This window comes from Pseudomonas sp. BS3767, assembly GCF_900099665.1.
GTDB lineage: Bacteria > Pseudomonadota > Gammaproteobacteria > Pseudomonadales > Pseudomonadaceae > Aquipseudomonas > Aquipseudomonas cerasi.
In genome coordinates, this window is the sequence record NZ_FNCX01000002.1 from 288,105 (window position 1) to 345,775 (window position 57,671).

Below are 57,671 nucleotides of genomic sequence, written 5' to 3' on the forward strand. Positions count from 1 at the left end.
GCGTGGCAACGCAGTTCTGGACGCTCTGTGTCCGATCCTGAACACGCAGCGCAGCGTCGATTTGTGACGCGGAGCGTCACGAACGGCATGCCAACGCGGAGCATTGGCACGATAGTGTTCTCGCGCAAGTGCTCTCCCTGAAGATTATCGCTCCGCACGCTCCAGCGTGGGAATGCTGTTCTGGACGCTCTGCGTCCGATCTTGGACGGGGAGCATTGGCACGATAGTCAGTGTGTGTTTCAGGGCTACCAATCACTTGCCGATCACTTCGCCGCGCATCGGTGCCAGCCGGGCGATGAGGCGGTTTTGTACGGGGACCGGGACCTTTTCGGTGTCCATCGCGGCGATCAGGTCTTCGACCAGCGCGTTGAAATCGCTGGGCGTCAGGTGCTGGCCCTTGTGCGCCTCGGCCATGCTGTCGCCGGTATAGCGACACGGGCCGCCGGACTCGACGCAGAGTTGCTCGACCAGTTTGTCGCGCAGACGCACGATGTCGACTTTCTTGAAATGCTCGACGATCCGCTCATCCCTGGCCACGTTTATCAGCATACCTTCGACGATGCGCTGGATACCGGCACGCTGACCAAGGTCCTGGTAGAGGCTGTCATCCTTGGGTGGCTGTTGCTGCTGCGCGCAACCGGCCAGTAGCGTCAGCATCATGGCTATCAGCATACGCCTCATCAGAAACTCCCCTGCACAGACAGATAGGTGCCGTTCTGGTTGTCCAGCGTGGCGATTTCGCCCAAACGGGCATAAGCCAGGACCACGGACACATGCTTGTTGGGGAAATAGCCGAGAAACACATCGGCCCAGTCACTTTCGCCCGCAAACGACAGGTTGTCTGGCTTCTCGCGATATTCGACACCGAGTGCCCAGCGCGGATTGAACAGCACGGCTACCGAGCTCTCCTTGAGCAGGCTGCGGCTGTCGCGCCGATCGCCGCCGAACCCCAACAGTCCGGTTTCGTTGGCGCGGCTGTAACGCACGCCGCCGTTGACCACAACGTTGTAGCCAAACGCCGCGCCCATGAACAAGCGGCTGGCCGTCAGGTAGCCTTCGACATCCGAGTCACGTCGGGCGCCGACCAGGCTGGGAATCAGGAAATCGTTCTGATGCTTGTACTGCACCCCCAGAGAAACCTGCGGCAGGCTTTCGTAAATCAGGTCGCCGAAGAGCCGCACCTTGACGCCGAACACGTCCTGACTGAGGTTATCGTCCGGCAGGCTGAGCCTGTGCTGCAGGTTGCTGATATCGAAACGCTGATGCGCGTAGGAAAACTCCACGCGGTTGCCATAGGCGACCGCCAGGCCTGCCACATCAAGGTTGTAGTCCGGCAGATCCACATGCGTGGCGAAGGCGGTAGCGCCCCACTCGCCTTGCTCGCTGTAGCCGGTAATCACCGCCCACGGGGTTATGCCGCCGCCGGCGCTGCCTTCAATGCTGGTAGCGCCACCCGTGGCGATCAACCGGCCGTTGTCGCCCAGGGCGGGCGTCGAAGCAACCCCCGCCATGCCCACCAGCAAAGACCCCAACAGCAGCGATGTTTTGTGCAACATGGATTAATTCACCATAAGACCGGGTGAGGCCTGATACGTGGCAATCCATGCCTCGAACGCCGACGCGGTCAGCGGTCGACTGATCAGGTAACCCTGGGCCGTATCGCAGTGCCAACGCCGGAGCAGGTCCAGGCTGTGTTGATACTCGACACCTTCTGCTACCACCTTCAGTCCGAGGTTGTGGCTCATTTCAATGGTCGACCGCACGATTACTGCGTCTTCACTGGTTTCATCCAGATTGCGCACGAAAGACTGGTCGATTTTCAGCTCCTGCACGGGCAGACGTTTCAAGTGAGCCAATGACGAGTAACCGGTGCCGAAATCGTCGACTGACAGACTGATGCCGCAATCACGCAGGCGATGCAGGACGATCAGTGCTTTTTCCGGTTCGCTCATGACTGCGCTTTCGGTGATCTCGAATACCAGTTGTTCGGCAGGCAGAGCGTATTGCTTGAGCAATTTCATGACATAACCGACCAGATCATCACCCAGCAGGTCATCAGCGGAAATGTTCACCGACACCTGCAGGACCAGACCGCGCTGACGCCATTCGGCCAGTTGGCGAATTGCATCTTCGATCACCCAGTTGGTCAGCAGGTAAATGCTCCCGGTACGCTCGGCGAGGACGATGAATTCGGCGGGCGAGACATTGCCGAACTGCGGATGAGCCCAGCGCAACAGCGCTTCGGCCTGACGCACATAGCCCTGACGGATATCCAGCTTGGGCTGGTAATGCAGCGTGAATTCGCCATTTTGCGCGGCCTTGCGCAGGTCACGAATCAGCGTGATCTGCCGCTGGTGGGCCAGATCACGTCCATCCTGATAGATCTGCAGGCGACCGGGAATGAACGCGGCGTCCTTGCGGGCAATTGCCGCGCGGTTGAGCAATTCCTGGGCGGAATCACCGTGTTCCGGATACACCGTGATGCCAATGCAGCACTCAAGCTCCAGCTCGTGATTGTCGATACGCTGCGGCTCACTGAGCAGACGCTGTAGGGCGTCTGCCATGCCCACTGCACCCGCGCTGGACGTGTTGTCCAGCAACAGCAGAAACTCGTTGGTCCCCAGACGTGCCACGGTATCGCCGGCACGCAGATTACCTTGCAGGCGCTGGCCCACATGGCGCAACAACTGCTCCACGCCTTCAACGCTCACGCTTTCGCCGATCGTGGCGAGGTTTTCGATACTCAGAGACAACAGAGCCAACGCACGTTCTGCAGCAATCGAGCTACCCAGACGCTCCATCACCAGCGCCCGGTTGGGCAGCCCGGTCAGATTGTCGTGCAGCGCGTTGTGCGCCAATTGCCCCTCGCGCACCGCGATGCCCTGCTGCATGGTGTTGATCGCTTCGGCGAGCATGCCCAGCTCATCGCTGCGAACCAGGGTGACCGGCGTTTTATAGTCGCCATCACCAATACGTTTGGCCGCCGTGGCCAGGGCCTGTACCGGTAGCGACACGCTTCGCGCCAGTGCCAGTGTGCCGATCAGCGACGCCACCAAAGCGGCCATGGAAATCCAGAAGATCTTCTCATTCAGCGGCGCGAATGCCTGATAGGCCTTGTCCAGAGGGCTCTGTAATAGCGCGATAACCTGCCCGTCGCCGCCAATACTGGTGTTGGCGAGCATCAGGGTCTGGCTGAGAAAGTTAAGGTTCGATTGCTCGGTAAGCAGCATCTGGCCTTCCGAGGAGCTGCGCATCAGCTCAATCAGGCCCGCGTGCAGGGCCTCTGGCTGGGTACTGATCAGTTCACCGTTCTTACCGTCTTCTACGGTGAGAAAAGACACTTCCAGACCGCTGAGCGAACGCAGTTCTTCGGCAATACCGCTGTCGATGGTAAAGCCCATGACCACGCGGCCGATCGGCAATGGCGCGAGAACGGTGCTCTCCACCAGCAAATGAGGGTCTCCGCCGCCGGGCACAATGAGCACTGACTGACCGGCACGTTTGGCATTGCGCAGGGCTTGGTCATAGACAAACCTGGAACCTTCGGGGACTTTCGGCACGGTGCTGGCAATCACCACGCCATCCATGCCCAGCAGAAACATGTCGCTGGCATTGATGCGTTTGCCATGGTTGAGCAACACCGAGCGAATGGTCGAGGCGTCGGAACTGGCCACCGCGTCACGAAAGCCGAAATCGGCTGCCACCAGTTGCACGGTGTCACGCAGACGTTTGCCGCGCAGATCGATCAGACGCTCGAAGACGCGGCTACCCACCTCCAGCTGCGCCTGGGCCTGAGTGCGCACCGCCTCGCCTGTTGCAACCTTGACGGCGAGATAGACCGCACTCACGACAATCAGCAACAGGACAATCAGAACCCCGGCAATGCGCGCCTGAAAGCTGGCTCTAAATTTCATTCATGTGCGGCCTTGTGAAAGGCGTCACCGAAACCGCCGGGTGCGGGCTTGCCGGGTTTGTCATCGGCTTCCGCTTCGACCGCGAGGTTGAAACGCTGAGTGAGGCCTGCTGCCGGCAACTCGAGCTCGCCGCCCGACACAGGCTGCATATCCGCGATACGCGGATGCCAGAGGGTCGCGGCATAATGCCCGGCCGGAAGCTGATCCAGCTTGAGCTGGCCGTTGCTGTCGGTCACGCCGAACCATGAATCGTCGGTGACGTAGATGTAACCGACCATCCAGTCATGGATGTTGCAGCCCAGTACGACCACGCCAGGCTTGTCGAACAACAGCGGATCCGAGGGTGTGCCCTCGTAAAGCCGCAACTCGAAGCGCTTGGCCGGAGAAAAGGAGTAGACCTGATGGCGGATGTTGTCGCTGTTGGGGAACTTGACCTGAGTGCCGGCGTGGATGGCCAGTACATGTGGCGCAAACTCCTGATCACGCTGGTCCATTGACGCCTTCAACACAACAGGTGAAGGATCGGGCGGCCCTTTGAGCGTTACCACCGCATCTGCAAGGGGCTTGCCTTCCTTGTCCGTTACCTGGGCGGTAAAGCTGGAAGCCGATGCGTTTGCAGCCGATGCTATCCACAGTCCTGCCACTAATGCAGAAATAAATACGTTGGTCATGCCTGATTCAACCCATACCGGCAGTGCCGTAAATGAAGTAAGCCCGTCCTTGTCAGCCCTGACAGGCCCGCTAATAAATAACGGTTTTCCAACCGCTTTACAGACTATCGACCAAGACTATTGAAACCTGAGAGCCGCTGCCCCATCTAAGAACCATGTTCAACTTCTCAGGTGCCCCATGAGCGACCAGCAGACAGACTCGCCAGACTTGCCCAATGACGCAGACGAGCACGACGTGTCTCTGAGTTCCGACAGCACCTCGCTGGCCTTGCCCGGCCAGAACCTGCCCGACAAGGTTTACATCATCCCGATCCACAACCGTCCGTTCTTCCCGGCGCAGGTCCTGCCTGTCATCGTCAATGAAGAGCCGTGGGCCGAAACGCTGGAGCTGGTCAGCAAGTCCGAGCATCATTCGCTGGCGCTGTTCTTCATGGACACTCCGCAGGAAGATCCGCGCCACTTCAAGACCGACGCACTCCCCGAGTATGGCACTCTGGTCAAGGTTCACCACGCCAGTCGCGAAAATGGTCGTTTACAGTTCGTCGCGCAGGGGTTGAGCCGTGTGCGTATCCGTACCTGGCTCAAACACCACCGCCCACCGTACCTGGTAGAAGTCGAATACCCGCAGCAGCCCAATGAGCCGACCGATGAAGTGAAGGCCTACGGCATGGCCCTGATCAATGCGATCAAGGAACTGCTGCCGCTCAACCCGCTGTACAGCGAAGAGCTGAAGAATTACCTCAACCGTTTCAGCCCCAACGATCCCTCGCCGCTCACTGACTTCGCCGCCGCGCTGACCTCGGCCACCGGCGTCGAGCTGCAGGAGGTGCTCGACTGCGTGCCGATGCTCAGGCGCATGGAGAAAGTCCTGCCGATGCTGCGCAAGGAAGTCGAGGTTGCACGCCTGCAGAAGGAAATCTCTGCCGAAGTGAACCGCAAGATCGGCGAGCATCAGCGGCAGTTCTTCCTCAAGGAACAGCTCAAGGTCATTCAGCAGGAGCTGGGCCTGAGCAAGGATGATCGCAGCGCCGACATTGAACAGTTTGAGCAGCGCCTCGAAGGCAAGACCTTGCCGCCACAGGCGCGCAAGAAGTTCGACGAAGAAATCGGCAAGCTCAAGGTGCTGGAAACCGGCTCGCCCGAATACGCCGTGACGCGCAATTACCTGGATTGGACCAGCTCGCTGCCATGGGGCATCTATGGTGCCGACAAGCTGGACCTCAAACACGCGCGCAAGGTGCTCGATCAGCACCATGCCGGGCTTGACGACATCAAGGCGCGGATTCTGGAATTCCTCGCCGTCGGTGCCTACAAGGGTGAAATCAGCGGCTCGATCGTGCTGCTGGTCGGCCCGCCAGGGGTGGGCAAGACCAGCGTCGGGCGCTCGATTGCCGAGTCGCTGGGGCGGCCGTTCTATCGCCTGAGCGTGGGCGGCATGCGCGACGAGGCCGAAATCAAGGGTCACCGCCGTACCTATATCGGTGCGCAACCGGGCAAGCTGGTGCAGGCGCTGAAAGACGTTGAAGTCATGAACCCGGTCATCATGCTCGATGAAATCGACAAGATGGGCCAGAGCTATCAGGGCGACCCTGCATCCGCGCTGCTGGAAACCCTGGACCCGGAACAGAACGTCGAGTTTCTCGATCACTACCTGGACCTGCGTCTGGACCTCTCCAAGGTTCTGTTCGTGTGCACGGCCAACACGCTGGACTCGATCCCCGGCCCGCTGCTCGACCGGATGGAAGTGATTCGCCTGTCCGGCTATATCACTGAAGAGAAGCTGGCGATTGCCAAACGCCACATGTGGCCCAAACAACTGGAGAAAGCAGGCGTTGCCAAAAGCAAGCTGAGCATCAGCGACAGCGCCCTGCGCGCCGTCATCGAGGGCTACGCCCGCGAAGCCGGTGTGCGGCATCTGGAGAAGCAACTTGGCAAGCTGGTGCGCAAGGCAGTGGTCAAACTGCTGGACGAGCCCGATTCAGTGATCAAGATCGGACCAAAAGACCTCGAAGCGTCGCTGGGCATGCCCGTATTCCGCAGCGAACAAGTACTGTCCGGCACCGGCGTGATCACCGGCCTGGCGTGGACCAGCATGGGCGGCGCTACCCTGCCCATCGAGGCGACGCGCATTCATACGCTCAACCGTGGCTTCAAGCTGACCGGGCAATTGGGCGACGTGATGAAAGAGTCGGCTGAAATTGCCTACAGCTACGTCAGCGCCAATCTGTCGAAGTTTGGTGGTGATGCGAAGTTCTTCGATGAGGCGTTCGTGCACGTACATGTTCCCGAAGGTGCCACCCCGAAAGACGGTCCGAGTGCGGGTGTGACCATGGCCAGCGCCTTGCTGTCCCTGGCCCGCAACCAGCCGCCGAAAAAAGGCGTCGCCATGACCGGCGAACTGACCCTGACCGGGCATGTGCTGCCGATCGGCGGCGTGCGGGAAAAAGTCATTGCCGCGCGACGCCAGAAAATCCACGAACTGATCCTGCCGGAGCCTAACCGTGGCAACTTCGAGGAACTGCCGGACTACCTGAAGGAAGGCATTACCGTGCACTTCGCCAAACGCTTTGCGGATGTGGTGAAGGTGCTGTTCTAAAGATTGATACTGCGCAGGTCACACGCTGAACTGTTACGAGAGGTATTCTATCGGGCACCTCTCGTTCCGGCACGCTTCAGCATGGGAATGCAGTGCTGGACGCTCTGCGTCCGATCCAGAGCGCGACACCGGTCGTACTCCCTCACAAAACTCCGATCAGTTATCCTTGCGCCTCGTATCGCGATACCGGAACTTGCCATGACCCCTGCCCGTTTCATTGCCCCGCTGAGCCTTGCGCTGCTGACGGCGTGCGCTCAGACGCCGAAAAACATTGTTTCCATCGACACGCAAAGCGACTGCCCGCTGACACTCACGTCCGGGCAGACGCTGATCCTGACCCTGCCCAGCAACCCCACCACCGGCTTTCGCTGGCTGACCCAGAACCCGGCCCAGAATATTCTGCGCAGCCTGGGGCCTGAGGTGTATGCCAGCGCCGAGAGCAAGGAGATGGTCGGCGACGGCGGGCAATCGGTCTGGCGCTTCAAGGCCACCGATGCCGGAACCGGCCGGCTGATGATGGTCTATCAGCAACCCTGGGCACCCGAAGTCGTCCCGGAGCAGACCTTCGAGTGCGCCATCAGCGTGAAGTGAGGCTTTGCGCACGGCTTGTCCGACAGCACGTACTGCACCATGCATCCCGGCAGCAACTTGGCTAGAATGCCGGCTTTTCAAAGCCTTCGCCGGAACCGCCGTGAGCAAAGAAACCGACCGCATTTTCGCCCAGCCGCTGGCCCAGGTGCCTGACTTCGCCTTCAACGAGGACGTGGTGCGGGTATTCCCGGACATGATCAAACGCTCGGTGCCCGGTTATCCGACGATTGTCGAAAACCTCGGTGTGCTGGCCGCGCAATTTGCGCAGCCAAATACTGTGCTCTATGACCTGGGCAGTTCTCTGGGCGCTGTCACCCAGGCCCTGCGCCGCCATGTGCGCGGTGAGGGCTGCGAAGTCATTGCGATAGACAACTCCAGTGCCATGGTCGAGCGTTGCCGTGAATACCTCAACGCGCAGAACTCCATGTTTCAGGAGTTGCTGCCGGTGCAGGTCCTCGAAGGCGACATCCTCGCGCTGGCGTTCAAACCCGCCTCGGTGGTGGCGCTGAACTTCACCCTGCAATTCATTGCCCCCGAACAGCGTCTGGCATTGCTCGGCCGCATTCGTGATGCGCTGGTGCCCGGCGGTGCGCTGATCCTCTCGGAAAAACTGCGCTTCGACGACCAGCAGGAACAGGCTCTGCTGACCGACCTGCACATCGCCTTCAAACGCGCCAACGGCTACAGCGACCTGGAAATTGCCCAGAAGCGCAGCGCCATCGAAAACGTCATGAAACCCGACAGCCTCGAAGAACACCGCCAACGCCTGCTTGCCGCAGGTTTTTCCAAGGTAGTGCCCTGGTTTCAATGCCTTAACTTCACCTCGTTGATTGCCCTGCCATGATTGATCTCGCTCCCCTCGTCCGTCGTCTGGCGGGAACCCCTCTGGCCGATTGGGCCAATGGCCTGCAGGCCCAGCTCGACACCAAGATGGCCAAGGGTCACGGTGACCTGCAGCGCTGGCAAAGTGCGCTGGATGCCTTGCCCGACCTGCAGCCCGAGCGAATCGATCTGCTCGACAGTTTTACCCTGGAAGCCGAGTGCAACGGCGAGACCCGCACCGTCCTGCGCAAGGCATTGCTGGGCCTGTCACCGTGGCGCAAGGGGCCGTTCAATGTGTTCGGCGTGCACATCGACACTGAATGGCGCTCGGACTGGAAGTGGTCGAGGGTTTCGCCACACCTGGACCTGAAGGGCAAACGCGTTCTGGATGTCGGCTGCGGCAACGGTTATTACCAATGGCGCATGCTTGGCGCCGGGGCCGACAGCGTGATCGGGGTCGACCCCAACTGGCTGTTTTTCTGTCAGTTTCAGGCCATGCAGCGCTATCTGCCTGACCTGCCCGCCTGGCACCTGCCGTTCGCGCTGGAAGATTTGCCCGCCAATCTTGAAGGCTTCGACACAGTGTTCTCGATGGGCGTGCTGTATCACCGCAAATCCCCCATCGACCACCTGCTGGCCTTGAAAGACTGCCTGGTAAAAGGCGGCGAGCTGGTGATGGAAACCCTGGTAGTGCCGGGCGATGTCCATCAAGTGCTGGTCCCGGAAGATCGTTATGCGCAGATGCGCAACGTCTGGTTCCTGCCTTCAGTCCCCGCGCTGGAGTTGTGGATGCGCCGTGCCGGCTTCACCGATGTGCGTTGCGTCGACGTCAGCCACACAACGGTCGACGAACAGCGCAGCACCGAGTGGATGCGCTTCCAGTCCCTGAGCGACTATCTGGACCCCACCGATCACAGCAAGACTATCGAGGGCCTGCCTGCCCCCATGCGTGCGGTGATCGTGGGGCGCAAACCCTGAGGGATTAGTTATCTGGCCGCCGCCACGATCAACGCTTTCATCTCGGCCACTGCCGCCTTGAAGCCGACGAACAGAGCATGAGCCACCAGCGCGTGGCCGATGTTCAGTTCGTTGATGCCCTTGATCGCGGCGACCGCTTCGACGTTGTGATAATGCAGGCCGTGACCGGCATTGACGATCAGCCCTTGGGCGAGACCAAACGCGACGCCGTCGGCGACCCGCTGCAGTTCTTCGGCAACTTCAGTCGGGGTCTGAGCATCGGCATAGCGACCGGTATGCAGTTCGATGGCGGGGGCGCCGACGCGTTTTGAAGCGGCGATCTGACGCTCGTCGGCGTCGATGAACAGTGAAACCTCGCAGCCAATCTTCGCCAGTCGCTCGACCGCTGCCTTGATCCGCGCTTCCTGCCCTGCCACGTCCAGACCGCCTTCGGTGGTCAGCTCCTGCCGTGTCTCAGGCACCAGACAGATGTGCGCCGGGCGAAGGCGTTCGGCGAAGGCGAGCATTTCTTCGGTCACGCCCATTTCGAAATTCATGCGGGTCTGCAAGACATCCTTGAGCAGCAGGACATCGCGCTCCTGAATATGGCGGCGGTCTTCGCGCAAGTGAACGGTGATGCCGTCGGCGCCTGCCTCTTCGGCGTCCAGGGCAGCCTTGACCGGGTCCGGGTAGCGCGTGCCACGAGCCTGACGCAAGGTGGCTACGTGGTCGATGTTTACGCCGAGAAGGATGCGAGTGCTTTGGGTCACGGTGGTCTCCAGAAAAATGGGCGAGCTGGTCGAAGCAGGCTGTAGAGAATAAAGCCTGATCAAGGCTTGCGAAACAGTTCACGACTGACTAACGGGCGACCGCCCAAGTGTACCGCCAGCGCCTGACGCATCAGACGCTTGGCAGCGGACAACGCACCGGGGACGCTCCAGTCCGCTTCGGACATGGCCAGTAATTCCGCGCCCTGAAACAGACCGGGCTGAAGCAGGTAGACACGCTCGAGCCCGGCATCGACCTGCAAGCGATACATGCCATCAATGGCCAGCGGTTCGCCATTGATGTCGGCGTCCATCGCGAAGCCATAGCCCAGGTCATCCAGCAACCGCCATTCGAACGAACGCAGCAACGGCTCCAGCGGACGCCCCAGAGAAAGGGCCAGCAGCGTGGCAGCGTAATGTTCGAACACGGCAGGATGAGGATCTTCGGCAGGCAACAGGCGAATCAGCAGCTCGTTGAGGTACATGCCGCTGAATAACGCCTCGCCGGTCATCCAGGTAGCGACGCCCGCGCTTTCCATGCGGCCGACATTCTTCAGCTCGCCCCGCCCTCGAAACTCGACCTCGAGGGGCACGAATGGGCGTGCCAGCGAACCCGCCTTGCCCTTGGCACTGCGCAGCACGGCACGCAGACGGCCCTTAGGCGTGAGGAAGTCGACCAGCGCGCTGTTTTCGCGATACGCACGGCTGTGGAGCACATAAGCAGGTTGGCCGGTAGGCGTGCTCATCAGGCTGGCTCGAAAGGGAAGTGTTCGCCCGACCATAGCAAGGTCGGGCGAAAGGACAGCTTAGAGGTCGCCGTAGCCAAGGGAACGCAGTGCGCGCTCGTCATCGGACCAGCCACCTTTGACCTTGACCCACAGGTTGAGCATCACCTTGGAGTCGAACAGCAGTTCCATGTCACGACGCGCATCACTGCCGATGCGCTTGATGCGATCGCCCTTGTCGCCAATGATGATCTTCTTCTGTCCATCGCGCTCGACAAGAATCAGCGCATGGATATGCAGGGTGCGGCCCTGCTGCTTGAATTCTTCGATCTCGACGGTGATCTGGTACGGAAGCTCGGCACCCAACTGGCGCATGATTTTCTCGCGGACCAGTTCGGCAGCCAGAAAGCGGCTGCTGCGATCGGTGATCTGGTCTTCCGGGAAGAAGTGGTCATTCTCGGGCAGGTGCGAGGCAATCAGGCTTTCCAGCGCTTCGAGGTTGTGACCATGCTGCGCGGAGATCGGCACGATGGACGCATTCGGCAACTGACCCTGCAGCCACTCCAGATGCGGCATCAGATCGCTTTTGTCTTCGATGCGATCGGTCTTGTTGATCGCCAGGATGACCGGCCCCTGGACATACTGAACGCGCTCCAGAACCATCTGGTCTTCGTCCGTCCAGCGGGTGCGATCGACGACGAAGATGACCACGTCGACGTCCTTCAGCGCCGCCGAAGCGGTCTTGTTCATGTAACGGTTGAGCGCTTTCTCGCCATTCTTGTGCATGCCGGGAGTATCGACATAGATTGCCTGCACGGCGCCTTCAGTCTTGATGCCCAGCATGTTGTGGCGCGTGGTCTGCGGCTTGCGCGAGGTGATCGCGAGCTTCTGACCGAGAATGTGGTTGAGCAGCGTGGACTTGCCTACGTTGGGACGGCCGACAATGGCAACATAGCCACAGCGTGTTGCGGTTGTATCATTCATGACCGTTCTCCACGCCCAGGGCGATGAGTGCTGCTGCGGCGGCTACCTGTTCGGCGATCCGGCGGCTGACACCCTGTCCTCGGCTTTTTTCATTCAATAGGTTGATCTCGCATTCGACGAAAAACGTCCGGCAATGCGGCTCGCCCTGGATATCCACCACCTCGTAACGTGGCAGTTCGCAGGCCCGCGACTGGAGAAATTCCTGCAGTCGGGTCTTGGGGTCCTTGTTGGTGTCCACCAGCGTCAGGCTGTCAAACTCGGTTGTCAGCCAGGCCAGGACGCGCTCGCGCGCCGCCTCCATGCCTGCATCCAGATAGATCGCCCCGATCAGCGCCTCGAGCGCGTCGGCGAGAATCGACTCACGACGGAAACCACCGCTTTTCAACTCGCCCGAACCAAGGCGCAGGTACTCGCCCAGATCGAAACCACGGGCCAGCAACGCCAGGGTCTCGCCCTTCACCAGCCGCGCCCGCAAGCGGGACAACTGGCCTTCGCGAGCCTGGGGGAAACGCTCGAACAGCGCCTCGCCCGCCACGAAGTTGAGAATGGCATCACCGAGAAACTCCAGACGCTCATTGTTGCGACCGGCAAAACTGCGATGGGTCAGGGCCAGGACCATCAGTTCCTGATCCTTGAAGGTGTAGCCGAGCTGACGCTCAAGGCGGCTCAAGGATACGCTCACGGTTTACCCACACTGAATTGCTTGTCGAACTTCAACACCAGATCGATGTTCTGGAACCACGGTTCACGCTGCTCATAGTTCAAATGAGCCTGGAACGCATTGTTCTCCACCGTCACTTTCAACGCCTTGTTCAAATCTATATCCCGAATGCTGTTGACCTGCATGTTCTTACCGACATAACCGTAAAAATCGTCGACCGTGGTGATGTCCAGGGTCTTGTTGGTGTCGACCGCTTCGATGATTTTCTTCATCGTCATGTAGTCGAGGTAGTGCGGAACCAGCTTGAAGGCCGTGCTCGTCGCAAACGCGACCAGCGCCAGCACCAACAGCCAGCCCACGAAAGAAAAGCCTTTTTGAGAAGTAGAGAACGTCATGTTCGACTTCGACCTCAAGAGTGCAACGCCTCCTGACCGGGTCGACTCATGCTTCAGAGGCGTTTCCAGTCAGCCCAAATGACATGCGGCGCTGCTCAGGCAGCGCCGCATCGATTACTTGATCAGCCCTACGCGCGCAAAATTGGGGAAGTGGCTCAGTTTCGGCTCGGGCCAGCTCATCCACACCGCGAACGCCTTGCCTACGATGTTCTTGTCCGGGACCATGCCCAGCTCGTCCTTGGGAATGTTGGGATCATCCCAGTAACGGCTGTCGTTGGAGTTGTCACGGTTGTCGCCCATCATGAAGTAGTGCGCGGCAGGCACTGTCCACTCACTGTCAGGCGGCGCGCGGTAGCGGCTCATTTCCTGACGGATCTGATGTTCGACTTCGCCCAGCTGCTCTTCATACAGTTCCGCGCTGCCCAGTGTACCGGGCTCGGTGCCGATCAGCTTCTTGGCGACCAGCTCGCCATTGATGAACAGCCGCTTGTCGCTGGTGTAGCGGATACGATCACCCGGCAGACCGACGACACGCTTGATGTAATTGACGCTCGGGTCGCTCGGATAACGGAACACCATCACGTCGCCACGCTGCGGATCACCGATCTGAATCACCTTCTGGTCCAGTACCGGCAGGCGAATGCCGTACGCGAACTTGTTGACCAGAATGAAATCACCCACATCCAGTGTCGGCTTCATGGAACCCGAAGGAATCTGGAACGGCTCGACCAGAAACGAACGAAGCACCAGCACGATGAACAACACCGGGAAGAACGATTTGCCGTACTCGACCAGCAAAGGCTCCTTGTTCAAGCGCTCCACGACAGCAATGTCAGGTTCGCCCACGCTGCCCTGATAGTTGGAAATGGCAGCCCGGCGGCGAGGCGCCAGGATGACCAGATCAATCAGTGCAAGCACGCCACAGACGAAGACAGCGATGACCAACAACAGCGGGAAATTTAGTGACATAGGACCTGACTATTCCAACCTGAGCACTGCAAGGAAGGCTTCCTGTGGAATTTCCACGTTGCCGACCTGCTTCATGCGTTTCTTACCGGCCTTTTGCTTCTCCAGCAATTTACGCTTGCGGCTGACGTCACCGCCGTAGCATTTGGCCAATACGTTCTTTCTAAGCGCCTTGACGGTTGTCCGGGCCACAATCTGACCGCCGATAGCCGCCTGAATTGCCACGTCGAACATCTGTCGAGGGATCAGCTCTTTCATCTTCTCGGTCAACGCACGCCCTTTGTAGTGTGCGTTGTCGCGGTGAACGATCAGGGCCAGGGCGTCGACCTTCTCGGCGTTGATCAGAACGTCGAGCTTGACCAGGTTGGCCGACTGGTAACGATCAAAATGATAATCCAGCGAAGCATAACCGCGGCTGACAGACTTGAGACGATCGAAGAAATCCAGAACCACTTCGTTCATCGGCAAATCGTAGCTCACCTGGACCTGCGTGCCGAGGAACAGCATGTCGTGCTGTACGCCACGTTTTTCGATGCACAACGTAATGACGTTGCCCAGGTGCTCCTGCGGCACAAGAATATTTGCGCGAACGATGGGCTCGCGCATGTCTTCGATGGCCGAGAGGTCAGGCAGCTTGGATGGGTTATCGACGTAAATCGTTTCGCCGGTCTTCAGCAACAGCTCGAAGATTACGGTTGGCGCGGTGGTGATCAGGTCGAGATTGTATTCACGCTCCAGGCGTTCCTGGATGATCTCCATGTGCAGCATGCCGAGGAAGCCACAGCGGAAGCCGAAGCCCAGCGCATCGGAGCTCTCGGGCAGGTATTGCAGTGAAGAGTCGTTCAGGGTCAGCTTCTGCAGCGCTTCACGGAAGTCTTCGAAGTCGTCCGAGCTGACCGGGAACAGGCCTGCATAGACTTGTGGCTGAATACGCTTGAAGCCGGGCAGCACGTCGACGTCGGGCGTGGTGCTCAGGGTCAGGGTGTCACCGACCGGCGCACCGTGAATGTCCTTGATGCCGGCGATGATGAAGCCTACTTCGCCCGCTTTCAGATCGACGGTTGCCGTGTGCTTGGGGTTGAACACGCCCACGCTGTCGACCAGATGCAGCTTGCCGGTCGACTTGACGAGAATCTTGTCGCCCTTCTTGACGCGGCCGTGGCGCACACGCACCAGGGACACGACGCCCAGGTAGTTGTCGAACCAGGAGTCGATGATCAACGCCTGCAGCGGATCTTCGATATTGCCGGTCGGTGCCGGAATGGTTGCGACCAGACGCTCGAGGACCTCATCCACGCCCATGCCGCTCTTGGCGCTGCACGCCACGGCATCGGTGGCGTCGATGCCGATGATCTTCTCGATCTCTTCCTTGACGCGGTCCGGATCGGCCTGCGGCAAGTCCATCTTGTTCAGTACCGGCATGACCTCAAGGCCCTGCTCAATGGCGGTATAGCAGTTGGCGACCGATTGCGCCTCGACGCCCTGCCCTGCATCGACCACCAGCAACGCACCTTCGCACGCGGCCAGAGAACGGCTGACTTCGTAGGTGAAGTCGACGTGCCCGGGGGTGTCGATGAAGTTCAGCTGGTAGGTAATACCGTCTTTGGCCTTGTAATACAGGGTAACGCTATGGGCCTTGATGGTGATCCCGCGCTCGCGCTCAAGATCCATGGAATCGAGCACCTGCGCTTCCATTTCGCGCTCGGTCAGGCCGCCGCACATTTGAATGAAGCGGTCGGCCAGCGTCGACTTGCCATGGTCAATGTGGGCGATGATGGAGAAATTGCGGATATGACTCAAATCACTCACGGATCAACACTCAAAAAGGTTGCAGGCAGATTGCCCGCCGAAAAATAGCCGGGAATTGTACCTGAACTAAGCAAGAGGCGTCACGCTTACAGGCACCCGGATCGGCGCACGGTAAACAAACGGGTACAAAAAAGGGTGGCCATGGCCACCCTTTCCTCTTAAACCGACCGGTTACTCGGACAGCTTGAAGGTAATGAAGGTCGCACGGCCCTGACGCAGAACACGCATCGAGACAGAGCGATCCTTGGGCAGGCTTTTCGCCACCTCGGTGAACTGCTTGCTGGACGTGATCGCCTGATTGTTCAGGTGAGTGATCACATCACCCGCCTGCAGACCGATCAGCGAAGCCGGGCCGCCTGTGACTTCCTTGATCGCCACACCACCTTTGAGATCCAGGGATTTCTTCTGCTCGGCGGTCAGCTCGATCACCGATACGCCCAGACGATTACTGCTGCGCTCGGCACCCGTACCGCCAACATCGCCCATTTCCTGACCTTCATCAGGCAGTGCACCGACGGTGACCGTCAGCTTCTGACGCTTGCCGTCGCGAATCACTTCAAGTTCGGCCTTGCTGCCGTCCTTGAGGTTGCCGATCAGGTGCGGCAGGTCAGCCGACATGACGATTGGCTGACCGTTGGCGCTCAGAATCACGTCACCCACCTGCACACCACCCTTGGCAGCCGGGCCGTCTTCAAGCACTTGCGCAACCAGCGCGCCGGCAGGCTTGTCCAGACCAAACGACTCGGCGAGGTCCTTGTTCACTTCCTGGATGACCACACCCAGCCAGCCGCGGCTGACTTTGCCATTGGCCTTGAGCTGATTGGCCACATCCATGGCGACGTCGATCGGAATCGCGAACGACAGCCCCATGAAACCACCGGAGCGCGTGAAGATCTGCGAGTTGATCCCGACGACCTCGCCCGCCATGTTGAACAGCGGGCCACCCGAGTTACCCGGATTGATGGCCACGTCGGTCTGAATGAACGGCACATAGGTATCGTTAGGCAAGCTGCGCCCCTTGGCACTGACGATGCCCTTGGTCACGGAATGGTCGAAACCGAACGGCGAGCCGATCGCCAGGACCCATTCGCCGACCTTGAGCGTATTGGAATTACCCAGCTTGGCAGTTGGCAGGTCCTTGCCTTCAATTTTCAGGACGGCAACGTCGGTACGCGGATCGGTACCCACCAGCTTGGCCTTCAACTCGCTGCGGTCGGACAGGCGTACGAGAATTTCGTCAGCGCCGTCGATTACGTGATTATTGGTCAGCACGTAGCCGTCAGGAGAGATGATGAAACCCGAGCCGAGGGACTGGGCCTCACGCTGGCGATCACCCTTGCCAGCACCCGAACCTGGCGGACGCGAACCCGGCGGCATGCTGCGCTCGAGAAACTCGCGAAGCATCGGCGGCAAGCCTTCCAGATCAGGCATTTGCTGATTGGCGACGGCACGGTCCGGCAACTTCTGGCGCGTACTGATATTCACCACTGCGGGCGACGCCTGCTCGACCAGCCCGGTGAAGTCCGGCAGGTTTTCGGCTTGAGCCGTAGCAACCTGACCGAGCATCAGCACAGCGGCAATCAATGAAAAGTAGGATTTCATGCGTGGTATCGACATATGGCTCCCGTTCGTAACGAGGAAAAAATTAAGCAGTCCGAAGCAACCGACTCAAAGACCTCAAGCAGCGATGCTCATCTCTGGATCAGCGAGATGGCCTCTGGAAACGACAAAAGGCCAGAGCTGCGAGGCTGTGACCTATAGAAAAAAAACAGAGCTTTTGCAATCTGCAAACCTCACCAAACATTTCAGCGCCTGTGCCCGAGCCAGGTTGAGTGCGGCCTGGCGGCTTCTGTAACCCAGGATGAAAATTTTTACATCCTGGGATCCGTGACTTCAAATGTTTATTTACTGGCTGGAGGTTCGTCGTTACGCATCGACAATGCTATGCGCTCCGCAGTGCCCATCGGAACTTCTCCGACGACCGTCACCATCATGTCGCCCTGCGGCGTGGTGAGACGGCGCGAAACAGCCACTGTAGGGCCTAGCTGGGTGCGAATATCCGAGGAAGATCCACCTTTCACCGACTCGATGAACACCGAAAAACGCGCCAGACCGTCACCATACATCAGATGGGTAACGGAGGATTGCGTGGAGGCGTCCTTGCGCACACCACTGCTGCTGACTTCGAAACCCGGCGGCAGCCAGTCCGAATGCCAGGCCACAGGACCTATGGACGCTTCGGACTTGGTTTTCACCACAGACACGGGTTTGCAATCGGCACTGGTCTTGAGCGCTTGCTCGGACAGAACACCGGCGGTATCGAGATCGGTAAACTGGAAACGTTCGAGCAACTGCCCCTTCTCGCTCAATAGAAGCGACTTGAGCACAAGACCGGTTTCGTTATCCAGGTGAAGTTCGAGGCCGTATCGATGCTGGTCCTTGGGGGACAGCGCAACGATGGTTGCCTGGCGACCGGCCACTCTGGATTTGCCGACAACTTTTATGTCGTACCAGGCGGAGAGTCTTTTGACATCGAAGGCGCGGGCAGATGAGTCGGCCGGATTGGCCACACCCGCTTCGAGTGTGCCGCTGACGCACTGGGTAAGCCCGTCAACACGCAACACTTCCTGAGCAGAACCATCAAGTTGCAGCAAGCGCTCCTGAACATGACCGTCCGCTATGCGGTGCCAGATTCGGTGGGTAGAAAAACTCCCGTTGCGCTCGTATACAAAAGTACCCTGATAGCTCTGCTGCTGATCAACCTTGGCAAGACGATTGATTGCGTCTTGCGCATCATCAGCCTGTACCGGGAGGGCAAGCCATCCACCAAGCAGTAGCGGCAGTAGAGGGACGGCTCGCATGATCCTCCTTAACGGTTTTCCAGACTCGCAGCACGAGCGTATGGCAACGCGCTTTCAGTGCCTTTCAACGCTGCTTCCTGGGCATGCTGACGCAGATAGCCCGGCAGACGCTGGTCACCTTGACCACCGCCCTGCAATACACCATTGGCCATAGGACCAGGCGCTTGCTCGGCGCTTTCAGTGTAGCCAGCCAGTACGGCCGGGCCTTTCACTTGCGGAACAGTCAGGTTTGCAGGCTGTTGGGTCTGCTGTGCCAGTTGCGCACCGGCAATGTCGTCCTGATTGTACAGGCGGACACCAGCCAGAACGGCTACGGTAACCGACGCTGCAACGGCCAGGCGACCCAGCGTACGCCAAGGACCGCGAGCTGCCTTGAGCGGGCTGACTTCATCGGCGATCGCGGCAGATACAGCAGCCGAGATATCCAGATGAGGGATCAGCAGCTCTTTGTGCATCGCTGCACGAGCAACTTGGTAACGCGACCAGGTGGCGCGAGTATCGGCATCGTCAATGGCATTCAATACCCGACGTAATTCCAGTTCGTCCGCTTCATTATCAAGTACCGCGGACAGCGATTCCTGCAGGGCTTCACGACTCATGGCGGGTTCCTCTCTTGGGCTATCGCCGCTGTCTCAGGATTCCTGCAACAACGGCTGCAGGGCTTTATCGATGGCTTCCCGAGCGCGGAAGATCCGAGAGCGCACGGTACCAACAGGACACTGCATGACGCTCGCAATGTCTTCATAACTCAGACCATCGAATTCACGTAAAGTTAGTGCCGTACGTAAATCTTCCGGGAGAAGCTGGATGGTCCGATGGACGGTGCCCTCGATCTCATCCCTCAACAATGCACGCTCCGGCGACTCGATGTCCTTGAGGCCGTGGTCGCCGTCGTAGAACTCCGCGTCTTCAGACCTTACATCGCTATCCGGTGGCCGCCGACCTCGCGAAACCAGATAGTTCTTCGCCGTGTTAATGGCGATGCGGTACAGCCAGGTGTAGAAAGCACTGTCGCCGCGAAAATTTCCGAGAGCACGATAAGCCTTGATAAAGGCTTCCTGTGCAACGTCTTGAGCCTCATGGGTGTCGTGCACGAATCGCACGATCAACCCTAGAATTTTGTGCTGATACTTCAGCACCAACAGATCAAATGCTCGCGTATCGCCACGCTGTACGCGTTCGACAAGCTGCTGATCCTCTTCCTGGGTTAGCATGAACACTCCTCGTTAAGCATGAAGGAGTGTTGCAACTGATATTGTTCAGGCTCGCAAACATAGACTCGGGCTTTTCGCAAAAGTTCTCCCCCTTCAAGCAAGTTTCCTGCAAGCCATCGTAAAGCCTGCACGAAAAACGCAGCTCGACACGGTCGGCTGCGCGAATAGTCTTGTCGCCGGTTTCGCAGTTGATGATCACTTATCTAACCCTGCGAAATCGACGCTGTTCCTGTGTAGGCAACCTGCTATTGAGCATGGTTCTTTAAGAAAAGTTCCATTGGCACAACCGCTGGCGTGAGCCGCAAACTGCATAAAACTCCCTTAAATCAATACACTGGAGCATTTCCAGCAACTCAACAAAAGGAAATCAATAGGCATGACGTCGAGGACTGGAGCACAATCCAGACCCGCCGTGGTCTCACATTGCCATGTAGGCGAGGCTATTGTGCCGTTACCCCAATACTTATACTAGTGGTCGCCAAGGGCAGAATTCGCAGATGAGTCAACATTTTCAGCATGACGTACTGGTAATCGGCAGCGGCGCGGCCGGGTTGAGCCTGGCACTGACCCTTCCCGACCACCTGCGGATTGCAGTCCTGAGCAAGGGCGATCTCGCCAATGGCTCGACCTTCTGGGCACAGGGCGGCGTTGCGGCAGTACTGGATGACACCGACACCGTGCAATCTCATGTTGAGGACACGCTGAACGCAGGCGGCGGCCTTTGCGACGAAGACGCTGTGCGCTTCACCGTCGAGCACAGCCGCGAGGCGATTCAATGGCTGATCGATCAAGGCGTGCCTTTTACCCGCGGCGATGACACAGACACCGACGAAAGCGGATTTGAATTTCACCTGACGCGTGAAGGCGGCCATAGCCATCGGCGGATCATTCATGCTGCAGATGCCACGGGCGCAGCGATTTTTCGCACCCTGCTGGAACAGGCGATCAAGCGACCCAACATTGAACTGCTCGATCAGCGCGCTGCCATCGACCTGATCACCGAACGCCGCCTCGGCCTGGACGGCCAGCGCTGCCTCGGCGCCTATGTGCTCAACCGCCACAGTGGCGAAGTGGATACTTACAGCGCGCGCTTCACAATCCTGGCGTCGGGTGGCGCCGCCAAGGTCTATCTGTACACCAGCAACCCTGACGGCGCCTGTGGCGACGGCATCGCCATGGCCTGGCGTTCCGGCTGCCGGGTGGCGAACCTCGAGTTCAACCAGTTTCACCCCACTTGCCTGTATCACCCGCAGGCCAAGAGTTTTCTGATCACCGAAGCACTTCGTGGCGAAGGGGCCTACCTCAAACTGCCCAACGGCGAGCGCTTCATGCAGCGCTTCGACGAGCGGGCAGAACTGGCCCCGCGCGATATCGTGGCCCGCGCGATAGACCATGAAATGAAGCGACTGGGCATCGACTGTGTGTATCTGGACATCAGCCACAAGCCGGAAGCCTTCATCAAGACGCACTTTCCAACCGTCTACGAGCGCTGCCTGGAGTTTTCCATCGACATCACACGCGAGCCGATACCGGTGGTTCCGGCCGCGCATTACACCTGTGGCGGCGTGATGGTGGACAGCAAGGGGCATACCGATGTGCCGGGCCTGTACGCCATCGGCGAGACCAGCTTCACGGGCCTGCACGGCGCCAACCGCATGGCCAGCAATTCGCTGCTGGAGTGCTTCGTCTACGCCCGATCGGCCGCCGCAGACATAGAAAAGCAATTGGCTGACGTGCAGATGCCCGCCGACCTGCCTGCCTGGGACGCCAGCCAGGTCACCGACTCGGACGAGGACGTGATCATCGCGCACAACTGGGACGAGCTGAGGCGGTTCATGTGGGACTACGTCGGCATTGTGCGCACCAACAAACGCCTGCAGCGCGCTCAACACCGCGTACGCCTGCTGCTGGATGAGATCGACGAGTTCTACAGCAACTACAAGGTCAGCCGTGACCTGATCGAGTTGCGCAATCTGGCGCAGGTCGCGGAACTGATGATCCGCTCTGCCATGCAGCGCAAGGAAAGCCGCGGCCTGCATTACACGCTGGACTATCCCGATATGTTGCCGGAGGCGCTGGACACTATTCTGGTGCCGCCCACCTATGCCGGCTGAATTTCAAACGTACACGCAGACGTCGGTGAATGTCCGGCGTCAATGCGTCATGCGGGATACAACAACTGTTTATTGATCGTCCTGGCCGACCGGCGATAATCGGGCGAAAACGCAGAATGACCACCCACGGCAAGGCAAGGCTGTCGGGGCATAACTGCACAGGCTGCCAGCCGTCACATGCATTCCACAGCTGCCAGCCTTGATGATCGCGCTTGAGTGCAGTGAATGCCGCCGGATGCGTCAGCAGGATGGAGCGTGGTATCACGCGGACAGCGTGCACCAGGCACATCAGCGCAGACAGCGCCGCAGCCCACGCGGCGATGTCCAGCCAGTACAACGCGACCAGTGCCAGCGACTGAACCGCAAGATACGCCGTCACCAGCAGACGCGAAGCCTGCCAGTGACATTCAAAGCGATCACTGGGGCTGGACACGATCCAGAATCATGCGAACCATACGCTGCAATTCAGCGTCTTCGGATTCGGCGCGCTGCATGAACCAGCCGAACATATCCTGATCCTCACAGGTCAGCAGACGGCGGTACAAATCGCGGTCTACGTCATTCAGATGTGGATAGACCTCACGGACAAACGGCACCAGCAGCACGTCCAGTTCAAGCATGCCGCGGCGGCTGTGCCAGTAAAGGCGGTTGAGTTCAACGTCTTCGACCATGGAGCGCTCCTCAAAGTAGGCGGCAAGTATACAGCCGTGAGCCGGGCGCGCGAATCTCGCAATGGTCGCAGCAGTTTTCATGTACCCGTATGCATAACCTCGACTCGGCACTATGATGTGCCCCCGGACTTTTTTCCCAATCTGCGATGACCATGGCCCACACAGCTTTTTTCTGCACGCTAACCCATGAGGGCGTTCTCGCCGTTCGCGGCGTGGATGCCAGCAAGTTTCTTCAGGGTCAGCTAACGTGCAACCTCAATTATCTGAATGAAGACAAATCCAGCCTGGGTGCCCGTTGCACGCAGAAAGGCCGGATGCAGTCGAGTTTTCGCATCGTGTTCGAGGGCGACGGTTGCCTGTTGGCGATGGCTGGCGAACTGATCGAGGCGCAATTGCTCGACCTGCGCAAATACGCAGTGTTCTCCAAATCGAAGCTCACGGATGAAAGCGCAGACTGGGTGCGCTTCGGTCTGCAGGACGGGGACGCTGCGCTGGTCAGCCTGGGGCTGGATCTGCCACAGGAAACCGATAGCGTGGTGCGCGCCGATGATCTGATCGCGATCCGCGTCTCGCCAGGTCGGGCCGAGCTCTGGGTGCGCAGCGCACAGGTAGACAGCATCAAAGCGCGTCTGGCATCGCAGTTGAGCGAAGCCCCGCTGAACGACTGGCTGCTGGGCCAGATCCGTGTCGGTATCGGCCAGGTGTTCGGCAACACCCGCGAAGAATTCATTCCGCAGATGATCAATCTGCAAGCGGTTGGCGGCGTCAGCTTCAAGAAAGGCTGCTACACCGGCCAGGAAATCGTTGCCAGAATGCAATATCTTGGCAAACTAAAGCGCAGGCTTTACCGCCTGACCCTGAGCGGCGAAGAGATCCCGCAGCCCGGTACGGCACTGTTCTCACCGGTGCATGCCAGCGCAGTGGGCAACGTCGTCATTGCGGCACAGGATGGGCAGAACATCGAGCTGCTCGCGGTATTGCAGGGTGATGCGGCAGAAGACGGTCGTATCAATCTTGGTTCGCCAGAAGGCGCGGCGCTGCAAATGAGTGAACTGCCCTACACACTGGACAGCAAACTCGAAACTCAGCGCTAGCAGACGAACACATTCAGCTTCCTAGTGTCTTTAGAGCGATCCAGTACAGCCTGGCGCTCTGAAGAGCGCGCGGATAACTCTGGACACCCCCAACAGCTGCGAGATGCAACATGAGCAAGATGGCTGACGAGGTGCAGAGAAACTTGATCAAGGCCATCGACAGAGATGCCTTGTTTCTCCCCACCCTGCCGGAAGTGGCACTGAGGATTCGCCTGGCTGCAGAGGACACCGAGATCAGTATTTCGGCCCTGAGCAAGGTCATCGGTAGCGATACAGCCCTTTCCGCGCGCCTTATCAAGGTTGCGAACAGCCCCCTGCTGCGCCCGAATTTTGAAGTCAGCGACGTCAATACCGCGATTCGACGCCTGGGCGTCAACTACACCTGCAACCTGGCCATCGGCCTGGTGGTCGAGCAGATGTTCCACGCCAAGTCGCCGGTCATCGAGCAGAAGATGCGCGATATCTGGAAGCAAAGCCTGCAGGTGGCCGGTATCAGCTACACCCTGTGTCAGCACTACACCAGTCTGAAACCCGATCAGGCCACGCTCGCCGGACTGATCCACCTGATCGGGATCCTGCCGATCCTGACCTATGCCGAAGACCATTACGAGCTGCTGTCCGACCCGATCAGCCTCAACCACGTAATCGACAGCATCCACCCGGTCATCGGCGAGCGCCTGCTGCGCTCATGGGATTTCCCCGAGCCGCTGGCCTGTGTGCCGGGCCAGTTCCAGAACTTCGCGCGCGTCTCGAAAAGCCCTGACTACACCGACCTGGTACAGATCGCCACGGTGCATATCCATAGGAATACCGACCATCCCTTCAGCCTCATCGAAATGGTCGACCTGCCTGCCTACAGCCAGCTGAGGCTCGCCAGAGGCGAAGGCGTGCTCAGCGCCCAGATGGACGAAGCCAAGAGCATGCTCTACTAGCCTCGGCTGGTCCAGGGTGTGTAAAAACGTCACGAGCGAAGGCAAGACAAGGCAAAAACAGGCGAAAAAGCGGAGTCTAGGTGTTCTAAATGAGCATTTTTCGCCTGTTTTTAACGCAGTATTGCCAAGCGCAGTAGTTTTTACACAGTCTGGATCAGGTGGCGCTGAAACTGACCCTTACCTTCAAGCCACGCTCAGCCCCCTCGTGCAAGGTGATCCTGGCCAGATGTGCCCGGCAGATTTCGCCCACAATCGCCAGGCCGAGCCCGGCACCGCTGCCCTGCTGGCTGCGGCGATAAAAACGCTCGAAGACCCGCTCACGCTCATCGGGCGGAATGCCGGGACCATCATCCTCGACCTCCAGAACGCCCGGCGCATAGACCCGCAACACGACGTTGCCGCCCGGCGAGGTATGGGCCAGCGCGTTGTCGATCAGATTGCTCAGCAACTCATTCAGCAAGGTCGGCTCGCCGCGCAGCCAGACCGGCTCGTCAGCCTCCAGCGCCAGCGCAACGCCCCGGGAATGAGCCAACGGTGCCATGGCCATGCCCAGCTCTCTGGCCAATTGACTGAGGTCCAGCTGTTGCGCCCCGCCCTCGGCGATGGCCCTGGCGCCGTTTTCGATGCGTGCCAGGGACAGCAGCTGGTTGGCCAGATGCGTGAGTCGATCGGTGCCGAGCGCCGCCGACTCCAGCGTGCTGCGCCAATGCTCCGGGTCGTGTTCGCGCAGCCCCAGCTCGACCCGCGCCTTCAAGGCGGCCAGCGGCGTGCGCAGTTCGTGGGCGGCATCGGCGATGAATTGCGCCTGGCGCTCGAACTGCACGCGCAATCGTTCGGTGAAGTGGTTCAGCGCCCCCACCAACGGACGCAGCTCGTGCTGCACTTCAACCATCGGCAAGGCGCGCAGATCATCCGGCTGACGCTCCTCGACGGCGGTGCGCAGGCGCTCCAGCGGTCGCAATGCCGCGCTGACCGTGAACCAGACCAGCAGCAGCGCGCCCCCTCCGAGCATGCCCAGGCGCAGCAATGTGTCGGCCATCAGGCTGCGCGCCATGCCCTTGCGCGCCTCCTGGGTTTCGGCGACGCGGATTTCAGCGGTGCCGTTCATGCCCGGGTCGGTCACCGGTTTGAGCAGACTGACAACCCGCACATCCTGGCCCTGATAGATCCCGTTATAAAATTTCGCCAGGGCCGGGTAATCGTCGGTACGCAAGGTACCGGGCGGCGGCGAAGGCAGGTTTTCATAACCGGAAATCAGCTTCTGATGAATGTCATTGACCTGATAGTAGATGCGCCCTTCGCTGTCGTAGGCGAAGGTATCCAGCGCCACGTAGGGAATGTCGGCGCTCAGCGTGCCATCACGCTGGGTCAGGCCGGCAGCGATGGTTCGCGCGGAAGCCAGCAACGTACGGTCATAGGCGGTGTCGGCCACTTCGCGGCCATTCCAGTAAGCGCTCATGCCGCTGGCCAGCATCAACACCACCAGCAGCAGGGCCAGGTTCCACAACAACCGCCAGCGCAGGCTGTCGTTAATCATCGCGGCTTTCCAGCAGATACCCCAGACCGCGAAAGGTCACGATCGCCACGGAATGCCCGTCGAGCTTTTTGCGCAGACGATGGACATAGATCTCGATGGCGTCGGGGCTGGCTTCTTCATCGAGCCCGAACACCTGCGCCGCCAGTTGCTCCTTGCTCATCACCCGACCCGGCCGGGCGATAAGCGCTTCCAGCACTGCCTGTTCGCGAGAGGTCAGGGTCAGCAGCTCTTCGCCGAGTGTGAAACGCCGCGTGTCCAGATCGTAGGCCAGCACGCCGCAGCGCTGTTGCCGCTCGCCACCCAGCACGCTGCGCCGCAGCAAAGCCTTGACCCTGGCCTCCAGCTCGGAGAGTTCGAAAGGCTTGGCCAGGTAGTCGTCGGCACCCAGATTCAGGCCGTGGACCCGGTCCTTGACGTCACTGCGCGCCGTCAGCATCAGCACCGGCAGGTTTTTGCTGCGCGCTCGCAGACGCGCCAGCACTTCAAAGCCGTCCATGCGCGGCAACCCGACATCGAGAATGGCGACCGCGTACTCCTCGCTGTTCAATGCCAGGTCGGCAGCCACGCCATCATGCAGCACATCAACGGTCAAACCCGCGCTTTTGAGCGCCTGCGCGACACTTTCAGCCAATTGCAGATGATCTTCCACAAGAAGAACACGCATCGCCGTCTCCTGATTGTCACTGTTGTTATCGATCTGGATATCGAGGCTCGTGGCGGTGGAGTTTACAGGCCGGCCGCCGTCTGTGAAGGGCAGAAACGATTCGCGGCTCGCTAATCAAGACGTGAAAGGCAACTGAAAGGTTTACGAAAGGTTTGTCGTTTAGCATCGCGAGACAACCCGATAAAAGGGTACGTAAAAAAAAAAGGCGCCTGGATGCGTCTGAACAATAAAAACAATAAATTGCTAAACGGAGTCACGTCATGTCTACGCCCGTCCAGGCTTGCCAGCCCATGGAGCACCTCCCGTCGAGGATTGCTCTGCGCGCTCCTCACGCCACCTGCTTCAAAACACCACTTCAGCGCAAACGCCCGCCCCTGTGACACAGCACACAGGTTTTCCCGTGCGCGTGACAAAAGCGCATGGTGAACAGCTTCTCTCTGCCAAGAACAACAATATCCCTGGAGACTGAACATGAAATTTTCCCTGCGCCACATAGCCGCTACCGCTGGGTGCATGCTGATTGCCAGCCAGTTGCTTGCCGAACCCAAACGTCCGGAATGCATTGCCCCTGCCTCGCCAGGTGGCGGATTCGACCTGACCTGCAAACTGGTGCAGAGCGCGCTGATCAACGAGAAGATTCTGACCTCGCCGATGCGCGTCACCTACATGCCAGGCGGTGTCGGCGCGGTGGCCTACAACGCCGTCGTTGCGCAGCGCCCCGCCGATGCCGGCACACTGGTCGCGTGGTCCAGCGGTTCGCTGCTCAATCTGGCGCAGGGCAAATTCGGTCGTTTCGATGAGAACGCAGTGCGCTGGCTCGCCGCCGTGGGCACCAGCTATGGCGCCATCGCAGTGAAGAGCGACTCGCCCTACAAGAATCTCGACGATCTGGTCCAGGCGCTGAAAGCCGACCCGAGCAAAGTCGTGATCGGCTCAGGCGGCACCGTGGGCAGCCAGGACTGGATGCAGACCGCATTGATCGCCAAGGCCGCAGGCATCAACCCGCGCGCACTGCGCTACGTGGCACTCGAAGGCGGCGGTGAAATCGCCACCGCGCTGCTCGGCGGCCACATCCAGGTGGGCAGTACCGATATTTCCGACTCCATGCCGCACATTCTGAGCGGCGATATGCGCCTGCTAGCGGTGTTCGCCGAAAAGCGTATCGACGAACCTGAAATGAAAGACATCCCCACCGCCAAGGAACAGGGCTACGACATCGTCTGGCCGGTGGTACGTGGCTTCTACCTCGGGCCGAAGGTCAGCGACGAAGACTACAACTGGTGGAAAGCCTCGTTCGACAAGATCCTGGCTTCCGAGGACTTCGCCAAACTGCGCGACCAGCGCGAGCTGTTCCCGTTTGCCATGACCGGCGCGGAACTGGACACCTACGTCAAGAAGCAGGTCGCCGACTACAAGTTGATGGCCAAGGAATTCGGCCTGATTCAGTAATTGAATTCAATTGACTGACATTCAGTTGCGCCCGCTGCAGGGGCGCGACTCAGGAGCTTCTCATGGTCATACAACGCATCTTCGCTGGCCTGCTATTACTGGCATGCGCAGGCCTGGCCCTCATGGCCTGGCCTTATCAGGCACCTTTTTCCTATGAACCGGTCGGACCACGCGCCTTCCCGCTGCTGATGCTCGGGCTGATGAGCGTCGCCCTGCTGTACCTGCTGATCAGACCCACGCCCATCGTGCACACCGAAGAAGACCCGGAGCTGGATCGCGAGACCCTGATCAAGATCGGCGTGTGCATCGTCCTGCTGCTGATATTCGCGGGGCTGTTCGAACCGCTGGGCTTCATCCTCAGCAGCATTCTGATCGGCATTCCCATGGCGCGCCTGTATGGCGGCCGCTGGCTGCCGAGCGTGGTGGTGGTGATTCTGATGAGCGTCGGCCTGTACATGCTGTTCGACAAGGCCATGGACGTCCCCCTGCCTTTGGGCCTGCTCAGCGTTCTGGAGAATTAAAATGGATACTTTCGGTTATCTGGGCCAGGGCTTCGGTGTCGCCCTGACGCCTTACAACCTGATCACGGCGCTGTGCGGAACATTGATCGGTACTGTCGTCGGCCTGCTGCCGGGGCTTGGACCGATCAACGGTGTGGCGCTGCTGATCCCTATCGCTTTCGCACTGGGCCTGCCGCCCGAATCGGCGCTGATTCTGCTGGCAGCCGTCTACCTGGGCTGCGAATACGGCGGGCGTATCAGCTCGATCCTGCTGAACATCCCGGGTGAAGCGTCCACCGTGATGACCACCCTGGACGGCTACCCGATGGCCCGCCAGGGCCTGGCTGGCGTTGCACTGTCGCTCTCGGCATGGAGTTCGTTCATCGGCGCGTTCATCGCCACCTGCGGCATGGTGCTGTTCGCGCCCCTGCTCGCCAAATGGGCGATTGCCTTCGGCCCGGCGGAATACTTCGTGCTGATGGTCTTCGCGATCGTCTGTCTGGGCGGGATGGCCGGTGACCGGCCGTTGAAGACGTTCATTGCCGCGCTGATCGGGCTGTTCCTGTCTGCAGTAGGTATCGATGCCAACAGCGGGGTATACCGTTTCACGGGCGACAATATTCACCTCACCGATGGCATTCAGTTCGTGGTGCTGGTGCTGGGCCTGTTTTCGATCAGCGAAATCCTTTTGCTGCTGGAGAAGACCCATCGCGGTCAGGAGGCCGTCAAGGCCACCGGGCGCATGATGTTCAACGTCAAGGAAGCCGCTGCCGTGTTCGTGGTGAACATTCGCTGCGGTCTGCTGGGGTTCATCCTTGGCGTATTGCCTGGCGCCGGTGCGACGCTGGCCAGCGCGGTCGCTTACATGACGGAAAAACGCATCGCCGGCGCCAGCGGCAAGTTCGGCCAGGGCGACATGCGTGGCCTGGCCGCACCCGAGACGGCCATCGGCGCAACGGCCTGCGGCGCCCTGGTGCCGATGCTGACGCTGGGCGTGCCGGGTTCAGGCACCACGGCGGTAATGATCGGCGCCTTGTCGCTGTACAACATCACGCCCGGCCCGATGCTTTTTCAACAGCAGCCGGACATCGTCTGGGGCCTTATCGCGTCGTTGTTCATCGCCAACATCATGCTGGTGATCCTCAACATCCCGATGATTCGCCTCTTCACGCGCATCCTTGCCGTGCCGAACTGGGCGCTGGTCCCGGTGATTGCGATCATCACCGGCATCGGTGTGTATGCGGTGCACGCCACCACGTTCGACCTGTTCCTGATGGTCGGTATCGGTATCTTCGGCTACATCCTGCGCAAGCTGGACTTCCCGCTGTCGCCGATCCTGCTCGGGTTCATCCTTGGCGGTCTGATGGAGCAGAACCTGCGTCGCGCCCTGTCGATCTCCAACGGCGAACTGGGGATCCTCTGGTCCAGCCCGATCACTCTCGGGGTCTGGGTGGTAACCGTGTTCATGCTGCTTTTCCCGCTGCTGCGCATCTGGCGCAAGCGCGCCAGACAGCAGGCCGCTGCGGCGCATGGCTGATTCGTCTCTGCGCCAATGGTGGGCAACGCCGCTGGTCGGCCTGCTGGGCGGCTACCTCGCCAGCCAGGTCGGCTGGCCGTTGCCATGGATGGTGGGCTCGTTGCTGGCAATCATTCTGGTGCGCTGCCTGACACCCTGGCAACTGGCGCAGATTCCCGGCGGTCGCAAGTTCGGTCAGTTGATCATCGGGATCGGCATCGGCCTGCACTTCACGCCGGTAGTCATCGAACAGGTACTGGCGCATTTCGGGCTGATTTTCATCGGAGCCCTGGTCACCAGTCTGTCGTGCCTGGTCGGCGTGTGGCTGATGCTGCGTACCGGAGAGGATCGCCCTACCGCGTTCTTCTCCAGCATGCCGGGCGGTTCCGGGGAGATGGTCAACCTTGGCGCACGTAACGGTGCAACGCTGAGCAGTGTCGCTGCCGCGCAAAGTCTGCGGGTACTTGCCGTAGTACTGTGCGTGCCGGCGATCTTCAAATACCTGCTGGGTGATGGCGCACCCGCCTTGCATGCCAGCATCGTGGACTGGCGCTGGCTGGCCGTTCTGCTGCCGCTCGGGGCTGCGCTGGCCTGGCTGTGGCAACGCCTCAAACAGCCCAATCCCTGGCTGTTCGGCCCGCTGTTGCTCAGTGCCGTGGCGAGCGTGGTCTGGGATTTGAAAATCGGCCTGCCCAGCGGTGCCAGTCAGCTCGGTCAGTTGCTGATCGGCAGCGGGCTGGGTTGTCATTTCAATCGAGAGTTCTTTCGGCGTGCGCCATCGTTCCTCGCGCGCACGCTGCTGGGCACTGCCTTGACCATGCTGATCGCCGCGCTGGCGGCACTGGCGCTGAGCGCCCTCACCCACCTGGACCTGCGTTCACTGACGCTGGGCATGATGCCCGGCGGCATCGCAGAGATGAGCCTGACCGCCGAAGTGCTGCAACTGTCGGTGCCGCTGGTCACGGCCATGCAGGTCATGCGCCTGCTGTTCGTGCTGTTTCTTGCCGAGCCGTTGTACCGGCGCTGGAGCAAACGGCTCGCTGACTGAACAGGTCGCTGGAATCCTCTCAAATCAAAGCGCAGGCAAGCGCCAGTCGATCGGCGCGATGCCGTTTTGCTCAAGGTACTTGTTGGCCCGTCCGAAGTGTCCATTGCCCAGGAAGCCTTTGTAGGCTGACAACGGCGACGGATGGACGGAGGTCAGCACCAGATGCTTGGTCGCATCGACCAGTTTCTGCTTGCTCTGCGCATGAGCGCCCCACAGCAGGAACACCAGATGCGGCTGGTGCTCGCTGACCACTTGAATGATCCGGTCGGTGAAGTGCTGCCAGCCTTTTCCTGCATGGGAAGCCGCGTTGGCGCGCTCGACAGTGAGGGTGGTATTCAGCAACAAAACGCCCTGATCAGCCCAGGATTGCAGGCAACCGTGGTTCGGAATATCGATGTTCAGGTCGCGTTTCAGCTCTTTGTAGATGTTGACCAGCGATGGCGGCGTCGGCACACCCGGCTGCACCGAGAAGCACAGGCCATGCGCCTGATTCGGTCCGTGATACGGGTCCTGGCCAAGGATGACCACTTTCACGTTATCCAGCGGCGTGGAGTTCAACGCATTGAAGATCAGTGGCCCGGGCGGATAGATTTCCTTGCCGGCCGCGTGCTCATGACGCAGAAACTCGCGCAATTGAGCCATGTAGGGTTGTTCGAATTCGTCACGCAGGGCGTTTTTCCAGCTGGGCTCAAGCTTGATGCGGTCGTCGCTAGTCATGGTTACATCCGGTAAAAACAATGCGCGGACACTAGGAAAGCCGGGCCGCAAAGTCAATGCCGGTTGCGACATGCGCCCTCAAGATCGGACGCAGAGCCTAAAGAAGAGCGTGCCGACGCGGGGCATCGGCACGCTGGTCAGTTCGCAGCAGTCAGTTTGCTGCGTTGGCATGACAGTGAGCGCGCAGACTTCAGCTATCGATGCCCGCCACGACCATCGCCGCGCCCGCCTCTTCCATGATCACGGCCATCTCGTCCGCCACGCCCACCATGATCGTCCCAGCCTCGGTCGCCACGGAAGCCGTCGTTGCGTCCGAAGCCGTCATTGCGGCCGAAACCGCCATTGCCGCGAAAGCCATCGTTTCTCCAGCCATAACCCGGTGGACGTCCCGGCTGGTAGTAGCGCGGCGGGGGCGGTGGCGCGTAATAGCGGGGTGCCGGGGCGTAGTAGCGAGGCTGGGTGTAATAGCGCGGTTGAGGCGCCACATAGATGCGTCGCTCCTGGTAGTAGGTAGAGCGGTAGCCATTGTCATACGCGTAGGCGCCGCCAACGACAGTCGGCTGCGTGTACACATCGGATTCGTAGTAACCGGGACCTGCGTAGCAACCGGAAAGGAAAAGGGTCAGCAACGTGATAAGCAAGGGTCTTCGATACATGGCGGCCTCCTGGACCGCGATTGGGCCAATCCAGCGACGCTGGTCGGCGTCCGTCAAAGCGGTTGGCGGACGAATTATCTGACATCGAAAAGGCACTCTAGTGCCTTGGGGCAGCGTCGAGGCCTGGCTATGAATGGCCCGTCACTGTCTCGCAAAGGCTCTGCAACCAAGGCCTGAAGGCGTATTTCAACGTTCTACAAAGATGCTACAAAACATTTCACCCACCGCTGCCTCATCACGGTGCGCCCTCGCACCAGCACAAGGCGACTCCTGCGACAGATGACCGAAGACGACTCGCCCGGCCCTTGAAAAACAAGGCGCGGCACAAGTTGGCACAACTCTCGCTTGATGATGGGTGTGCAGGAGTCAACACAGGTTCGCGGCACCACAATTTGCAATAGCCGACTAGGGTTCCGGCTTGCCGCCAGGCAAGTGGCTGGTCCGAGAGTTGGCGACCTCCAGTAGAGGTTACACGGCGGGACAAAAGCCCGGGAGACAGGGACACCAGTGGTGTCACGTTGCTCCTGGCCGCCTTTTTTCACTACTGGAGATTTCTCAACATGCAAAAGTCTCGTCTCTTCGGCCTGCTGACGGCAGGCCTGCTTGCTGCGTTGAGCCTCTCGGCGAATGCCGCCCAGAAAGATCACTTCAACGTCTGCTGGACCATCTACGCAGGCTGGATGCCGTGGGAATACGCAGGTAGCCAGGGCATCGTCGACAAGTGGGCGAAAAAGTACGGCATCAAGATCGATGTCACCCAGCTCAACGACTACGTCGAATCCATCAATCAGTATACCGCCGGCCAGTTCGATGGCTGCACCATGACCAACATGGACGCCCTGACCATCCCGGCCGCAGGTGGCGTGGAAAGCACGGCACTGATCGTCAGCGACTTCTCCAATGGCAATGACGGCATCGTGCTCAAGGGCGAAGGCAAGAAAGTCGCCGATCTGAAAGGCATGGACGTCAATCTGGTCGAACTGTCGGTCTCCCACTACCTGCTGGCCCGAGCGCTGGACAGCGTCAAGCTCAGTGAAAAAGACCTCAAGGTGGTCAATACCTCGGATGCCGATATCTCGGCAGCCTTCAATACTGACGATGTACAGGCGGTCACCACCTGGAACCCGATGCTTTCGGACATCAAGGCCAGGCCCGGCGTCACCGAAGTGTTCAACTCCAGCCAGATTCCTGGCGAGATCATGGACATGATGGTCGTCAACACTCAGACCTTGAAAGACAACCCGGCTCTGGGCAAGGCCCTGACTGGCGCCTGGTTTGAAGTGGTCGCGCTGATGAACGCCAAAAACGCTCAGAGCAAGGCTGCGCTGGAACACATGGCCAAGGCATCGGGGACCGATCTGGCCGGCTTCCAGGCGCAACTGGACACCACCAAGCTGTTTGCCACGCCCAAGGAAGCCCTTGAGTTCGCGACCAGCAAACAGCTGCCGGACACCCAGCGCAAGGTGGCTGACTTCTCGTTCGCCCACGGTTTGCTCGGCGAAGGCGCACGCGATGCCGATGCCGTCGGCATGTCGTTCGCCAATGGCGTGATGCTCGGCGACAAGGGCAATCTCAAGCTGCACTTTGACCCCAGCTACGTGCAGATGGCCGTCGACGGCAAGCTGTAAATCACGTTCAGTAGAAAGGTCATTGCCATGCGTTTGATAAACCGCCATCCGGATCGTGCCGGTCGCCTGATACTGGTGATCCTGCCGTTCGCCCTGTTGCTGTTCGCCTATTTCATGGGCTCGGCCACCCGGCTTGCGGAAAACCCCAGCGACAAACTGCTGCCCAGCGCGGTACAGATGGCCGATGCGGTCAAGCGCATGGCGTTCGTTGCCGACCCGCGCAGCGGTGACTACCTGCTGTGGCAGGACAGCGCATCGAGCCTGCAACGCCTGGCCATCGGCTTGGGGATCAGCGCGCTGTTGGGTCTGTGTCTGGGCATCGCAGCGGGCATCCTGCCGTTGTGCGGCGCAACGCTGTCGCCCTTGCTGACGGTACTGTCGATGGTGCCGCCGCTGGCCATTCTGCCGATTCTGTTCATCGTGTTCGGTCTGGGCGAGTTGTCGAAGGTGGTGCTGATCGTGATCGGTATCACACCGATTCTGGCCCGTGATCTGGAACAGCGAGCCCGTGAAATCCCGGTCGAACTGCTGATCAAGGCGCAAACCCTCGGCGCCTCGACCTGGACACTGATCCTGCGGGTGATCCTGCCGCAATTGCTGCCACGCCTGTTGATCGCTTTGCGCCTGGTGCTGGGTTCGGCGTGGCTGTTCCTGATCGCCGCCGAGGCGATTGCCTCGACTGACGGTCTGGGCTACCGGATCTTCCTGGTGCGGCGCTATCTGGCGATGGACGTGATTCTGCCCTATGTGGTGTGGATCACCCTGCTCGCCTGGCTGATGGACTGGGGTCTGAAGGCCCTGACCCGACGTGCCTTTCCCTGGTACGAAGGAGCGCGGGCATGAGCTTTATCAGTGTGCGCAATGTCTGGCAGCAATACGCCGACCAGGTGGTGCTCGAGGGCCTCAACCTGGACGTGGCCGAAGGCGAATTCTGCACGCTGGTCGGTGCGTCGGGCTGCGGTAAATCGACCTTTCTGCGCCTGTTGCTGGGTCAGGAAACCCCCAGTCGCGGTCTGATCACGCTGGACGGGACGGCGCTGCGCAATGAGCCGGATGCCAGCCGAGGCGTGGTGTTTCAGCGCTATTCGGTATTCCCGCACCTGTCGGTGCTCGACAACGTGGCACTGGGTCTGGAGCTGCCCCGCTCGCCCTGGCTCGGCCGTCTGTTCGGCCAGGCAAAAAACGAGGCGCGCGAGCACGCCGCACAGTTGCTCGGCAAGGTCGGCCTGGGGCATGCGCTGGACAAGTACCCGACGCAATTGTCCGGCGGCATGCAACAGCGACTGGCGATTGCCCAGGCGCTGATCATGAAACCCCGCGTCCTGCTGCTGGACGAGCCGTTCGGCGCGCTCGACCCCGGTATCCGCAAGGACATGCATCACCTGCTGCTGGACCTGTGGCGCGAAACCAAACTGACCGTGTTCATGGTCACTCACGACCTGTCCGAAGGCTTCAACCTCGGCACCCGCCTGCTGGTATTCGACAAGGTGCGCCACGACCCGCACGCGCCCGGAGCCTATGGCGCGCGCATCACTTACGACATCCCCCTCAACAGCGAACGCCGCGCCGAGCGCGCCGCCATCGATTCGCTGCTCAACGTTTCAGAGGAGCCCGTTCAATGACTGACTCAACCACGCTTTATCCGGTTTTCGCCGAAGAACTGCTGCCCGGTGGCGGCCATCGTTCGTTCGTCCTCAAGCGCGGTGAATTGCTGCGCCTGACCGACCTGCACGGCAACGCCAACGTCAGCCTGACCCTGCTCAACGCCCACGAAAAAACCGAGCGGCTGAACCTGCCCGACAGCCTCAAATGCCAGCACACCGCTCGCCTGAGCAACGGTCATTGCCTGTATTCGGACATGGGCCGAGTGCTGGCGGCCATCGTCACTGACACCTGCGGCTGGAGCGACAGCATCGGCGGCGTGCTCAATGCGCAGGAAGTCGCTGAAAAATACGGCCAAGGCCGTTATCAGGAATTGCGCAACGGCTTCTTTCGAAACGGCGTCGACAACCTGCTGGTCGAGCTGGGCAAATGGGGGCTGGGGCTGTCCGACCTGCTGATGACCCTCAACCTGTTCAGCCGCGTCGATGTCGACGAAGCGGGAGCGCTGCATTTCGCGCCGAACAACTCCAAGGCCGGTGACTACATCGAACTCTACGCACCAATGGACACGCTGGTGGTACTGACCGCGCTGCAACACCCGATGGACCCCAACCCGGAATATGCCCCGCAACCGCTCAAGCTCAGCTGGATGAAGGCCGACGCCAGCGTTGCCGAGCACTGCCGTACATCGCGCCCGGAAAACGAGCGCGGCTTCATCAACACCGACCGCCTGTTCGCCTGAGGAGCCCTGTCATGAATTCACACACTCACCTTTGCTGCGACGCAACCATACCGGCAGGCGAGCCGTTCCTGGCCGAAGTCAAGGCCGGGCAGACCGTGCGCATCCTCGATCTGCAAGGCAACCAGGCCGTCGACACGCTGTTTTTCAGCCTGAGCAACCCGCGTGAGCGCTACGATGTGCAGCGCACCCTGCGCCGCCAGAACAGCGTGTACCTGACCACCGGCAGCGTGCTGTTTTCCAACCTCGGCCAGCCGATGCTGACCATTGTCGATGACACCTGCGGTCGCCACGACACACTCGGTGGCGCGTGCGCGCAAGAGAGCAACACCGTGCGCTACGCTCTGGAAAAGCGCTACATGCACAGCTGCCGCGACAACTACCTGCGCGCCTGTGTGCATGACGGCCGCCTGAGCAAGGCCGACATCGGTCCGAACATCAATTTTTTCATGAACGTACCGGTGACAGCCGAAGGCGGCCTGACCTTCGAAGACGGTATTTCCGCGCCCGGCAAATACGTCGAGCTGCGCGCTGAAATGGACGTGATCGTGCTGATTTCCAACTGTCCGCAGCTCAACAACCCCTGCAATGGCTACAACCCGACGCCTGCGCAGCTGTTGATTCGCGACTGACCCGGCACCTGCCCTCAGCAACGGACGACCGTTGCGTAGATTGATCAATAGCGGGACGGCCCGCTTCCCATCACGAAACCGAGCGCGACTGGGTTTCCGGGGTTATGCCATGTTCGACAAACTGCTGATCGCCAACCGTGGCGCCATTGCCTGCCGCATCCTGCGGACCCTGCGTACCTTGCAGGTCAAGGGCGTGGCGGTGTATTCCGAAGCCGACGCTGCCAGCCTGCACCTGATGCAGGCCGACGAAGCCCACAGCCTGGGCGAAGGTGGCGCAGCCGGAACCTATCTGGCGGTGGACAAGATCCTCGCCATTGCCAAAGCCAGCGGCGCCAAAGCCATTCATCCCGGCTACGGGTTCCTCTCCGAAAACGCCGCGTTCGCTCAAGCCTGCGAAGACGCCTGTATCGCCTTCGTCGGGCCAACGCCCGAGCAACTGCGCGTATTCGGCCTCAAGCACACTGCTCGCGCACTGGCCAGACAGCATGGCGTGCCCATGCTCGAAGGCACCGAACTGCTCGACAGCCTTGAATCAGCCATCGCGGCGGCCCGTACCATCGGCTATCCGGTCATGCTCAAGAGCACTGCAGGCGGTGGCGGGATCGGCATGCGAGTGTGCCGCAGCGCTGAAGAACTGGCCGACTCGTTCGAGGCGGTGAAGCGCCTTGGCCAGAACAATTTCAGCGACGCGGGTGTGTTCATCGAGAAATACATCCAGCGCGCGCGCCATCTGGAAGTACAGGTGTTCGGTGACGGCCAGGGCGAGGTGCTGGCGCTCGGCGTTCGCGACTGCTCGGTACAGCGGCGCAATCAGAAAGTACTGGAAGAAACCCCGGCCCCGAACCTGCCGCACGGCATGGCCGCAGAACTCTGCGCAGCGGCTGTCAAACTCGCCAGGGCAGTCAATTATCGCAGCGCCGGGACGGTCGAGTTCGTCTTCGACAGTGACGATCAGCGCTTCTATTTTCTGGAAGTGAACACACGCCTGCAGGTCGAGCACGGCGTCACCGAGCAGGTCTGGGGCGTGGATCTGGTCAGCTGGATGGTGCAACTGGCTGCCGGTGATCTACCGCCGCTGGATCAGTTGCAGGCCGGCCTGAAACCGGTTGGCCATGCGATTCAGGCGCGGCTGTACGCGGAAGATCCGGGGCGTGACTTTCAGCCCTGCCCTGGCTTGCTGACTGCGGCTGATTTCCCCCCTGCCGATGGCCGGACGCTACGTATCGACACTTGGGTCGAGGCCGGCTGCGAGATACCGCCGTACTTCGACCCGATGATCGCCAAGCTGATCCGTTGGGCACCGACCCGCGAGGACGCCAGCGCCGGACTGATCGACGCGCTGAACGAAACGCGTCTGTACGGTGTGGAAACCAATCGCGACTATCTGCGCCAGATCATTGCCGACGCGCCGTTCGCCAGTGGCCAGCCGTGGACCCGCTGCCTGGAAGATCTGGTGTATCACGCTGACACCTTCGAGGTGTTGAGCGGCGGCACGCAGACCAGCGTTCAGGATTATCCGGGACGACTGGGCTACTGGGCGGTCGGCGTACCGCCATCCGGTCCGATGGACAGCCGCGCGTTGCGCCAGGGCAATGGCCTGCTGGGCAACCCGGAAGGATGCGCCGCGCTGGAAATCACCATGAGCGGGCCATTATTGCGTTTCAACACCGATGCGGTGGTCGCAGTGACCGGTGCGCATATCCCGATCACCGTCGATGGCCAATCCTGTGCCATGAACACCGCGCTTCTGGTGCACGCCGGGTCGACGTTGTCGCTGGGCACCATCGCAGGTGCCGGTGTACGCAGCTACCTGTGCGTGCGCGGTGGGCTCGACGTGCCGGATTATCTGGGCAGCAAAAGTACCTTTACCCTCGGCCAGTTCGGCGGTCACGGAGGTCGCGCGCTGAGGGCCGGCGATGTGCTGCACATCGCGCCTCTGGTGGAACGCAGTGCGGGACAACGGATTGCCGATGAAGCCCTTGAAGCGCTGACAGATATCCGCCGGATGAGGGTCATTTACGGCCCGCATGCGGCCCCGGAATACTTCACCGAAGCGTACATCGAGAGGTTTTTTGCGACCGACTGGGAAGTGCATTTCAACTCCAGCCGCACCGGCGTACGTCTGATCGGCCCCAAACCCGAATGGGTGCGTGCAGATGGTGGCGAGGCGGGGTTGCACCCGTCCAACATTCACGACAACCCCTATGCGATCGGCGCGGTGGATTTCACCGGCGACATGCCGGTAATCCTGGGCCCGGATGGACCCAGCCTGGGCGGATTCGTGTGCCCGGTGACCATCATCGAAGCGGACCTGTGGCAGCTAGGGCAATTGAAGGCTGGCGACAAGGTCCGGTTTCATCCGGTGAGTGTCGAGGCGTGTCATGCAGCGATGAACTCAACATCTCACTGGAAAAACACCCGTGGGAGCGAGCTTGCTCGCGAAGGCTATATTCCAGACGCAGAAAACCCATCGACTGTACCGACCTCTTCGCGAGCAAGCTCGCTCCCACAAGGCACCACAAACTCCCGTAGAAGCGAGCTTGTTCGCGAAGGCTATATTCCTGACCCAGAAAATCCATCGACTGCAACGCCCTCTTCGCGAGCAAGCTCGCCCCCACAGAGCACCACAAACTCCCGTAGGAGCGAACTTGTTCGCGAAGGCTATATTCCTGACCCAGAAAATACATCGGCTGTACCGACCTCTTCGCGAGCAAGCTCGCTCCCACAGAGCACCGCAAACTCCCGTAGGAGCGAACTTGTTCGCGAAGGCTATATTCCAGACGCAGTAAATCCATCGACTGCAACGCCCTCTTCGCGAGCAAGGTCGCTCCCACAAGGCATCGCAAACTCCCGTGGGAGCGAGCTTGCTCGCGAAGGCTATATTCCTGACCCAGAAAATACATCGGCTGTACCGACCTCTTCGCGAGCAAGCTCGCTCCCACAAGGCACCGCAAACTCCTGTGAAAGCGAAGTTGTCCGCATAGAGGATCTGCCCTCCCCGGTCATTCTCGATATCGGTCAGGACGATAAACGCCTGGTTGCGCGCCTGTCCGGCGATACCCATCTGCTCCTGGAAATCGGGGCGCCGGAGCTGGATCTGGTGCTGCGTCTGCGCGGCCATGCCTTGATGCTTGCACTGGAGGCCAAGGCGCTGGCGGGGGTGATCGATCTGACGCCGGGCATTCGCTCACTGCAAGTCCATTACCGCCCCGAGCAACTGCCGCTTCGGCAACTGCTCGACATCGTCGCCGGGGAATGGGATGCCGTGTGCGCCGCGAAAGACCTGCAAGTGGCCTCGCGCATCGTCCATCTGCCACTGTCCTGGGATGACCCGGCCTGCCAACTGGCCATCGAAAAATACATGACCACCGTGCGCAAGGACGCCCCCTGGTGCCCGAGCAACCTGGAGTTCATCCGCCGCATCAATGATCTGCCCAACCTCGATGAAGTACAGCGCACGGTGTTCGACGCCAGTTATCTGGTCATGGGGCTGGGCGATGTCTACCTCGGCGCACCGGTGGCCACGCCACTGGATCCGCGGCACCGGCTGGTCACTACCAAGTACAACCCGGCACGCACCTGGACCGCCGAGAATTCGGTGGGCATCGGCGGTGCCTACATGTGCGTGTACGGCATGGAAGGCCCCGGCGGTTATCAGTTCGTCGGCCGCACGCTGCAGATGTGGAATCGCTATCGCGACGTCGCCGCCTTCGAGGGCAAACCATGGCTGTTGCGCTTCTTCGATCAGATCCGTTTCTACCCGGTCAGCGCCGACGAACTGTTGCGTATCCGCCGCGACTTCCCGCTGGGTCGCTTCGCCCTGAACATCGAACACAGCACCCTGAATCTGGCTGACTACCAGGCCTTCCTGAGCCGCGAAGCCGAAGGTATTACGGCATTCCGCGCCCAGCAAAACGCCGCCTTCAACGCCGAGCGCGAACGCTGGATCGCCAACGGGCAGGCCGATTTTGAGAGCGATGAAGGCGTGGCGTCGAACACTGAAGAACAGCCTCTGCAAACCGGCCAGCAAGGCGTCGACAGCCACATCGCCGGCAATCTCTGGCAAGTCCAGGTGCAACCGGGCGACCACGTGGAAGCGGGCGATGTGCTGGTGATTCTGGAGTCGATGAAAATGGAAATCCCCCTGCTCGCCCCGATCGCCGGCGTGGTGCAGGACGTCAGGGTGCAACCCGGCTCGGCCGTACGCGCAGGGCAACGGGTCGTGGTGCTGGCCGCCGACTGAATCGACCGACTTTTTACTTTCGAGGGAATCCCGTCATGAACGACACAGCACTGCCCAATGACCTGCGCCTGGACACCGTCCGCGCGGCCTACCAGTCAGGCCGGATATCACCGCGCCAGCTGATTTTGGCGCTGCGCGAAAAGGCCGCACGGCTGAACAGCGATTATCACCTGTTCATCCACCTGCTCAGCGCAGCTGAACTCGAGCCTTACCTGGCCGCGTTGGACGATCGTGATCCCAGAGACCTGCCGCTGTTCGGCGTGCCCTTCGCGATCAAGGACAATATTGATCTGGCGGCCATTCCAACCACCGCGGCCTGCCCGGACTATGCCTACACACCCGAACACTCGGCAAGCGTCGTCACGCAACTGATCGCGCTGGGCGCAGTGCCCATGGGCAAGACCAATCTGGACCAGTTCGCCACGGGCTTGAACGGCAGCCGCTCGCCCTATGGTGCCTGTCCCAACAGCGTGTTGAACGAGTACCCGTCCGGCGGCTCGAGCGCCGGCTCGTCGCTGGCCGTGGCACTGGGCGTCAGCAGTTTCTCGCTGGGCACCGATACGGCGGGCTCGGGCCGGGTGCCTGCGGCCCTGAACAACCTGGTGGGGATGAAAGCCAGCAAGGGGCTGATTTCCACGGCAGGCGTGGTGCCCGCATGCCGCACGCAGGATTGTGTCTCGACCTTCACCGCCACAGCACGGGAAGCCAGCGAGCTATTGGCGCTGATCGCCACATTTGATCCGCGCGACGAGTACAGTCGTCGCAACCCGCTGTGGAACGACGCCTCGGCTTTTGGCGCACCTCGCCCGTTTCGCTTCGGAGTACCCCGCGCCGAGGACCTGCAGTTCTTCGGCTGTACCGAAGGGCCGAGGCTGTTCAACGCTGCCATCGACCACCTTACCGCGCTGGGTGGCGAAGCGGTCACGGTGGACCTGTCACCGTTTCTCGAAGCGGCGCGGTTGTTGTACGAGGGGCCGTGGGTGGCCGAACGCTACAGCGTCGCCGGGCAGTTAATGGAAGAACACCCTGACGCGGTATTGCCGGTGATCCGCGACGTGCTGGCCAAGGCTCCCCAGGTCAGTGGAGTCGATACGTTTCGCGCGCAATACCGCCTGCAAGTGCTCAAGGCAGCGTGCGATCGGGCACTTGAAAGGCTGGAGTGCGTGGTGACGCCAAGCATCGGCCGCCCGGTGACATTGGCAGAGCTGGCGGCCGAGCCGGTGTTGCGCAATTCGGAGCTGGGTTACTACACGAACTTCGTCAACCTGCTCGATTACGCCGCCGTCGCCGTGCCCAGCGCTTTCATGGGCAACGGTCTGCCGTGGGGCGTGACGTTGTTCGGACGGGCATTCACCGATCAGTACCTGCTCAGTCTGGCCGACGCCTTGCAGCGGCAAACCGCCCTGCCCTTGATTGGCGGCGAATCACCTCGGCTGACTGTGCCGCAGACCACTGCGCGCAACGATATGGCGCGGCTGGTGGTCTGCGGTGCCCATCTGGACGGGCTGGCCTTGAACTGGCAACTCAGGCAACGCGGGGCCCGCCTGCTGGAAACCACGCAAAGCTCGGCCGACTATCGGTTGTATGCGCTGGCCGGTGGTCCGCCCTTCCGGCCTGGCATGGTGCGGGTGGCCGAACACGGCGTAGCCATCGACGTGGAGGTCTGGGAGTTGCCAAGTATCGAGTTGGGGTCGTTTCTGACCGGCATTCCGGCACCGCTCGGGCTGGGCAAAGTGCAATTGGCCGACGGTCGCTGGGAGACCGGTTTCATCTGCGAAGCCTATGGTCTGGAGGGTGCCCGCGACATCAGCCCTCTCGGTGGCTGGCGCGCGCACGTGCAGCAACAGCATTAAGCATAAAGGCGGCATGCTCAGACGTGCCGCCTCGCTCTTTCAACGTGACGAGCAGTCGCACTACATAGTTATGACCTTCCACATCGCGCTTCCCGAAATAATGGGCATTCACTCATTTTGACCGCACGTCATGAATCCCATCTGGAGTCCGCTTCGTCAGGACACACTGTTTCACCCGTCCTCTTTGCTGCTGGAACAAACCAGCATTCTGCGCCCCGAGCACAGCAATAGCAGGCACGACACGTTGAACGCGTCGGCGCCGTTTATCCTGCCAGACGGCTTTTCAGCGCCCGAACCGACGCCGTTGCCTGCGATAGCCGAAGAAAGCGAGCCGGAAGATGCCGCGCCACACATCGAACGTCAACTCAGAGCCATGCGTAGCAGCGCAGGGTTCCGGCTGATTGCCGACTCGACATTGCTCCTGAAAGCCTGCCAACTGGACATGGACTTTCCACCGACCCGACAGGATTACGTTCGCCAGCACCTGACCACGCTGCTCAGGCAGCAGAGCGGCAAGGCACTCGACCCGGACGTACTGCAAATCACCTTCAGCGATGATGACCGACCTGCTGTGGACGACAATGGACACGAGCATTACAGCGTCAGCCTGTCGCTGACCGATGTAGCGCTGGCCAGCTTCGACCCTGCGCATTTCCAGGCGCTGTCTCGTAGCACCCTTGCCGACTTTTCACTGTGCGAAGACACGCCAGCGCTGACCACGGCGCGAATGTTCAAGCTGATCGGCGAGCTGCCGCTCAAACGCAATTACAACGCCGTACTGGAGGCGTTCAGAGCCCGCCATGAGGCGACCTGGCGCACCTTGTCGCGGCTGGCGTTCCTTGACAACCTGGCTCGGCAGCTCAACCACAGGCATATCAGCCGGGACGGTTATTGGCTGGCGCGGGACGCCATGGGACTTGACCGGTCTCCCGTCGACACCGACACGATCAGCATGAGCGGACGAGGTGAAAAATCCGAGGTCCGGGTCCTGACGCTGAATGGCAAACAGGTGCCGGGGATATTTCAGATCAGCTCGAAAACCACGTCGCACTGTTTCATTCACATTCTGGGTGCCAAGGGTAACGTCATCGAATACATCAGCGATGATCCACGCCAGATGAGCAAGCGGCTGTTGACGGCCATGAACGCCTCAGGGCTCTACGGCCAGGTATTTCTTTCGCTTGAGCAGCACGCCGGCATCGTTGTCGAGGCGCCACTGATCGAAGGCGACCTGTTCAGCGCACTGACCCAGGCTTCTTTCGCCGGGCTTCTTGCCGACAGCCACACGCGCAGCACGCTCGACCTGCTCAGGCCAGTCGCTCGCGGCCTGGCGCTGGCAGGTGCAGCCGACCTGTGGCAGACACAGCCGAGCATTTTGGAGCAGATCCCGGTTGCGTCGAAAATGGCCGACCAGGTCATGGCGAACTATCTGCAGGAAAACCACGCGCTGACGCTCAACCCCGAGCAGGTGTTCATTGCTTATCAACCTGGCTATTCGAGCAACCCCTTAGGCAACCCCCGGTTGCCGCCTACGTATGTGCACACGCCCGACCCGAGGCCGATCAGCCTGAGCGAGGCGCTGATGAGCAATTATCGAGTCGATCATCCTGCTGGCTACAACGATCACGGCGGCGGTACCGTGGTCTTTTTCGACCCCACCGGACAGGGCGACAGTGAGCAGGGTCAGGTACTGGAGATCAGCCCGCAGGCAATCGAGGACTACATCAGAGCTTTCGACTTTCTGACCTGGATGACTCAGCGCATCCACGACTTCTGGGATCAGCAGAGAGCCCCCATAGAACAGGCGTTCAGAACCACGTTCATCAGCCAGGCGCTGATCAGCCTGAAGCGCGGCAGCCTCACGCGCGGCACCTTCGATCTGCTCGTGGAAACCCTTGCGCCGGCTGCGCCCGATCAATGGCGGTCACTCGGTTTTTTCGTTCAAGGCGCGTTGACCGACGGCATGCAGGAGCAATACACCGGCCTGCTGGTACTTGAGCAGCCGGGCTTGCCGAACGTGCTTTATCAGGCAGGACATGCCGATGCGTTCATCGAGTTTGCAGATGACACGACGCTGAAGCTGCATCTGAACCGGGCAGCAGCCAATCCAGAATGGCGTGAGACGGTCATGCGCTATGTTCCCCGCCGCCATCACCAGCGCCTGGACTACCTGCTCAAATTATGGGCCGGGACACAGGTGCCCAACCCGCCCGTTTCCATCCTTCGCCCCTGGACCGATGCGCTTTACAACCCTGACACGCGCCAGGCCATGAGCCAGTCGTTGTGTGAAAAAAGGCTGGAAGACACGCCATTCGCTTTTCTGCACCAACTGCTCAAGCAGAACGCACTGGATGACGCAGAGGATCAGATCGTCACGTCGACGCAGGTAACACTGGCGGACTGGACCGACCGGCTTCAGCAATTACAGCGGCTGCTGGTGCCGATGTCATTGTTGCTGACACCTGCGCTTGTCGCCTCCCTGGCGACAGAGATTGGCATCACCTCGCTGGCTATTACCGCAACGCATCTGCCGGGCAGCCGTTACGCAGAGAAAAACCAGGCGCTGCTGGCCACGCTAACGCTGGGCTTGCTGCAACTGGCTCCGCACACGCCAAGAATGCTGCGCTCACTGAGCCGAATCGTAAAACCTGCCGTGAGCAGTTCCCAAACCGTAGCGATTACGCTCGACCGGGCGTTCGGCACACGACCGTTGCGCAGGCAGTTTGTCACACCGCGCCAGACCCGGCTGGAGAAGTTCTTTCACACCGACGCCCTGCTCAAACGCTGGACTGTCAGCACTGCCGTCTCGTCAAACCTGTTGCAGGTCCATGCCTGGAAGCTGGGAAGAAGGTTCCTTTTATGGACGTCGGACAGAGGTCAGGCGCGCACTCTGGTGGTCAGCAGCCACGGGTACTACACGCCGTGGTCCCGAACCGTGAAGATCCCCAATGGCACCGAGATTCGCACCTACGCGCCGCATGGCTACGAACTGGTGGACCCGAAACTGCATCGGGTCGTCAACAAGGATGCCCGGCCATTCGCACGTTCCAACACGGCAGTGCACAGCGTGATGCAGCGCACGCCGCTTGAACCCCTGCTTCTCACCAACAAGCTGATAGCAGGCACTTCGCTGCCCGGCAGACTGAAGAACTACAGCCTGTCCAAGTTTCAGACGACGACCAGCGAGAGTTATGACGAGATCGCAAGCGTGGTGGGCAACTCGCGGGCGTCGCCCTTGCGCGGCTGGTTGCCGCCGACGCCGATGGATGTTCTGACAGTACGCAATCGCTTTGGCATGCCCCCACCATCGCTGGCCGACCTGTTCGAAAGCCTATCCATTCAAGGCATCCATTACGACAGAATATTGCTGGTGCACTGCCGGTGTGCGGCGATATCGGCGCTGATGAACCGTTCACCCGTCTATCATGCCCCGACAGCGAGCTCGGTGATTGCTAATATGGCCTGAACCAAACACCCCGATCATCCAGCACGGCACTTACCTCCGACATGACAACGGTCTCCCCTGACACCGCGCTGTGCCCCTTGTGCGGCTTCAGCAACCAATGCAGCCTGGCCGATCCGCGTACCGTGGACCAGCCCTGCTGGTGCTTTTCGCAAAGCATCGACCCTGCATTGCTGGCAGCGCTGCCGGATAACCTTCGCGACAAGGCCTGTCTGTGCCCGCGCTGCGCCGGGATCGAAGATGCAGCGCCAGGTCCACAGGCACGCCGGGCCACAGAGTAAGATGCGCACCCCATACTCCGCTCGCTGTTATCGCCATGCGCCTTGATCGTTTCCTCAGCAACCTGCCACGCTTCAATCGTCAACAAGTGCGCCTGGCGCTGGCCAGCGGACGAGTGCAGGTAGACGGCCAGGCAACCCGCGACCCGCATCACGAAGTACGCGAATTCAGTTGTGTGGCGCTTGACGAAGAAATCCTCCAGGCAGGCAAAGCTGCCCGCTACTTCATGCTGCACAAGCCCGAAGGCTGTGTCAGCGCGACGAGCGATGCGCAGCATCCGACCGTGCTCGACTTGCTGGACGAGCCTGACAAGCACGAACTGCACATCGCCGGACGGCTTGACTTCAACACCACCGGCCTGATGCTGATAACCAACGATGGTCAATGGTCGCGACGACTGACTCAGCCACAGACCAAAATGCCCAAGGTGTATTACGTCGAGACCGAGCAACCGATCGACGAGCGCTACGCCGCGAAGTTTGCCGAAGGCCTGTATTTCGCATTCGAGAACATCACCACACAGCCGGCGCAATTGACCTTGTTGGGGCCGCGCAGTGCGCGCCTGAGCATTGTCGAAGGCCGCTATCATCAGGTGAAACGAATGTTCGGCCACTTCGACAACAAAGTGTTGCGCCTGCATCGGGAAAACATCGGCGCGCTGGCGCTGGACCACGACCTGCCCCCCGGCAGCTACCGCGCGCTTAACGTCGGGGAAATCGACCTGTTTTGAACGTCATGGCCGCCTGACAAACGCTGGTCGGATCGGCACAGGCTTTTGATCGACTATCGCCTGTCTGTCACGAAACTTGTGCAACGTCATAGGTACGCATACCTGTCTACGCCAGGAGTGACACCTATGTCGCCAGAAAAAGCAGTGCTCGACATACAAGGACAGTTTCGGGTTTATACCGAACTCTATCGCACCGATGCCGCCGCCAAGACCATCATTCTGGTCAACGGCTCATTGGCCACCACCGCTTCATTTACCCAGACCGTCCGCAACCTCTACCCGACCTTCAACGTGGTGCTTTACGACCAGCCCTATTCAGGCAAATCCAAACCGCACAACCTGCATGGCGCGCCACTGACCCGGGAAGAAGAAGGCCAGTTGTTGCTGGAACTGATCGATCACTTCAACGCCGAGCACGTGCTGTCGTTCTCATGGGGCGGAGCGGCCACGCTGGTTGCCTTGGCGCATCGGCCAAAACGCATCGAAAGCGCGGTAATCAGTTCGTTCTCCCCAGTGATCAACGAGAAGATGCATGACTACCTGTGTCACGGCATCACGCACCTGGGCGCGCATAGCCGTTATGACATGGGCCACTTGATCAACAACACCGTCGGCAAGCATCTGCCTGCGTTGTTCAAGCGCTTCAATTTCCGTCATATCAGCAGCCTGGATGCTCACGAGTATGACCAGATGCATTACCACTTCAGCCAGGTCCTGGAGCTCGACCCGGACAATTACCTGACCGCAGGCAAGAACATCACCGTCCCCGTGCTGTTCATCAACGGAGCCCTGGACGAATACACCTGCGCAAACGACGCCGTCCACTTCTCCAGATACCTGCGCGACTGCTGCTTCAGCACCATCGACGCTACCGGCCACTTTCTGGACATGGAACACAAGGCCGCCTGCCGTGACTCGAAACAGGTGCTGATGAACTTCCTGCAACCGCGACAGGAGTCACGCAGCACCCATAACCGCGCTCAGGACTACCCGTCCCTGACCTTCTGAAAACCGCACACGAAGCCACCGTCAGTTGCGCAGCAGTATCATCTGGCGGTTGGTTTTCGGGGTGAGTATCAGGAGGCAAAGCGCTGCGCAGTGAAATTAGCGCTTCAAATCAGGGCAGGGTTCTGGTACAAAGTCAGCCGCTCAGAGCAGCTCTCAGAGCGGGTATAGTTTAGTGGTAAAACGAAAGCTTCCCAAGCTTTAGTTGAGGGTTCGATTCCCTCTACCCGCTCCATTTCAGTCTTTCACAAAATCTGCTCTGCACTCCTGAAATTCCTCCCCCTTGCCGTTCAAAACTCCCCCTCTTCCCGCCTCCACTCTCAGATAGCAAAACCCAGAAACACGTCAATGCAACTCAAACATCGAAGTCATCGCAGTAGACCGGCACTGGCCTTACCCACCCCCGCCTCTCCCGGCACCCGCGCCTTGGCTTCTTGCGCCGAAACCGGCACCACCAGGTACTGCCGATACTCGCGGAACGCCTGCAAGGCAGAAGCGTCCTGCGGGCGATAGTCGTCGCCGCTATCCTGTTGCAGATTCGCCACACAAGGCCTGCCGATCACGCTCATGCACATGTTGTTTGCAGCCGCTGAAACCGGATCGAACAAGGCGAATGCCGTACCCGGCTGCTCCACATCATTATACAGCGGGTGAGCCACGCTCTCGAAGTCGTTTCCCTCGACCAGCAGCTGTGAGGATGAGGTCCGCGACATGATTGCGCCTTGGTAGGTCATACGCTGAAAGACGTTGTTGACCAGTTGGGCACGAACCTGCGCATTGTTCATACCGCCTGAATGCGGTGCTCTGCCGGAGGTATCGTGTACGTAGTTTCTCGACAGCGTCAGCGTGTCCTGACTGCCGAGGAACAGCCATACCCAGTAATGATGGCCATCGCAGGTAGACGAGTAAGGCGTTCGGCCGTCGAACTCATTGCTGGAAATGGTGATGTGTGACGCAGAGCCCCAGCCCGTAACAATCATCTGTCTACCGATCCGCGCGAAGGTATTGTGATCGATCCAGACGCCATCAGCCTTGTTCAGGGTCAGCGCATCGCCGCCCCATACGACACGTGGATTGATATCCGAAAGCGTCAGGTTGCGAACGATCACGTTACGCGCGCCGTCGCCAATGAACAGCCCAGCGCCCTGAATGCCTGCCTTGTCGCCAAGCCCGATCAATGTCTTGTTGGAGCCGACTTTCAGTGGTTTCAGCCCCGCGTTATCGTAGGTCACCATAACGGGCGGCCTTGATTGGCAGAAGTTGTTCGCACCATCCAGTGCAAGCTGCTCACCCCCCTGCGGGCAAGGTTTCACGACGCAGCCAGGCTCAGTGGTTGTTGTATTGCCGTTGGCAATCACGCTCGTGCGGAAGTCGAACGTGCGGTCCAGTACAATCACTCGCGGTGTGTCATCGGTGCAGACCCCGTGTGAGTCATGAGACGAGCAGAGCGCTGATCGAAGTTCATCCAGCGTGGAGGGATGCACGGCAGCAGCGGAGCCTCCGCCGGTCACGCCCTTGGCAAAGCCATCAGGTATGTCTGCTGCACGCAAGCATTGCGCTCCTGACAGGAGCAGAACCAGAGTGGCAGCGATCTTCAGATAGCCGCTTTGCAAAAGAGAACGCAAAGGCGTCATCGGTTGAGCTTCCCGTCATGCTCGCGGGAATCGCGAGGACAATCTGAATGCTAAACGGACTTCGGCCTGGCCTGCTCCGCTTCCATGGTGCTGGTCAGCCGCCGTTCAGGCGCCCTCGCTCACGAAAACCTCTCGCTCCATCCTGACGCTGTCAATCCCGCGCCCATGCCCGTCGACATCGACCGAGACAACAGCAAAGCCCAGGTTCGAGTAGAACCCCTGAACATGCTGACTGGTATCGATAAAGGCTCGGGTGACGCCCGGTAAAGACCGCATGCGCTGCAGCCGGGCCTCGGTCAGAAATCTGCCAAGGCCGCTGCCGTGGCGATCGCTGATGACCATGCCCCAGGTCAGCTCTGCCACTTCCGGGTCTGATAACACCAGATAGCCACCACAGGCAACAACCTCGCCGTCACGCTCGGCGACAAAGTACTGGCCCAGCGGAGCCATCAGAAAACTGGCAAATTGCTTGCGCTCCACTGGATCAAAGTAGCGTGGGACGTTGGTGTCGAAGATATCCAGACAACGCTCACGATCTGCGAGGGTGTAGGGCCGAAGCATGTCCATTGCGAGCCTTTTTGCAGAAAGAATTAAAGTGCCTGGCGAAATATATCCTGAATCTGCTCAAGATCGGCAGGACGCGGATTGGTCAGGCCACAGGCATCTTTCAGGGCATTGGTGGCCAGCATCGGGAAGTCTTCTTCCTTGACGCCCAGCGTAGCAAGGCCTGCCGGGATTTCCACGGCAGCTGACAATGCACGAATGGCGTCGATGGCCGCCTGGGCGCCTTCTTCCGGAGAGAGCCCACGGATATTGCTGCCCATGGCGTGTGCAACGTCGGTCAGGCGTGCAGCGCTGACGCTGGCGTTGAAGCGCTGCACATGTGGCAGCAGTACCGCGTTGCACACACCGTGAGGCAAATCATAAAAGCCGCCCAGCTGGTGCGCCATGGCATGCACGTAGCCCAGTGAGGCGTTATTGAACGCCATGCCGGCCAGGAACTGGGCATAGGCCATGTTCTCGCGAGCAGTGATGTTTGCCCCGTTGTTGAATGCGTCGCGCAAATTGTTGGCGATCAGCGCCATGGCCTGCAACGCGCAGGCATCAGTGATCGGGTTGGCAGCCGTGGAGACATAGGCTTCGATTGCGTGAGTCAAAGCATCCATACCGGTGGCGGCGGTCAGCGATTTGGGCATGGCGACCATCATGTCGGGGTCATTCACCGACAGCAGCGGCGTGACGTTGCGGTCGATGATCGCCATTTTTACGTGCCGGGCTTCGTCGGTGATGATGCAGAAGCGGGTCATTTCACTTGCGGTTCCGGCGGTGGTATTGATGGCAATCAGTGGCAACTGCGGTTTTGCCGAACGGTCGACGCCTTCATAGTCGCTGATATGCCCTCCATTGCTCGCGCACAGGGCAATGCCTTTTGCGCAGTCGTGGGGCGAGCCGCCGCCCAGCGAGATAACGAAATCGCACTGGCGCTCCTGCAACAAGGCAAGGCCGTTCTCGACATTGGCGATGGTCGGGTTGGGGCGGGCACCGTCGTACACGACCGAGTCGATGCCCTGCTCCACCAGCAGCCCGGCGACCTGACTGGCCACTCCTGCCTTGGCGAGGCCCACATCCGTGACGATCAGGGCCTTGCGAAATCCGTAGTTGCGTATGGCGAGCATGGCTTCATCAATGCAGCCAGTGCCGATGATGTTCACAGCGGGGATGAAAAAAGTGCTGATCATGACGGACCCTCGTGGGATGCCTGGAGATAGCTCAAGCATCCGCCTTGCGCGAGGTACAACCATTGACCTGGAGCAACGAAGCAGCCCACTGGCAGACCGTTGGTCGAAGACTCTTCGGTCTGCTGGCGCAGGGTGGCTGTTTCAGCCGATGAAACCGTCCGCCTCAAGGAGCGTTTCAAGGCACTGCTCGCTGATGCCATAGAACGTTTTGAGCTCCTGAATGCGTGCCAGCAACTGGGCCGGATCGACCGGCTCGGCACGCTTGACCGCGAGGATCATCTTGTTCTTGTTGGTGTGCTCCAGCGAGATGAACTCGAACACTTTGGTTTCGTAACCGCATGCCTCCAGCAACAGCGCGCGCAGGCTGTCGGTGACCATCTCTGCCTGCTGTCCCATGTGCAGACCGTATTGCAGCATCGGTTTCAACAAGGCAGGACTCTGGATCTGCAGACGAATCTGTTTGTGGCAGCACGGCGAGCACATGATGATCGAGGCACCGGAACGAATGCCCATATGAATGGCGTAATCGGTCGCGATGTCACAAGCGTGCAGCGCGATCATCACATCCAGCGCGCTGGGCGCGACAGTACGCACATCACCGTGCTGGAACGTCAGGCCGGGATGTTCAAGGCCCGCCGCAGCGTTGTTGCACAAGGTAACCATGTCCTCACGTAACTCGACACCGGTCACTTGCCCTTGCGCCTGCAAGGTATTGCACAGGTAATCGTGAATGGCGAAGGTCAGGTAGCCCTTGCCTGAGCCAAAGTCCGCGACCTTGATCGGCTGATCGAGCTTGAGTGGCGATGAGCTCAAGGCATGGGAAAACACTTCGATGAACTTGTTGATCTGCTTCCACTTGCGCGACATGGCCGGGATCAGCTCATGCTGGCGATTGGTCACACCCAAGTCGGTCAGGAACGGCCGGGTCAGTTCCAGGTAGCGCTTCTTCTCGCGGTCATGCCCGGCTGAAGGGGCCTGACGCTCCTGCTGCGCCTTGCTTTTGAACAGCGTGGTCTTGCCCTTCTTGCTGTATTCCAGCTGCACCTCGTCGGTCAGCGACAACAGGTGCGCGTTCTTGAACGATTCAGGGATCAGGCTGGCAATAACAGCTACTGCTTCAGCAAGCGAAAAATTCTTGGTGATGTCACGAGTCTTGTAGCGATACACGAAGCTCAGGCACGGTTGTTCCTTGACGGTCAGCGGCTTGATGATAACGCGCTGCAGATCGGCCTCGCTGCCCACGTATTTGGCCAGGACCAGCTTGATCAACGAGTTCTGCAGCAGACTGGTCTCCAGCAGGCCAAGGAACTGCGCGCGATGATCAGTCGCAGCGATGGGTGACGTGGAGGTAATGACTGACATTGAAAATGTGCCTCAAGCGTCCCGTCCGGGACTCGAAAAATCAGACCGGCATTTTAGGCGCGTCAGCGCGTCATGGGCACCCCTATTTTTCAGGGACTACACACACTGTTCGCGCGGTCGTACACGCCCTGAAGAAACGCACATAAATGGTAAAGTAATCCTTGTCAAAAACGACGCGCCATTACTTGCACGGCATACAAACATCTTTATAGTCGCCTTGGCTGATTACAGACAATCAGAACACACTTCTAGAGTCCTTTGTTCTACTGGAATAACTCGCACAAGGAACGTGCATTATGTTGAGTCAAGCAGCCCTGTTGGAAAACGAAAACATCGCTCGGATTACCTTGAAACCCTTAGAGTATCTGAACGCTGTCTTTGATGATGAAAAAAGTGGTGGCCGAAGCGCCGGCCTTGTTCTAACCAAGGAAGACATTCTTAGCCTGAAGCGTTACGAACGACATGCTCTTAATATCCCCACGTCACTCGCTCGCGTCGAACAGCAATTGGGTTTTACCAAAAGTGGCATTCCCGGGCTTGAGCCTGAAGACATGCTGAAGACCTACAAGGCCATTAACAGTCACGGCAAAAGCTGGTCGGGGATCGAGAATGGCATCAAGCACACCGGAACCAACATTGACCTGTTTGCCGCACAGTTCTCGGGGCAGGGTCAGCAGATCATCAACTACATTGAAAAGATGGATTTTGCCAGACAGCTGGATCTGACCGTTGCCGATTTATCCATTGAAGAGGTCCGCAACACGCCTCCGGTACCTCTGGGTGAAACTGATCAGAGGGTCTGTGTCACGCTGGCCGAATTTCTGAAGAACACCGCGTCACAAATAAAAAACCATCAGCACGCTGCGCAAACGCTGGCGCAACACATCGATACGTTCAGCACCGTTCTGAGCGTCCAGCTCATTCCCGGCATCAATGACAAGGTAAAACTGGCAACGCGCTCGGACCTGGACCAGCAAATCAAGGAGCTGGAACAAGATATCGAACAGCTGACGAGAGAAATCGAGCAGAAAAACAAAGAGTATAAAAACACACTGAATAATATTGCCTGGGGTATTTTCGGCGGCCCCATCGGGGTCGCTATAACCGGAGGTATTTTTGGCGCCAACGCGGAAAAAATTCGAAAAGAAAAAAATCGAATGGTAGCGTCCAAGCGTCAGAAAGTTCAAATACTCAAGGAAAAAATCCCCTTGGCAGCCGCCGTGCGCAGCCTGCAACTGCTGTTTGATGATATGTATATTCGCATGTTGGACGCTCATAAGGGCGCCACTCACCTGAAAGACCTCTGGGCCCTATTGGCCGCCTACATAGACAGTTCCGCAAACGAACTGGCGGCGATCAGAGACGATCAGGCCCTGCTGATTTTCGCCATGCAGTTTCACGGCGTTGTCATGCCGTGGCTGGAAATAAAAGGCAAAACGACTGAGCTATTGAAGATATTTAATAGTGCGCTGGATCAGTTTAAACGCGAACAGCAACCCGTCATTGTAATAGGACGATAATCATGAGCACTGAAACCCTGGGTGAGCTGTTGATCCTCACCCCGCCTGACACTGAAGTCATGAAAACCGCCCGCCAGAATATTCTTGCGCACGTGACCGCGCTGAAGCTGGACTTTCTGCCGGTCATGAAAGAAAAAATGCGGCCGCTTCAGGACGCCTTGATAAGTGCAGACAAGGTCTATAGCCAGGCACTGGCCACTGTCACCGTACAGCTGAATAACGTATACCTGAAGTCGATCGATCAGAAACAACAACTGATTGAAGCCGACACAAGGCTCAGCGACAAACAGAAACAACAAGCGATCAGCCAGCTGAACGGGCAGCGCATTCGGCAGGTATCGAATCTCACCGCCGTGGTGCGCCGCAGCGCTCAAGCGATTGCCGGACACAGCGATGATATGGCGCAGATCAACCTGACGCTGGAAAATAATCGTTTGCTGGAAACACTCCAGCAACAGATCGACAGCATAACCCAGCGCTCAGCCACGCTGGAAAGCGCAATGGCTTTAATCGCTGCAGACCGACGTCTGCTTGATACAACGATCACGACATTTGAAAAATACAACCTTGCCGATGTGTTCAAGGAAATGCTGCCTACTCCGGAGGAGCTCAAGCTGGTCAACATGACATCGCCGGAACTTGAGTTGGTCAACGCCGGGATTGCCAGACTCGGAAAATTACTCGACAAGGTCAGCAGCGCCTTGAAATACCTTGACCTCATTGAAGAACGCGACCGACTGAGGTCGCGCTATAACGCTCTGCTCGACGATTCCCGCACGGCTACCCGGGAAGCAAAGGCAATCAAAGAAAAACTCGACGAGTTGACAGCGCTCGCAGGCGTTGCGCAGAGCAAAGCGCTTTGGGTACAAGAGGCGAAAAAGGTTTATCAATCGCTCTACCATTTTCTGGATCAGATAACGTCGCCCGTTGATACTTCGACGCTGATCAGCCAGCAGGTCGGACAACTGCAGACTTACATAAAATCGTTTTACGACGTAAAGCGTATCGTCTGACCCGCACGGGTTTCAAGAAAGGAAGGTGTCGATAAACTCGACACCTGCCTTTTGGCCTTACCCCAGCACCACCAGCCGATTGGGCAGCTCATTCCTGCCGTGAGTCACAGGAACGTGATCGGCAAGCAACTCGCCACAGGCGTGAATACAACCCAGAAATCCCTGCAGAATCTGCCCGTCCCGAACCTGCTGAGTAAACACATCAACCATCGCCTTCCAGGTGTCGTCGTGCAGACGACTGGCGATGCCATGGTCGACCAGAATTTCGACATAACGCTCGGCCTCGCTGACAAACACCAGAATGCCGGTGCCGTCATGGGTCTTGTGCAGGTTCTGTTCGAGGAACTGCCGACGCGCGAGGTTGCCGGCACGCCAGCGTCTGACCGAGACCGGCACCAGCAAGGCGGATACTTTCGGGATGCGGCACGCCAGCGCCACGATAATGAACGTGCTCATCTGCGCCAGCATCAACTCGTCAGCGCTCAGCCATTGAAAGCAGTAATTGACCGTACCCGGCAGCAGCAGACCGATCAGCCCGGCCCAGATCAGCGGCATGTAGGCGTAGTCGTCGGCACGTGAGGCCAGCACCGTGACCAGCTCGGCGTCAGTGCGCTGTTCGACGCGGTCGATCGCTTCGGCAACCTGCCGCTGCTCGTCTTTGTTCAGTAAAGCCATGGTTCCCTCATTCCCGAATCAATCAACTACCAGTTACCGGAAGCACCGCCACCGCCGAAACGTCCACCACTGCGATCAGCGGCTCTTTCACGTGAGGGGCGGGTGACGCCGCTCCTTCTGACGCTGATGATTACAATCCCCAGAACGATGAGGGTCAACACGATACCGATCAGCCAGACCTGGTCGTCATTGGTCTGCTCGTCATATTCGGACATCTGACCTGTCGGCTCGGGGTAATCGGGGATCTGCCCGCCCAGTGCCGCGATGATCGCACGTGTACCGCGCTCTATACCGACGGCAAACCGGTTGTCGTCAAACTCCGGAGTCATCAGCATGTCGATGATCAGAGAAGCCTGGGCGTCATTGAGACGATCCTTCAGCGCTCCACCGACCTCCATGAACACCTTGCGCTTGTCGCGATAGACCACCAGCAGAACGCTGTCATCCTTGCCGTGCAGCCCCAGGCCCCAGGTGTCCCCGAGTCGAGCGCCGAACTCTTCGATGCTCGTGCCCTGCAGATCCGCGAGGGTCACCACCACCACACGCTCCCCGGTCGCCTTTTCGTGGGCGCTTAGAAGTCTCGCCAGACGAACCGTAGTCTGGCTGTCGAGCATTTGTGCGGCATCCACCACACTGCCGGTCATCGGCGGAAAAACCAGTGCTTCTGGCTCTGCCTCGGCACGCAATACCCCTCCCAACAGCATCACCACGTATAACATCCAC

General features: G+C 59.6%; 51 protein-coding genes, 1 tRNA gene and 1 riboswitch. Of the genes, 25 read left to right on the forward strand and 27 right to left on the reverse strand.

Going from position 1 to position 57,671, the window contains the following annotated elements:
• Positions 1–252: 252 nt before the first annotated feature.
• Genes BLR16_RS05800 through BLR16_RS05815 form a run of 4 tightly spaced genes read right to left on the reverse strand, consistent with a single transcriptional unit; the run spans position 253 to position 4,585 of the window.
• Positions 253–681 carry a group I truncated hemoglobin gene (locus tag BLR16_RS05800; RefSeq protein WP_003363688.1) on the reverse strand — a complete coding sequence of 143 codons (429 nt, stop codon included), beginning with the start codon at positions 679–681 and terminating at the stop codon, positions 253–255.
• Positions 681–1,556 (reverse strand): DUF3034 family protein, encoded by an 876-nt coding sequence (locus BLR16_RS05805; RefSeq protein WP_003363690.1) that lies wholly within the window; start codon positions 1,554–1,556, stop codon positions 681–683. Before BLR16_RS05805 ends, BLR16_RS05800 begins: the two co-directional genes overlap by 1 nt.
• Before the next feature lie 3 nt (positions 1,557–1,559).
• Positions 1,560–3,914, reverse strand: coding sequence for a bifunctional diguanylate cyclase/phosphodiesterase (locus BLR16_RS05810; RefSeq protein WP_003363692.1), 2,355 nt, complete (start codon positions 3,912–3,914; stop codon positions 1,560–1,562).
• Positions 3,911–4,585, reverse strand: coding sequence for a methylamine utilization protein (locus BLR16_RS05815; RefSeq protein WP_044308864.1), 675 nt, complete (start codon positions 4,583–4,585; stop codon positions 3,911–3,913). The genes BLR16_RS05810 and BLR16_RS05815 overlap by 4 nt, the downstream gene beginning before the upstream one ends.
• 178 nt (positions 4,586–4,763) lie before the next feature.
• Here BLR16_RS05815 and lon point away from each other — a divergent pair, with 178 nt between their 5' ends.
• The 4 genes from lon (at position 4,764) to cmoB (ending at position 9,572) form a co-directional block, all read left to right on the forward strand.
• Positions 4,764–7,181: an endopeptidase La gene (gene lon / locus BLR16_RS05820; protein ID WP_074804918.1), complete on the forward strand. Its 2,418-nt coding sequence runs from the start codon at positions 4,764–4,766 to the stop codon at positions 7,179–7,181.
• 198 nt (positions 7,182–7,379) lie between these two features.
• Positions 7,380–7,772 carry a protease inhibitor I42 family protein gene (locus BLR16_RS05825; RefSeq protein ID WP_003363696.1) on the forward strand — a complete coding sequence of 131 codons (393 nt, stop codon included), beginning with the start codon at positions 7,380–7,382 and terminating at the stop codon, positions 7,770–7,772.
• A 100-nt stretch (positions 7,773–7,872) separates the two neighbouring features.
• Positions 7,873–8,616, forward strand: coding sequence for a carboxy-S-adenosyl-L-methionine synthase CmoA (gene cmoA, locus BLR16_RS05830; RefSeq protein WP_003363698.1), 744 nt, complete (start codon positions 7,873–7,875; stop codon positions 8,614–8,616).
• Positions 8,613–9,572: a tRNA 5-methoxyuridine(34)/uridine 5-oxyacetic acid(34) synthase CmoB gene (gene cmoB, locus BLR16_RS05835; protein ID WP_054082104.1), complete on the forward strand. Its 960-nt coding sequence runs from the start codon at positions 8,613–8,615 to the stop codon at positions 9,570–9,572. The genes cmoA and cmoB overlap by 4 nt, the downstream gene beginning before the upstream one ends.
• A gap of 8 nt (positions 9,573–9,580) precedes the next feature.
• On the opposite strand, the gene pdxJ is transcribed toward cmoB, so the two are convergent.
• From pdxJ to rpoE, 11 genes are all read right to left on the reverse strand, one after another.
• A complete protein-coding gene (gene pdxJ, locus BLR16_RS05840; protein ID WP_003431309.1) occupies positions 9,581–10,321 on the reverse strand; it encodes a pyridoxine 5'-phosphate synthase in 741 nt (246 codons plus the stop codon).
• A 59-nt stretch (positions 10,322–10,380) separates the two neighbouring features.
• Positions 10,381–11,064: a DNA repair protein RecO gene (gene recO / locus BLR16_RS05845; protein WP_054082103.1), complete on the reverse strand. Its 684-nt coding sequence runs from the start codon at positions 11,062–11,064 to the stop codon at positions 10,381–10,383.
• 60 nt (positions 11,065–11,124) lie between these two features.
• The gene (era, locus tag BLR16_RS05850; RefSeq protein WP_003363707.1) at positions 11,125–12,027 is read right to left on the reverse strand and encodes a GTPase Era; all 903 of its coding nucleotides are present in this window, start codon (positions 12,025–12,027) and stop codon (positions 11,125–11,127) included.
• Positions 12,020–12,709 carry a ribonuclease III gene (gene rnc, locus BLR16_RS05855; RefSeq protein WP_002554906.1) on the reverse strand — a complete coding sequence of 230 codons (690 nt, stop codon included), beginning with the start codon at positions 12,707–12,709 and terminating at the stop codon, positions 12,020–12,022. The genes era and rnc overlap by 8 nt, the downstream gene beginning before the upstream one ends.
• Positions 12,706–13,083: a DUF4845 domain-containing protein gene (locus BLR16_RS05860; RefSeq protein ID WP_003384196.1), complete on the reverse strand. Its 378-nt coding sequence runs from the start codon at positions 13,081–13,083 to the stop codon at positions 12,706–12,708. Before BLR16_RS05860 ends, rnc begins: the two co-directional genes overlap by 4 nt.
• Before the next feature lie 114 nt (positions 13,084–13,197).
• Complete coding sequence (gene lepB, locus BLR16_RS05865; RefSeq protein ID WP_003363711.1) at positions 13,198–14,052, reverse strand: signal peptidase I; 855 nt, start codon at positions 14,050–14,052, stop codon at positions 13,198–13,200.
• Positions 14,053–14,061: 9 nt separating this feature from the next.
• A complete protein-coding gene (gene lepA, locus BLR16_RS05870) occupies positions 14,062–15,858 on the reverse strand; it encodes a translation elongation factor 4 (protein ID WP_024660706.1) in 1,797 nt (598 codons plus the stop codon).
• A gap of 171 nt (positions 15,859–16,029) precedes the next feature.
• Positions 16,030–17,460 (reverse strand): DegQ family serine endoprotease, encoded by a 1,431-nt coding sequence (locus tag BLR16_RS05875; RefSeq protein WP_223272533.1) that lies wholly within the window; start codon positions 17,458–17,460, stop codon positions 16,030–16,032.
• A 299-nt stretch (positions 17,461–17,759) separates the two neighbouring features.
• A complete protein-coding gene (locus BLR16_RS05880) occupies positions 17,760–18,719 on the reverse strand; it encodes a MucB/RseB C-terminal domain-containing protein (protein ID WP_074804921.1) in 960 nt (319 codons plus the stop codon).
• Between the two features lie 8 nt (positions 18,720–18,727).
• Positions 18,728–19,318, reverse strand: coding sequence for an anti sigma-E factor RseA C-terminal domain-containing protein (locus BLR16_RS05885; protein WP_003395810.1), 591 nt, complete (start codon positions 19,316–19,318; stop codon positions 18,728–18,730).
• A 33-nt stretch (positions 19,319–19,351) separates the two neighbouring features.
• Positions 19,352–19,933, reverse strand: coding sequence for an RNA polymerase sigma factor RpoE/AlgU (gene rpoE, locus BLR16_RS05890; protein ID WP_002554912.1), 582 nt, complete (start codon positions 19,931–19,933; stop codon positions 19,352–19,354).
• 497 nt (positions 19,934–20,430) lie between these two features.
• Between rpoE and nadB the strand changes: the two genes are divergently transcribed.
• On the forward strand, positions 20,431–22,047 hold the full coding sequence (gene nadB, locus BLR16_RS05895; protein ID WP_003431320.1) for an L-aspartate oxidase: 1,617 nt from the start codon (positions 20,431–20,433) through the stop codon (positions 22,045–22,047).
• Here nadB and BLR16_RS05900 read toward each other — a convergent pair.
• Both BLR16_RS05900 and BLR16_RS05905 read right to left on the reverse strand, forming a co-directional pair.
• Positions 22,016–22,480 carry a protein YgfX gene (locus tag BLR16_RS05900; protein ID WP_060708206.1) on the reverse strand — a complete coding sequence of 155 codons (465 nt, stop codon included), beginning with the start codon at positions 22,478–22,480 and terminating at the stop codon, positions 22,016–22,018. The genes nadB and BLR16_RS05900 overlap by 32 nt on opposite strands.
• Positions 22,464–22,718: an FAD assembly factor SdhE gene (locus BLR16_RS05905; RefSeq protein WP_003363729.1), complete on the reverse strand. Its 255-nt coding sequence runs from the start codon at positions 22,716–22,718 to the stop codon at positions 22,464–22,466. Before BLR16_RS05905 ends, BLR16_RS05900 begins: the two co-directional genes overlap by 17 nt.
• A gap of 152 nt (positions 22,719–22,870) precedes the next feature.
• On the opposite strand from BLR16_RS05905, the gene BLR16_RS05910 reads away from it, so the two are divergent.
• Together BLR16_RS05910 and BLR16_RS05915 are read left to right on the forward strand one after the other, a co-directional pair.
• Entirely contained in the window at positions 22,871–23,812 is a 942-nt protein-coding gene (locus BLR16_RS05910; RefSeq protein WP_032609198.1) for a CAF17-like 4Fe-4S cluster assembly/insertion protein YgfZ, read from the forward strand.
• Between the two features lie 110 nt (positions 23,813–23,922).
• Complete coding sequence (locus BLR16_RS05915; protein WP_003431326.1) at positions 23,923–24,744, forward strand: HDOD domain-containing protein; 822 nt, start codon at positions 23,923–23,925, stop codon at positions 24,742–24,744.
• 154 nt (positions 24,745–24,898) lie between these two features.
• On the opposite strand, the gene BLR16_RS05920 is transcribed toward BLR16_RS05915, so the two are convergent.
• Together BLR16_RS05920 and BLR16_RS05925 are read right to left on the reverse strand one after the other, a co-directional pair.
• Positions 24,899–26,281, reverse strand: coding sequence for a sensor histidine kinase (locus BLR16_RS05920; protein WP_003431327.1), 1,383 nt, complete (start codon positions 26,279–26,281; stop codon positions 24,899–24,901).
• Positions 26,274–26,945: a response regulator gene (locus tag BLR16_RS05925; RefSeq protein WP_003363740.1), complete on the reverse strand. Its 672-nt coding sequence runs from the start codon at positions 26,943–26,945 to the stop codon at positions 26,274–26,276. Before BLR16_RS05925 ends, BLR16_RS05920 begins: the two co-directional genes overlap by 8 nt.
• A 465-nt stretch (positions 26,946–27,410) precedes the next feature.
• On the opposite strand from BLR16_RS05925, the gene BLR16_RS05930 reads away from it, so the two are divergent.
• From BLR16_RS05930 to BLR16_RS05945, 4 genes are all read left to right on the forward strand, one after another.
• A complete protein-coding gene (locus BLR16_RS05930) occupies positions 27,411–28,394 on the forward strand; it encodes a Bug family tripartite tricarboxylate transporter substrate binding protein (protein WP_170846027.1) in 984 nt (327 codons plus the stop codon).
• 62 nt (positions 28,395–28,456) lie between these two features.
• Entirely contained in the window at positions 28,457–28,915 is a 459-nt protein-coding gene (locus BLR16_RS05935) for a tripartite tricarboxylate transporter TctB family protein (protein ID WP_060708208.1), read from the forward strand.
• 1 nt (position 28,916) lies between these two features.
• Positions 28,917–30,431, forward strand: a complete 1,515-nt coding sequence (locus BLR16_RS05940) for a tripartite tricarboxylate transporter permease (RefSeq protein WP_003363746.1) — start codon at positions 28,917–28,919, stop codon at positions 30,429–30,431.
• Positions 30,424–31,458 (forward strand): AbrB family transcriptional regulator, encoded by a 1,035-nt coding sequence (locus tag BLR16_RS05945; RefSeq protein WP_074804926.1) that lies wholly within the window; start codon positions 30,424–30,426, stop codon positions 31,456–31,458. The genes BLR16_RS05940 and BLR16_RS05945 overlap by 8 nt, the downstream gene beginning before the upstream one ends.
• A gap of 24 nt (positions 31,459–31,482) precedes the next feature.
• On the opposite strand, the gene ung is transcribed toward BLR16_RS05945, so the two are convergent.
• Both ung and BLR16_RS05955 read right to left on the reverse strand, forming a co-directional pair.
• Positions 31,483–32,175, reverse strand: coding sequence for a uracil-DNA glycosylase (gene ung / locus BLR16_RS05950; protein ID WP_058396686.1), 693 nt, complete (start codon positions 32,173–32,175; stop codon positions 31,483–31,485).
• A 194-nt stretch (positions 32,176–32,369) separates the two neighbouring features.
• Positions 32,370–32,831 carry a hypothetical protein gene (locus BLR16_RS05955; RefSeq protein WP_072366732.1) on the reverse strand — a complete coding sequence of 154 codons (462 nt, stop codon included), beginning with the start codon at positions 32,829–32,831 and terminating at the stop codon, positions 32,370–32,372.
• A gap of 394 nt (positions 32,832–33,225) precedes the next feature.
• Positions 33,226–33,328, forward strand: a riboswitch (guanidine-I (ykkC/yxkD leader).
• Between the two features lie 63 nt (positions 33,329–33,391).
• Between BLR16_RS05955 and BLR16_RS05965 the strand changes: the two genes are divergently transcribed.
• From BLR16_RS05965 to BLR16_RS06020, 12 genes are all read left to right on the forward strand, one after another.
• Positions 33,392–34,459 (forward strand): putative urea ABC transporter substrate-binding protein, encoded by a 1,068-nt coding sequence (locus BLR16_RS05965; RefSeq protein WP_003363752.1) that lies wholly within the window; start codon positions 33,392–33,394, stop codon positions 34,457–34,459.
• A 27-nt stretch (positions 34,460–34,486) separates the two neighbouring features.
• A complete protein-coding gene (locus BLR16_RS05970) occupies positions 34,487–35,302 on the forward strand; it encodes an ABC transporter permease (protein ID WP_003431335.1) in 816 nt (271 codons plus the stop codon).
• Entirely contained in the window at positions 35,299–36,081 is a 783-nt protein-coding gene (locus BLR16_RS05975) for an ABC transporter ATP-binding protein (protein WP_003431337.1), read from the forward strand. The genes BLR16_RS05970 and BLR16_RS05975 overlap by 4 nt, the downstream gene beginning before the upstream one ends.
• Positions 36,078–36,803 carry an urea amidolyase associated protein UAAP1 gene (locus BLR16_RS05980; protein ID WP_074804933.1) on the forward strand — a complete coding sequence of 242 codons (726 nt, stop codon included), beginning with the start codon at positions 36,078–36,080 and terminating at the stop codon, positions 36,801–36,803. The genes BLR16_RS05975 and BLR16_RS05980 overlap by 4 nt, the downstream gene beginning before the upstream one ends.
• An 11-nt stretch (positions 36,804–36,814) precedes the next feature.
• Complete coding sequence (locus tag BLR16_RS05985) at positions 36,815–37,432, forward strand: urea amidolyase associated protein UAAP2 (RefSeq protein WP_002554928.1); 618 nt, start codon at positions 36,815–36,817, stop codon at positions 37,430–37,432.
• Between the two features lie 109 nt (positions 37,433–37,541).
• Positions 37,542–41,675, forward strand: a complete 4,134-nt coding sequence (locus BLR16_RS05990) for a 5-oxoprolinase/urea amidolyase family protein (RefSeq protein ID WP_074804935.1) — start codon at positions 37,542–37,544, stop codon at positions 41,673–41,675.
• Between the two features lie 35 nt (positions 41,676–41,710).
• Positions 41,711–43,528, forward strand: a complete 1,818-nt coding sequence (atzF, locus tag BLR16_RS05995) for an allophanate hydrolase (RefSeq protein ID WP_092194163.1) — start codon at positions 41,711–41,713, stop codon at positions 43,526–43,528.
• A gap of 130 nt (positions 43,529–43,658) precedes the next feature.
• Entirely contained in the window at positions 43,659–46,994 is a 3,336-nt protein-coding gene (locus tag BLR16_RS06000) for a dermonecrotic toxin domain-containing protein (RefSeq protein WP_074804940.1), read from the forward strand.
• Positions 46,995–47,035: 41 nt separating this feature from the next.
• Entirely contained in the window at positions 47,036–47,272 is a 237-nt protein-coding gene (locus tag BLR16_RS06005; protein WP_074804943.1) for a cysteine-rich CWC family protein, read from the forward strand.
• A 35-nt stretch (positions 47,273–47,307) separates the two neighbouring features.
• On the forward strand, positions 47,308–48,000 hold the full coding sequence (locus tag BLR16_RS06010) for a pseudouridine synthase (protein WP_044308880.1): 693 nt from the start codon (positions 47,308–47,310) through the stop codon (positions 47,998–48,000).
• A gap of 126 nt (positions 48,001–48,126) precedes the next feature.
• Positions 48,127–49,008, forward strand: a complete 882-nt coding sequence (locus BLR16_RS06015) for an alpha/beta fold hydrolase (protein ID WP_074804946.1) — start codon at positions 48,127–48,129, stop codon at positions 49,006–49,008.
• Positions 49,009–49,166: 158 nt separating this feature from the next.
• Positions 49,167–49,240 (forward strand) — tRNA-Gly (locus BLR16_RS06020).
• A gap of 133 nt (positions 49,241–49,373) precedes the next feature.
• Here the strand turns inward: BLR16_RS06020 and BLR16_RS06025 are convergent.
• The 4 genes from BLR16_RS06025 to BLR16_RS06040 all read right to left on the reverse strand — a co-directional run bounded on the left by BLR16_RS06025 (position 49,374) and on the right by BLR16_RS06040 (position 53,740).
• Positions 49,374–50,639, reverse strand: coding sequence for a pectate lyase family protein (locus BLR16_RS06025; protein ID WP_060708214.1), 1,266 nt, complete (start codon positions 50,637–50,639; stop codon positions 49,374–49,376).
• Positions 50,640–50,744: 105 nt separating this feature from the next.
• Positions 50,745–51,206 carry a GNAT family N-acetyltransferase gene (locus BLR16_RS06030; RefSeq protein ID WP_003431350.1) on the reverse strand — a complete coding sequence of 154 codons (462 nt, stop codon included), beginning with the start codon at positions 51,204–51,206 and terminating at the stop codon, positions 50,745–50,747.
• 23 nt (positions 51,207–51,229) lie between these two features.
• Positions 51,230–52,378: an L-threonine dehydrogenase gene (gene yiaY / locus BLR16_RS06035; RefSeq protein WP_003363779.1), complete on the reverse strand. Its 1,149-nt coding sequence runs from the start codon at positions 52,376–52,378 to the stop codon at positions 51,230–51,232.
• A gap of 141 nt (positions 52,379–52,519) precedes the next feature.
• A complete protein-coding gene (locus tag BLR16_RS06040) occupies positions 52,520–53,740 on the reverse strand; it encodes a class I SAM-dependent methyltransferase (protein WP_074804948.1) in 1,221 nt (406 codons plus the stop codon).
• A gap of 296 nt (positions 53,741–54,036) precedes the next feature.
• On the opposite strand from BLR16_RS06040, the gene BLR16_RS06045 reads away from it, so the two are divergent.
• Positions 54,037–55,260 carry an alpha-xenorhabdolysin family binary toxin subunit A gene (locus tag BLR16_RS06045; protein ID WP_092194165.1) on the forward strand — a complete coding sequence of 408 codons (1,224 nt, stop codon included), beginning with the start codon at positions 54,037–54,039 and terminating at the stop codon, positions 55,258–55,260.
• Positions 55,257–56,273, forward strand: coding sequence for an alpha-xenorhabdolysin family binary toxin subunit B (locus tag BLR16_RS06050; protein WP_161437929.1), 1,017 nt, complete (start codon positions 55,257–55,259; stop codon positions 56,271–56,273). The genes BLR16_RS06045 and BLR16_RS06050 overlap by 4 nt, the downstream gene beginning before the upstream one ends.
• A gap of 57 nt (positions 56,274–56,330) precedes the next feature.
• Here the strand turns inward: BLR16_RS06050 and BLR16_RS06055 are convergent, their stop codons facing one another.
• Both BLR16_RS06055 and BLR16_RS06060 read right to left on the reverse strand, forming a co-directional pair.
• Positions 56,331–56,948 carry a TPM domain-containing protein gene (locus BLR16_RS06055; protein WP_003431360.1) on the reverse strand — a complete coding sequence of 206 codons (618 nt, stop codon included), beginning with the start codon at positions 56,946–56,948 and terminating at the stop codon, positions 56,331–56,333.
• A 26-nt stretch (positions 56,949–56,974) separates the two neighbouring features.
• A complete protein-coding gene (locus tag BLR16_RS06060; RefSeq protein ID WP_032609151.1) occupies positions 56,975–57,667 on the reverse strand; it encodes a TPM domain-containing protein in 693 nt (230 codons plus the stop codon).
• Between the last annotated feature and the right edge of the window lie 4 nt (positions 57,668–57,671).

Bases quoted from the DNA above. Each gene is read 5' to 3' on its own strand.
- BLR16_RS05800 (WP_003363688.1), bottom strand. From the start codon at position 681: ATGAGGCGTATGCTGATAGCCATGATGCTGACGCTACTGGCCGGTTGC.
- BLR16_RS05805 (WP_003363690.1), bottom strand. From the start codon at position 1,556: ATGTTGCACAAAACATCGCTGCTGTTGGGGTCTTTGCTGGTGGGCATG.
- BLR16_RS05810 (WP_003363692.1), bottom strand. From the start codon at position 3,914: ATGAAATTTAGAGCCAGCTTTCAGGCGCGCATTGCCGGGGTTCTGATT.
- BLR16_RS05815 (WP_044308864.1), bottom strand. From the start codon at position 4,585: ATGACCAACGTATTTATTTCTGCATTAGTGGCAGGACTGTGGATAGCA.
- lon (WP_074804918.1), top strand. From the start codon at position 4,764: ATGAGCGACCAGCAGACAGACTCGCCAGACTTGCCCAATGACGCAGAC.
- BLR16_RS05825 (WP_003363696.1), top strand. From the start codon at position 7,380: ATGACCCCTGCCCGTTTCATTGCCCCGCTGAGCCTTGCGCTGCTGACG.
- cmoB (WP_054082104.1), top strand. From the start codon at position 8,613: ATGATTGATCTCGCTCCCCTCGTCCGTCGTCTGGCGGGAACCCCTCTG.
- recO (WP_054082103.1), bottom strand. From the start codon at position 11,064: ATGAGCACGCCTACCGGCCAACCTGCTTATGTGCTCCACAGCCGTGCG.
- era (WP_003363707.1), bottom strand. From the start codon at position 12,027: ATGAATGATACAACCGCAACACGCTGTGGCTATGTTGCCATTGTCGGC.
- BLR16_RS05860 (WP_003384196.1), bottom strand. From the start codon at position 13,083: ATGACGTTCTCTACTTCTCAAAAAGGCTTTTCTTTCGTGGGCTGGCTG.
- lepB (WP_003363711.1), bottom strand. From the start codon at position 14,052: ATGTCACTAAATTTCCCGCTGTTGTTGGTCATCGCTGTCTTCGTCTGT.
- BLR16_RS05875 (WP_223272533.1), bottom strand. From the start codon at position 17,460: ATGAAATCCTACTTTTCATTGATTGCCGCTGTGCTGATGCTCGGTCAG.
- BLR16_RS05880 (WP_074804921.1), bottom strand. From the start codon at position 18,719: ATGCGAGCCGTCCCTCTACTGCCGCTACTGCTTGGTGGATGGCTTGCC.
- BLR16_RS05885 (WP_003395810.1), bottom strand. From the start codon at position 19,318: ATGAGTCGTGAAGCCCTGCAGGAATCGCTGTCCGCGGTACTTGATAAT.
- rpoE (WP_002554912.1), bottom strand. From the start codon at position 19,933: ATGCTAACCCAGGAAGAGGATCAGCAGCTTGTCGAACGCGTACAGCGT.
- nadB (WP_003431320.1), top strand. From the start codon at position 20,431: ATGAGTCAACATTTTCAGCATGACGTACTGGTAATCGGCAGCGGCGCG.
- BLR16_RS05905 (WP_003363729.1), bottom strand. From the start codon at position 22,718: ATGGTCGAAGACGTTGAACTCAACCGCCTTTACTGGCACAGCCGCCGC.
- BLR16_RS05910 (WP_032609198.1), top strand. From the start codon at position 22,871: ATGGCCCACACAGCTTTTTTCTGCACGCTAACCCATGAGGGCGTTCTC.
- BLR16_RS05915 (WP_003431326.1), top strand. From the start codon at position 23,923: ATGAGCAAGATGGCTGACGAGGTGCAGAGAAACTTGATCAAGGCCATC.
- BLR16_RS05920 (WP_003431327.1), bottom strand. From the start codon at position 26,281: ATGATTAACGACAGCCTGCGCTGGCGGTTGTTGTGGAACCTGGCCCTG.
- BLR16_RS05925 (WP_003363740.1), bottom strand. From the start codon at position 26,945: ATGCGTGTTCTTCTTGTGGAAGATCATCTGCAATTGGCTGAAAGTGTC.
- BLR16_RS05935 (WP_060708208.1), top strand. From the start codon at position 28,457: ATGGTCATACAACGCATCTTCGCTGGCCTGCTATTACTGGCATGCGCA.
- BLR16_RS05940 (WP_003363746.1), top strand. From the start codon at position 28,917: ATGGATACTTTCGGTTATCTGGGCCAGGGCTTCGGTGTCGCCCTGACG.
- BLR16_RS05945 (WP_074804926.1), top strand. From the start codon at position 30,424: ATGGCTGATTCGTCTCTGCGCCAATGGTGGGCAACGCCGCTGGTCGGC.
- ung (WP_058396686.1), bottom strand. From the start codon at position 32,175: ATGACTAGCGACGACCGCATCAAGCTTGAGCCCAGCTGGAAAAACGCC.
- BLR16_RS05955 (WP_072366732.1), bottom strand. From the start codon at position 32,831: ATGTATCGAAGACCCTTGCTTATCACGTTGCTGACCCTTTTCCTTTCC.
- BLR16_RS05965 (WP_003363752.1), top strand. From the start codon at position 33,392: ATGCAAAAGTCTCGTCTCTTCGGCCTGCTGACGGCAGGCCTGCTTGCT.
- BLR16_RS05970 (WP_003431335.1), top strand. From the start codon at position 34,487: ATGCGTTTGATAAACCGCCATCCGGATCGTGCCGGTCGCCTGATACTG.
- BLR16_RS05975 (WP_003431337.1), top strand. From the start codon at position 35,299: ATGAGCTTTATCAGTGTGCGCAATGTCTGGCAGCAATACGCCGACCAG.
- BLR16_RS05980 (WP_074804933.1), top strand. From the start codon at position 36,078: ATGACTGACTCAACCACGCTTTATCCGGTTTTCGCCGAAGAACTGCTG.
- BLR16_RS05985 (WP_002554928.1), top strand. From the start codon at position 36,815: ATGAATTCACACACTCACCTTTGCTGCGACGCAACCATACCGGCAGGC.
- BLR16_RS05990 (WP_074804935.1), top strand. From the start codon at position 37,542: ATGTTCGACAAACTGCTGATCGCCAACCGTGGCGCCATTGCCTGCCGC.
- atzF (WP_092194163.1), top strand. From the start codon at position 41,711: ATGAACGACACAGCACTGCCCAATGACCTGCGCCTGGACACCGTCCGC.
- BLR16_RS06000 (WP_074804940.1), top strand. From the start codon at position 43,659: ATGAATCCCATCTGGAGTCCGCTTCGTCAGGACACACTGTTTCACCCG.
- BLR16_RS06005 (WP_074804943.1), top strand. From the start codon at position 47,036: ATGACAACGGTCTCCCCTGACACCGCGCTGTGCCCCTTGTGCGGCTTC.
- BLR16_RS06010 (WP_044308880.1), top strand. From the start codon at position 47,308: ATGCGCCTTGATCGTTTCCTCAGCAACCTGCCACGCTTCAATCGTCAA.
- BLR16_RS06015 (WP_074804946.1), top strand. From the start codon at position 48,127: ATGTCGCCAGAAAAAGCAGTGCTCGACATACAAGGACAGTTTCGGGTT.
- BLR16_RS06025 (WP_060708214.1), bottom strand. From the start codon at position 50,639: ATGACGCCTTTGCGTTCTCTTTTGCAAAGCGGCTATCTGAAGATCGCT.
- BLR16_RS06030 (WP_003431350.1), bottom strand. From the start codon at position 51,206: ATGGACATGCTTCGGCCCTACACCCTCGCAGATCGTGAGCGTTGTCTG.
- yiaY (WP_003363779.1), bottom strand. From the start codon at position 52,378: ATGATCAGCACTTTTTTCATCCCCGCTGTGAACATCATCGGCACTGGC.
- BLR16_RS06040 (WP_074804948.1), bottom strand. From the start codon at position 53,740: ATGTCAGTCATTACCTCCACGTCACCCATCGCTGCGACTGATCATCGC.
- BLR16_RS06045 (WP_092194165.1), top strand. From the start codon at position 54,037: ATGTTGAGTCAAGCAGCCCTGTTGGAAAACGAAAACATCGCTCGGATT.
- BLR16_RS06055 (WP_003431360.1), bottom strand. From the start codon at position 56,948: ATGGCTTTACTGAACAAAGACGAGCAGCGGCAGGTTGCCGAAGCGATC.
- BLR16_RS06060 (WP_032609151.1), bottom strand. From the start codon at position 57,667: ATGTTATACGTGGTGATGCTGTTGGGAGGGGTATTGCGTGCCGAGGCA.